The sequence below is a fragment of the Agrococcus sp. KRD186 genome (assembly GCF_017168255.1).
In the GTDB taxonomy this organism is placed as follows: Bacteria; Actinomycetota; Actinomycetes; order Actinomycetales; family Microbacteriaceae; genus Agrococcus.
This window is the reverse complement of sequence record NZ_JABFAP010000001.1, coordinates 1,581,691-1,637,332: the sequence shown is the minus strand read 5'-3', so window position 1 is coordinate 1,637,332 and position 55,642 is coordinate 1,581,691. Positions and strand designations below refer to the sequence as shown.

The 55,642-nt window shown below is 71.4% G+C and carries 56 protein-coding genes, 2 tRNA genes and 2 pseudogenes (1 of these 60 cut by a window edge); 47 read left to right on the top strand and 13 right to left on the bottom strand.

The features are described 5' to 3' along the window. On the top strand, window positions 1–170 hold the 3' portion of the coding sequence (locus tag J1M46_RS07895; protein ID WP_206447313.1) for a phosphomannomutase/phosphoglucomutase. The gene continues 1,219 nt to the left of window position 1, outside the view; 170 of the gene's 1,389 nt are visible here — the last part of the coding sequence; the start codon falls outside the window, past its left edge; its stop codon occupies window positions 168–170. 14 nt (window positions 171–184) lie between these two features. Here J1M46_RS07895 and J1M46_RS07890 read toward each other — a convergent pair whose 3' ends face one another. Then, window positions 185–844: a GDSL-type esterase/lipase family protein gene (locus J1M46_RS07890; protein WP_206447312.1), complete on the bottom strand. Its 660-nt coding sequence runs from the start codon at window positions 842–844 to the stop codon at window positions 185–187. Between the two features lie 223 nt (window positions 845–1,067). On the opposite strand from J1M46_RS07890, the gene galU reads away from it, so the two are divergent. The 4 genes from galU to ahcY are packed head-to-tail and all read left to right on the top strand — an operon-like array spanning window position 1,068 to window position 5,907. Next, on the top strand, window positions 1,068–1,961 hold the full coding sequence (gene galU, locus J1M46_RS07885; protein WP_206447311.1) for a UTP--glucose-1-phosphate uridylyltransferase GalU: 894 nt from the start codon (window positions 1,068–1,070) through the stop codon (window positions 1,959–1,961). Between the two features lie 23 nt (window positions 1,962–1,984). Then, complete coding sequence (gene rfbB, locus J1M46_RS07880) at window positions 1,985–2,983, top strand: dTDP-glucose 4,6-dehydratase (RefSeq protein WP_206447310.1); 999 nt, start codon at window positions 1,985–1,987, stop codon at window positions 2,981–2,983. Window positions 2,984–3,023: 40 nt separating this feature from the next. Further along, entirely contained in the window at window positions 3,024–4,442 is a 1,419-nt protein-coding gene (locus J1M46_RS07875; RefSeq protein WP_206447309.1) for a sugar nucleotide-binding protein, read from the top strand. Between the two features lie 19 nt (window positions 4,443–4,461). After that, window positions 4,462–5,907: an adenosylhomocysteinase gene (ahcY, locus tag J1M46_RS07870; protein ID WP_446698571.1), complete on the top strand. Its 1,446-nt coding sequence runs from the start codon at window positions 4,462–4,464 to the stop codon at window positions 5,905–5,907. Window positions 5,908–5,959: 52 nt separating this feature from the next. On the opposite strand, the gene J1M46_RS07865 is transcribed toward ahcY, so the two are convergent. Both J1M46_RS07865 and J1M46_RS07860 read right to left on the bottom strand, forming a co-directional pair. Continuing rightward, a complete protein-coding gene (locus J1M46_RS07865; RefSeq protein ID WP_206447307.1) occupies window positions 5,960–6,448 on the bottom strand; it encodes a MarR family winged helix-turn-helix transcriptional regulator in 489 nt (162 codons plus the stop codon). A 118-nt stretch (window positions 6,449–6,566) separates the two neighbouring features. Beyond that, window positions 6,567–6,637 (bottom strand) — tRNA-Gln (locus tag J1M46_RS07860). A 61-nt stretch (window positions 6,638–6,698) separates the two neighbouring features. On the opposite strand from J1M46_RS07860, the gene J1M46_RS07855 reads away from it, so the two are divergent. The 7 genes from J1M46_RS07855 to J1M46_RS07825 all read left to right on the top strand — a co-directional run bounded on the left by J1M46_RS07855 (window position 6,699) and on the right by J1M46_RS07825 (window position 14,797). After that, a complete protein-coding gene (locus J1M46_RS07855) occupies window positions 6,699–7,622 on the top strand; it encodes a glycosyltransferase family 2 protein (protein ID WP_206447306.1) in 924 nt (307 codons plus the stop codon). Window positions 7,623–7,647: 25 nt separating this feature from the next. After that, window positions 7,648–9,090: a bifunctional UDP-N-acetylglucosamine diphosphorylase/glucosamine-1-phosphate N-acetyltransferase GlmU gene (gene glmU / locus J1M46_RS07850; protein WP_206447305.1), complete on the top strand. Its 1,443-nt coding sequence runs from the start codon at window positions 7,648–7,650 to the stop codon at window positions 9,088–9,090. A gap of 11 nt (window positions 9,091–9,101) precedes the next feature. After that, on the top strand, window positions 9,102–10,079 hold the full coding sequence (locus J1M46_RS07845; protein ID WP_206447304.1) for a ribose-phosphate diphosphokinase: 978 nt from the start codon (window positions 9,102–9,104) through the stop codon (window positions 10,077–10,079). Window positions 10,080–10,569: 490 nt separating this feature from the next. Next, on the top strand, window positions 10,570–10,839 hold the full coding sequence (locus tag J1M46_RS07840; protein ID WP_206447303.1) for a hypothetical protein: 270 nt from the start codon (window positions 10,570–10,572) through the stop codon (window positions 10,837–10,839). A gap of 50 nt (window positions 10,840–10,889) precedes the next feature. After that, entirely contained in the window at window positions 10,890–12,017 is a 1,128-nt protein-coding gene (locus tag J1M46_RS07835; RefSeq protein ID WP_206447302.1) for a methyltransferase domain-containing protein, read from the top strand. An 82-nt stretch (window positions 12,018–12,099) separates the two neighbouring features. After that, entirely contained in the window at window positions 12,100–13,431 is a 1,332-nt protein-coding gene (locus J1M46_RS07830; RefSeq protein ID WP_206447301.1) for an APC family permease, read from the top strand. A 121-nt stretch (window positions 13,432–13,552) separates the two neighbouring features. Further along, a complete protein-coding gene (locus tag J1M46_RS07825) occupies window positions 13,553–14,797 on the top strand; it encodes a mechanosensitive ion channel family protein (protein ID WP_241249061.1) in 1,245 nt (414 codons plus the stop codon). Window positions 14,798–14,827: 30 nt separating this feature from the next. Here the strand turns inward: J1M46_RS07825 and gndA are convergent, their stop codons facing one another. Continuing rightward, window positions 14,828–16,231 (bottom strand): NADP-dependent phosphogluconate dehydrogenase, encoded by a 1,404-nt coding sequence (gene gndA / locus J1M46_RS07820; RefSeq protein WP_241249482.1) that lies wholly within the window; start codon window positions 16,229–16,231, stop codon window positions 14,828–14,830. 200 nt (window positions 16,232–16,431) lie between these two features. On the opposite strand from gndA, the pseudogene J1M46_RS07815 reads away from it, so the two are divergent. The 11 genes and pseudogenes from J1M46_RS07815 to mazG all read left to right on the top strand — a co-directional run. After that, window positions 16,432–16,788 (top strand): annotated as a pseudogene (locus tag J1M46_RS07815) (enolase C-terminal domain-like protein); the annotation flags it as partial. Between the two features lie 107 nt (window positions 16,789–16,895). Then, window positions 16,896–17,951, top strand: a complete 1,056-nt coding sequence (locus tag J1M46_RS07810) for a D-2-hydroxyacid dehydrogenase (protein ID WP_206447298.1) — start codon at window positions 16,896–16,898, stop codon at window positions 17,949–17,951. 26 nt (window positions 17,952–17,977) lie between these two features. Then, complete coding sequence (locus J1M46_RS07805) at window positions 17,978–18,772, top strand: glucose 1-dehydrogenase (protein WP_092919024.1); 795 nt, start codon at window positions 17,978–17,980, stop codon at window positions 18,770–18,772. Between the two features lie 42 nt (window positions 18,773–18,814). Then, entirely contained in the window at window positions 18,815–19,876 is a 1,062-nt protein-coding gene (locus J1M46_RS07800) for a zinc-binding dehydrogenase (RefSeq protein ID WP_206447297.1), read from the top strand. Then, entirely contained in the window at window positions 19,873–20,457 is a 585-nt protein-coding gene (locus tag J1M46_RS07795) for a gluconokinase (RefSeq protein WP_206447296.1), read from the top strand. The genes J1M46_RS07800 and J1M46_RS07795 overlap by 4 nt, the downstream gene beginning before the upstream one ends. Window positions 20,458–20,520: 63 nt before the next feature. Further along, complete coding sequence (locus J1M46_RS07790; RefSeq protein WP_206447295.1) at window positions 20,521–21,930, top strand: GntP family permease; 1,410 nt, start codon at window positions 20,521–20,523, stop codon at window positions 21,928–21,930. A 239-nt stretch (window positions 21,931–22,169) separates the two neighbouring features. After that, complete coding sequence (locus tag J1M46_RS07785; RefSeq protein ID WP_206447294.1) at window positions 22,170–22,808, top strand: 50S ribosomal protein L25/general stress protein Ctc; 639 nt, start codon at window positions 22,170–22,172, stop codon at window positions 22,806–22,808. Between the two features lie 21 nt (window positions 22,809–22,829). Continuing rightward, window positions 22,830–23,408: an aminoacyl-tRNA hydrolase gene (gene pth, locus J1M46_RS07780; RefSeq protein ID WP_206447293.1), complete on the top strand. Its 579-nt coding sequence runs from the start codon at window positions 22,830–22,832 to the stop codon at window positions 23,406–23,408. Window positions 23,409–23,459: 51 nt separating this feature from the next. Further along, window positions 23,460–23,936 (top strand): hypothetical protein, encoded by a 477-nt coding sequence (locus J1M46_RS07775; RefSeq protein ID WP_206447292.1) that lies wholly within the window; start codon window positions 23,460–23,462, stop codon window positions 23,934–23,936. Further along, window positions 23,933–27,472, top strand: a complete 3,540-nt coding sequence (gene mfd / locus J1M46_RS07770; protein WP_446698570.1) for a transcription-repair coupling factor — start codon at window positions 23,933–23,935, stop codon at window positions 27,470–27,472. Before J1M46_RS07775 ends, mfd begins: the two co-directional genes overlap by 4 nt. Next, entirely contained in the window at window positions 27,469–28,152 is a 684-nt protein-coding gene (mazG, locus tag J1M46_RS07765) for a nucleoside triphosphate pyrophosphohydrolase (protein ID WP_206447291.1), read from the top strand. The genes mfd and mazG overlap by 4 nt, the downstream gene beginning before the upstream one ends. A 94-nt stretch (window positions 28,153–28,246) precedes the next feature. On the opposite strand, the gene J1M46_RS07760 is transcribed toward mazG, so the two are convergent. Further along, complete coding sequence (locus tag J1M46_RS07760; protein ID WP_206447290.1) at window positions 28,247–29,194, bottom strand: NAD(P)-dependent alcohol dehydrogenase; 948 nt, start codon at window positions 29,192–29,194, stop codon at window positions 28,247–28,249. Window positions 29,195–29,301: 107 nt separating this feature from the next. Here J1M46_RS07760 and J1M46_RS07755 point away from each other — a divergent pair, with 107 nt between their 5' ends. Further along, a complete protein-coding gene (locus tag J1M46_RS07755; RefSeq protein ID WP_206447289.1) occupies window positions 29,302–29,976 on the top strand; it encodes a TetR/AcrR family transcriptional regulator C-terminal domain-containing protein in 675 nt (224 codons plus the stop codon). Here J1M46_RS07755 and J1M46_RS07750 read toward each other — a convergent pair. Continuing rightward, window positions 29,883–30,602 carry a Pr6Pr family membrane protein gene (locus J1M46_RS07750; protein WP_206447288.1) on the bottom strand — a complete coding sequence of 240 codons (720 nt, stop codon included), beginning with the start codon at window positions 30,600–30,602 and terminating at the stop codon, window positions 29,883–29,885. The two genes, J1M46_RS07755 and J1M46_RS07750, sit on opposite strands and share 94 nt — an antisense overlap. Window positions 30,603–30,695: 93 nt before the next feature. On the opposite strand from J1M46_RS07750, the gene hisS reads away from it, so the two are divergent. The 11 genes from hisS (at window position 30,696) to J1M46_RS07695 (ending at window position 41,538) form a co-directional block, all read left to right on the top strand. Next, window positions 30,696–31,946: a histidine--tRNA ligase gene (gene hisS / locus J1M46_RS07745; RefSeq protein WP_206447287.1), complete on the top strand. Its 1,251-nt coding sequence runs from the start codon at window positions 30,696–30,698 to the stop codon at window positions 31,944–31,946. Window positions 31,947–32,112: 166 nt separating this feature from the next. Next, window positions 32,113–33,393 (top strand): phosphopyruvate hydratase, encoded by a 1,281-nt coding sequence (gene eno, locus J1M46_RS07740; protein ID WP_206447286.1) that lies wholly within the window; start codon window positions 32,113–32,115, stop codon window positions 33,391–33,393. Between the two features lie 70 nt (window positions 33,394–33,463). Next, window positions 33,464–33,916 (top strand): septum formation initiator family protein, encoded by a 453-nt coding sequence (locus tag J1M46_RS07735; RefSeq protein WP_206447285.1) that lies wholly within the window; start codon window positions 33,464–33,466, stop codon window positions 33,914–33,916. Between the two features lie 32 nt (window positions 33,917–33,948). Further along, a complete protein-coding gene (locus tag J1M46_RS07730) occupies window positions 33,949–34,437 on the top strand; it encodes a DUF501 domain-containing protein (protein ID WP_206448637.1) in 489 nt (162 codons plus the stop codon). A gap of 54 nt (window positions 34,438–34,491) precedes the next feature. Continuing rightward, the gene (locus J1M46_RS07725) at window positions 34,492–35,826 is read left to right on the top strand and encodes an FAD-dependent oxidoreductase (protein WP_206447284.1); all 1,335 of its coding nucleotides are present in this window, start codon (window positions 34,492–34,494) and stop codon (window positions 35,824–35,826) included. 105 nt (window positions 35,827–35,931) lie between these two features. Continuing rightward, on the top strand, window positions 35,932–36,531 hold the full coding sequence (locus tag J1M46_RS07720; RefSeq protein ID WP_206447283.1) for a TetR family transcriptional regulator: 600 nt from the start codon (window positions 35,932–35,934) through the stop codon (window positions 36,529–36,531). Further along, a complete protein-coding gene (locus tag J1M46_RS07715; RefSeq protein WP_241249059.1) occupies window positions 36,528–37,745 on the top strand; it encodes an alanine racemase in 1,218 nt (405 codons plus the stop codon). Before J1M46_RS07720 ends, J1M46_RS07715 begins: the two co-directional genes overlap by 4 nt. Beyond that, window positions 37,742–39,034 (top strand): D-arabinono-1,4-lactone oxidase, encoded by a 1,293-nt coding sequence (locus tag J1M46_RS07710; RefSeq protein ID WP_206447282.1) that lies wholly within the window; start codon window positions 37,742–37,744, stop codon window positions 39,032–39,034. Before J1M46_RS07715 ends, J1M46_RS07710 begins: the two co-directional genes overlap by 4 nt. A 45-nt stretch (window positions 39,035–39,079) precedes the next feature. Further along, entirely contained in the window at window positions 39,080–39,628 is a 549-nt protein-coding gene (locus J1M46_RS07705) for a LemA family protein (protein WP_206447281.1), read from the top strand. Between the two features lie 58 nt (window positions 39,629–39,686). Further along, a complete protein-coding gene (locus tag J1M46_RS15765; RefSeq protein WP_206447280.1) occupies window positions 39,687–40,715 on the top strand; it encodes a type IV toxin-antitoxin system AbiEi family antitoxin in 1,029 nt (342 codons plus the stop codon). Window positions 40,716–40,809: 94 nt separating this feature from the next. After that, a complete protein-coding gene (locus J1M46_RS07695) occupies window positions 40,810–41,538 on the top strand; it encodes a hypothetical protein (RefSeq protein WP_206447279.1) in 729 nt (242 codons plus the stop codon). Between the two features lie 28 nt (window positions 41,539–41,566). On the opposite strand, the gene J1M46_RS07690 is transcribed toward J1M46_RS07695, so the two are convergent. After that, window positions 41,567–42,778, bottom strand: a complete 1,212-nt coding sequence (locus J1M46_RS07690; protein WP_342384317.1) for a winged helix-turn-helix domain-containing protein — start codon at window positions 42,776–42,778, stop codon at window positions 41,567–41,569. A 70-nt stretch (window positions 42,779–42,848) separates the two neighbouring features. Between J1M46_RS07690 and J1M46_RS07685 the strand changes: the two genes are divergently transcribed. Together J1M46_RS07685 and ilvA are read left to right on the top strand one after the other, a co-directional pair. Next, entirely contained in the window at window positions 42,849–44,000 is a 1,152-nt protein-coding gene (locus J1M46_RS07685; RefSeq protein WP_241249058.1) for an AI-2E family transporter, read from the top strand. After that, window positions 43,997–45,229, top strand: coding sequence for a threonine ammonia-lyase (gene ilvA, locus J1M46_RS07680; RefSeq protein WP_206447277.1), 1,233 nt, complete (start codon window positions 43,997–43,999; stop codon window positions 45,227–45,229). Before J1M46_RS07685 ends, ilvA begins: the two co-directional genes overlap by 4 nt. Before the next feature lie 66 nt (window positions 45,230–45,295). Here the strand turns inward: ilvA and greA are convergent, their stop codons facing one another. Further along, window positions 45,296–45,784, bottom strand: coding sequence for a transcription elongation factor GreA (gene greA / locus J1M46_RS07675; RefSeq protein WP_206447276.1), 489 nt, complete (start codon window positions 45,782–45,784; stop codon window positions 45,296–45,298). A gap of 55 nt (window positions 45,785–45,839) precedes the next feature. Continuing rightward, entirely contained in the window at window positions 45,840–46,232 is a 393-nt protein-coding gene (locus J1M46_RS07670) for a DUF4307 domain-containing protein (protein WP_206447275.1), read from the bottom strand. Between the two features lie 88 nt (window positions 46,233–46,320). Here J1M46_RS07670 and mca point away from each other — a divergent pair, with 88 nt between their 5' ends. Together mca and J1M46_RS07660 are read left to right on the top strand one after the other, a co-directional pair. Continuing rightward, window positions 46,321–47,175 carry a mycothiol conjugate amidase Mca gene (gene mca / locus J1M46_RS07665; protein WP_342384316.1) on the top strand — a complete coding sequence of 285 codons (855 nt, stop codon included), beginning with the start codon at window positions 46,321–46,323 and terminating at the stop codon, window positions 47,173–47,175. Further along, window positions 47,175–47,465 (top strand): hypothetical protein, encoded by a 291-nt coding sequence (locus tag J1M46_RS07660; RefSeq protein WP_206447273.1) that lies wholly within the window; start codon window positions 47,175–47,177, stop codon window positions 47,463–47,465. The genes mca and J1M46_RS07660 overlap by 1 nt, the downstream gene beginning before the upstream one ends. A 23-nt stretch (window positions 47,466–47,488) precedes the next feature. On the opposite strand, the gene J1M46_RS07655 is transcribed toward J1M46_RS07660, so the two are convergent. Continuing rightward, window positions 47,489–47,881 carry an Rv3235 family protein gene (locus J1M46_RS07655; RefSeq protein WP_241249057.1) on the bottom strand — a complete coding sequence of 131 codons (393 nt, stop codon included), beginning with the start codon at window positions 47,879–47,881 and terminating at the stop codon, window positions 47,489–47,491. Window positions 47,882–48,057: 176 nt separating this feature from the next. On the opposite strand from J1M46_RS07655, the gene J1M46_RS07650 reads away from it, so the two are divergent. Continuing rightward, on the top strand, window positions 48,058–48,627 hold the full coding sequence (locus J1M46_RS07650; protein WP_206447271.1) for a hypothetical protein: 570 nt from the start codon (window positions 48,058–48,060) through the stop codon (window positions 48,625–48,627). A gap of 1 nt (window position 48,628) precedes the next feature. Here J1M46_RS07650 and J1M46_RS07645 read toward each other — a convergent pair whose 3' ends face one another. Then, window positions 48,629–48,877, bottom strand: a complete 249-nt coding sequence (locus tag J1M46_RS07645; RefSeq protein WP_206447270.1) for a helix-turn-helix domain-containing protein — start codon at window positions 48,875–48,877, stop codon at window positions 48,629–48,631. Window positions 48,878–48,985: 108 nt separating this feature from the next. Between J1M46_RS07645 and J1M46_RS07640 the strand changes: the two genes are divergently transcribed. Genes J1M46_RS07640 through J1M46_RS07630 form a run of 3 tightly spaced genes read left to right on the top strand, consistent with a single transcriptional unit; the run spans window position 48,986 to window position 52,363 of the window. Continuing rightward, entirely contained in the window at window positions 48,986–49,597 is a 612-nt protein-coding gene (locus J1M46_RS07640) for a hypothetical protein (RefSeq protein WP_206447269.1), read from the top strand. Beyond that, window positions 49,594–50,847 (top strand): nucleotide-binding protein, encoded by a 1,254-nt coding sequence (locus tag J1M46_RS07635; protein ID WP_206447268.1) that lies wholly within the window; start codon window positions 49,594–49,596, stop codon window positions 50,845–50,847. Before J1M46_RS07640 ends, J1M46_RS07635 begins: the two co-directional genes overlap by 4 nt. Window positions 50,848–50,851: 4 nt before the next feature. Next, window positions 50,852–52,363 (top strand): histidine kinase N-terminal domain-containing protein, encoded by a 1,512-nt coding sequence (locus tag J1M46_RS07630; protein ID WP_206447267.1) that lies wholly within the window; start codon window positions 50,852–50,854, stop codon window positions 52,361–52,363. Between the two features lie 131 nt (window positions 52,364–52,494). Here J1M46_RS07630 and J1M46_RS07625 read toward each other — a convergent pair whose 3' ends face one another. Continuing rightward, window positions 52,495–52,743, bottom strand: coding sequence for a WhiB family transcriptional regulator (locus J1M46_RS07625; RefSeq protein ID WP_072314150.1), 249 nt, complete (start codon window positions 52,741–52,743; stop codon window positions 52,495–52,497). A gap of 138 nt (window positions 52,744–52,881) precedes the next feature. Here J1M46_RS07625 and J1M46_RS07620 point away from each other — a divergent pair, with 138 nt between their 5' ends. After that, complete coding sequence (locus tag J1M46_RS07620; protein WP_206447266.1) at window positions 52,882–53,283, top strand: hypothetical protein; 402 nt, start codon at window positions 52,882–52,884, stop codon at window positions 53,281–53,283. Window positions 53,284–53,286: 3 nt separating this feature from the next. Here the strand turns inward: J1M46_RS07620 and bcp are convergent, their stop codons facing one another. Then, a complete protein-coding gene (gene bcp / locus J1M46_RS07615) occupies window positions 53,287–53,757 on the bottom strand; it encodes a thioredoxin-dependent thiol peroxidase (RefSeq protein WP_206447265.1) in 471 nt (156 codons plus the stop codon). Window positions 53,758–53,826: 69 nt separating this feature from the next. Between bcp and J1M46_RS07610 the strand changes: the two genes are divergently transcribed. From J1M46_RS07610 to J1M46_RS07600, 3 genes and pseudogenes are all read left to right on the top strand, one after another. Then, window positions 53,827–53,899, top strand: a tRNA-Lys gene (locus tag J1M46_RS07610). A gap of 42 nt (window positions 53,900–53,941) precedes the next feature. Further along, window positions 53,942–54,298, top strand: a complete 357-nt coding sequence (locus J1M46_RS15910) for a helix-turn-helix domain-containing protein (RefSeq protein WP_446698569.1) — start codon at window positions 53,942–53,944, stop codon at window positions 54,296–54,298. Next, window positions 54,291–55,642: pseudogene (locus J1M46_RS07600) on the top strand (HipA domain-containing protein); the annotation flags it as partial. The gene J1M46_RS15910 and the pseudogene J1M46_RS07600, both read left to right, overlap by 8 nt.

Sequence of the window (55,642 nt, the reverse complement as noted above, 5' to 3'; positions counted from 1 at the left end):
GCGAGTTCGACGAGCTCGACGGGCTCACCGTCACGGAGCCCGGCGGAGCCTGGTGGTTCTCGGTGCGCCCGTCGAACACCGAGCCCCTGCTGCGGCTCAACGCCGAGGCCGAGACGGACGCGACGATGATCGCCATCCGCGACGAGGTGCTGCAACTCATCCGCGGTTGATGAGTAGGCGACCGTCAACTCGCGAGCTGCTGCGAATCGAGCAACTCGTCGATCGTCGTGGCGATGAGCTCGAGGCCTGCCTCGGTCGGATGCACCTTGTCAGCTGTGATCAGGTCGGGGCGCATCTCGAAGAGATCCCCGAGATCCAGGTAGTTCGCGCCGATGCGAGCCGCCTCGAGCGCGACCGTTTCGCGAATCGTCAGGAGACCATCAGGCGTCGGGCCGGCACCCCAGAGCGGCGAGGTGACGATGATGTGCTCCGTCGGGAACGCGGCGCGCAATTGCGCGTAGAACTCAGCGATCGAGACGGCCACCTGCTCTTGGTCGGGGAGCCACATGTCGTTGCGGCCCCCCGAGACCACGACGATGTCCGGCCCGGCCGCCGCTGCCTCGTCGAGCACGCCGGCATAAGCAGGGCAGCCGTCGGGACCGCACCGATCGAGTTCGTGCGAGGCAGCGTACCCGGTGCCCGAAATCGCGATGTTCACGGGCTCCCAGCCTCGCCGTTCGGCCAGCAGGGCGGTGAACCCGACTCCCTCCAGTGCGGTGCCCTGACCGACGGTGTACGAGTCACCAATGAACACGGCGATGGGCGCCGCCGGCGCTGCCTCCGGCACTGTGGCGACATCGGTCTCGACCGCGGCCCCTGCTGATGCGTCGCTCGCGACGACCACCGGTCTCTCGTCGCGCTCGACCAGCTGGCTCACGCCGATCGAGACGCCGATCACGACGGCGGCGATGGCGCCGAGCGCGATGAGCCGACGGCGGATGAAGCGCTTCGAGAGCCGGCCGCTGGCCCCAGCTGGCGGGATCGGTGACGGCATCCGCATGTCTCGGAATATACCGGTGCGCACGTCCTTCCGCGCGGAAACATGTTGCAGAAGTACGCTGTTCCTCATGCGTCATGCCGTCACCAAGGCCGTCATTCCCACCGCCGGGCTCGGCACCCGATTCCTGCCGGCGACCAAGGCGCTGCCGAAGGAGATGTTGCCGGTGGTGGACAAGCCGGCGATCCAATACGTCGTGGAGGAGGCTGTGCGTGCCGGGCTGCCGGACGTGCTGTTCGTCACCGGGCGCAACAAGAACGCGCTCGAGAACCACTTCGACCGGGCGACGGAGTTGGAAGCGATCCTGCATAACAAGGGCGACAAACAGAAGTTGGCGCGGGTCGCGGAGTCGACCGACCTGGCGAACGTGCACTACGTGCGCCAGGGCGATCCGAAGGGCCTCGGGCACGCCGTGCTGCGCTCGAAGGCGCACGTGGGCGGCGACTCCTTCGCGGTGCTGCTGGGCGATGACATCATTGACGGCCGCGATCACCTGCTGGAGCGCATGCTCGAGGTGCACGACGTGCGCCAGTCATGCGTGGTGGCGCTGATGGAGGTCGATCCGGCGCAGGCGCACCTCTACGGCATCGCCACAGTGGAGGCGACCGAGGAGGACGACGTGGTGCGGGTGCGCGGCCTGGTGGAGAAGCCGGAGCCGGGCACGGCGCCGTCGAACCTCGCGATCGTGGGCCGCTACGTGCTCACGCCGGCGATCTACCCGGTGCTCGAGCAGACGCCGCCGGGCCGAGGCGGCGAGATCCAGCTGACGGATGCGCTGCTGACGATGGCGCAGGACGACCGGCAGGGAGGCCTGCACGGCGTCGTCTTCCGCGGCCGACGCTACGACACGGGCGACCGGCTCGATTACATCAAGGCCAATGTGCAGCTCGCGGTCGAGCGCGAGGATCTCGGTCCGGGCCTGCGGGACTGGCTGAAGGAGTTCGTCGCCGGCTTCGACAGCTGAGTCTCGTCGCTACGCTGGGAGGTGTGAGCTCCCTCCTCGTGACCGGCGGTGCCGGCTTCATCGGCTCGAACTTCGTGCACTACGTGGTGGCGAACACCGAGCATGACGTGGTGGTGCTGGATGCGCTGACGTACGCGGGCGACCGCGCGACGCTGGCCGGCCTGCCGGAGGATCGTGTGCGGCTGGTGGTCGGCGACATCGCCGATGCCGAGGTCGCCGACGGGCTGGTGGCGGAGGCGGACGCGGTGGTGCACTACGCGGCGGAGTCGCACAATGACAACTCGCTGTCGGATCCGGGCCCGTTCGTGCACACGAACCTGGTGGGCACGTTCACGCTGCTGGAGGCCGCGCGTCGGCATGGCACGCGCTTCCATCACATCTCCACCGATGAGGTGTACGGGGATCTGGAACTGGACGACCCGGCGAAGTTCACGCCGGAGACGCCCTACAACCCGTCCAGCCCGTACTCGTCGACGAAGGCGGGCTCCGACCTGCTGGTGCGGGCGTGGGTGCGCTCGTTCGGCCTGGAGGCGACGATCTCGAACTGCTCGAACAACTACGGTCCGCGCCAGCATGTGGAGAAGTTCATCCCGCGGCAGATCACGAACGTGATCGACGGCGTGCGGCCGCGCCTCTACGGGGCGGGCGAGAACGTGCGCGACTGGATCCACGCCGACGACCACTCCTCGGCGGTGCTGCGGATCCTGGAGGCGGGCAGGACGGGCGAGACGTACCTGATCGGTGCCGACGGGGAGCGCAACAACCTCGAGGTCGTGCAGGCGATCCTGCGCCTGATGGGGCAGAGCGAGGACGCGTTCGACCACGTGACCGACCGCGCCGGGCACGACCTGCGGTACGCGATCGATGCGACCAAACTGCAGCACGAGCTGGACTGGGAGCCGTCGTTCACGGACTTCGAGGCCGGCCTGGCCGACACGATCGACTGGTACCGGGCGAACGAGGCCTGGTGGCGGCCGCATAAGGCTGGCGCCGAGGCGAAGTACGCCCAGGCCGGCCACTGAGCCCGCTGACGAGACGGTCGAGAAGACAGAGGATGCGCTGATGGAGACGGGCAAGCAGCTGCGCGTGCGCGAGACGCCGATCCCGGGCTTCCTGGTGATCGACCTGCCGGTGCACGGCGACAATCGCGGCTGGTTCAAGGAGAACTGGCAGCGCGAGAAGGCGTTGGCGCTGGGCCTGCCCGACTTCGGGCCGGTGCAGAACAACATCTCCTTCAACGCGCAGCCGGGCGTCACCCGCGGCATCCACGCCGAGCCGTGGGACAAGTACATCTCGGTCGCCTCCGGGCGCGTGTTCGGCGCCTGGGTGGATCTGCGCGAGGGCGACTCCTTCGGCGCCACCTTCACGATCGAGATCGATCCCTCCGTCGCGGTGTTCGTGCCGCGCGGGGTGGGCAACGCGTTCCAGGCGCTCGAGCCGAACACCGCCTACTCCTACCTCGTCAACGCGCACTGGTCTCACGATGCGCAGGGAGAGTACACGTTCCTGAACCTCGCCGACGAGACCGCCGGCATCGACTGGCCGATCCCGCTGGAGCAGGCGGAGCTGTCGGAGAAGGACAAGGCGCACCCGCGCCTGGCGGACGTGACGCCGATGCCGCCCCGCAAGACGCTCGTGCTGGGCGCGAACGGGCAGCTCGGCCGCGCCTTGCAGCAGCAGTGGGCCGGCCGCGCCGATGTCGAGTTCGTCGGGCGGGATCGCGTGGATCTCGCCGATCCTGCCGCGCTGGAGCAGATCCGCTGGTCGTCCTACGACACGATCGTCAACGCCGCCGGCTACACGGCGGTGGATGCTGCCGAGACCGATCAGGGTCGCCGTGACGCGTGGGCGGTCAACGCCATGGGCCCCGCCCGATTGGCATCGATCGCCGCAGAGCACGCGCTCACCCTCGTGCACGTGTCAAGTGACTACGTCTACGCCGATCAGGAGGACGAGCGCGACGAGCAGGACCCGCTGGGTCCGCTCGGCGTATACGCGCAGACGAAGGCGGCGGGCGACCTCGCCGTAACCGCCGCGCCGAAGCACTACATCGTCCGTACCTCCTGGGTGGTCGGAGATGGCAAGAACTTCGTCGCCACCATGGCCTCGCTCGCGCGTCGCGGCGCGACCCCCCAGGTCGTCGACGACCAGATCGGCCGGCTGACCTTCGCCCCAGAGCTCGCCCGCGCGATTGACCATCTGCTCGCCACCGGCGCGCCGCACGGCACCTACAACGTCTCCAGCGGCGGCCACGCCGCGAGCTGGGCGCAGATCGCCAAACGCGTCTTTAGTTTGATGGGCGCCGATGCCGAGGGTGTGAAGCCGGTGACGACCGACGACTACGACGCCAGCCGAAGCGGCGTCGCACCGCGCCCGCGCCACAGCGCCATGCGGCTCGCGAAACTCGAGGCCACCGGTTTCGCACCGCGCGACCAATTCGAACTGCTCGAGGAGTTCGTCGCGATGCTGCCCGCAGCCTGAGCCGCTCGTGGGTGGGATGATGGTCGGCATGACCGACACCGCTCCCCGCGTCCTCGAGCACGACGTCCGCGACCTCGGCCTGGCTGAGGCAGGCCGTCACCAGATCCGGCTGGCCGAGCACGAGATGCCCGGCCTGATGGAGCTGCGGCGCCGCTACGCCGATGCGCAGCCGCTCGCCGGCCAGCGCATCGCCGGCAGCCTGCACATGACCGTGCAGACCGCCGTGCTGATCGAGACGCTCCTCGCCCTGGGCGCCGAGGTGCGCTGGGCGAGCTGCAACATCTTCTCCACGCAGGACGAGGCCGCGGCCGCGATCGTGGTCGGCGACGGCACGGTCGATGCCCCGAACGGCGTGCCGGTGTTCGCCTGGAAGGGCGAGACGCTCGAGGAGTACTGGCGCTGCACGAACCGCATCTTCGACTTCGACGACGGGCCGACGCTCATCCTCGATGACGGCGGCGACGCCACCATGCTCGTGCACCGAGGCCGGGATGCGGAGCTCGCGGGCGCCGCGCCCGTCACGCCGGCGGGCGCCCCCGACGAGCTGCACGTGATCGACGCGCTCATCGCGAGCACGCTCGAGACCGACGCACAGCGCTGGACTCGCATCGCCGAGCAACTTCTGGGCGTCACCGAGGAGACCACCACCGGCGTGCACCGGCTCGAGCAGCTCTTCGCAGACGGCATGCTGCTGTTTCCGGCGATCAACGTCAACGACTCCGTCACGAAGTCGAAGTTCGACAACCGCTACGGCATCCGTCATTCGCTGCCCGACGGGCTCAACCGCGCGACCGACGTGCTGATCGGCGGCAAGACCGCGTTCGTGGTCGGCTACGGCGACGTGGGCAAGGGTGCCGCCGAGGCACTGCGGGGCCAGGGCGCGCGCGTGATCGTCAGCGAGGTCGACCCGATCTGCGCGCTGCAGGCGGCGATGGACGGCTTCCAGGTCGCGCGGGTCGAGGATGCCCTCGATACCGCCGACATCTGGATCACCACGACCGGCAACGAGCACGTCATCACGCTCGAGCACCTGCAGTCGATGAAGCACCTCGCGATCGTCGCCAACGTCGGCCACTTCGACAACGAGATCGACATCGCCGGGCTCGAGCGCTCGGGCGCCGAGCGCATCGAGATCAAGCCGCAGGTGCACGAGTGGCGCCTCCCTTCCGGCCGCGCGATCCTGGTGCTCTCCGAGGGCCGCCTGATGAACCTCGGCAACGCCACTGGGCACCCCTCGTTCGTGATGTCGAACTCCTTCTCGAACCAGGTGCTGGCGCAGATCGAGCTGGCCACGAGGGAGTACGAGCTGGGCGTCTTCCGGCTGCCGAAGGTGCTCGACGAGGAGGTCGCGCGTCTCCACCTCGATGCGCTCGGCGCACGCCTCACCACCCTCACCGACGGGCAGGCCGCCTATATCGGCGTGCCGGTCGAGGGCCCGTTCAAGCCGGAGCACTACCGCTACTAGCCGACCGCCGCGCTGCTCGAGCAGTGCCGCAGGCGCCTATCGCGATCGGTCGCTACAGCATCGCGTCGGCGAGCACGCGCAGCAGCTCGGCCAGCCGCGCCTGATCGTCGGCGGGGATGCCGCGCAGCAGCCGCCGCTCGGCCTCCAGCAGCGCGTCGAGCGCGACGTCGACGCGGTCGATGCCCTCCTCGGTGAGCGCCACGAGCCGCACCCGCCGGTCCGAGGAGCCCTCGACGCGCTCGACCAGACCGGATGCGACCAGGTTGTCGATGCGGTTCGTCATCGTGCCGCTCGTCACCATGGTCTGCGCGATGAGGCCCTTCGGACTCAGCGGTCCGCCCTGTCGCCGCAGCGCGGCGAGCACATCCCACTGCCAGGGCTCGAGCCCAGCCTGCTGGAACGCCTCCGCCCGCACGCGGCCGAGCTGCCGGGAGATGCGCGTCATGCGGCTGAGCACGTCGAGCGGCGACACGTCCGCATCGGGCCGCACGCGCATCCACTGCTCCATGATGCGGTCGACGTCGTCGCGCAGCTCAGCCATGGCGCCAGTCTCGCACCATCACCGCGGCGCTCGCAGAGCAGTGCACTCCGCCAAGCTCCGCCCTTCCCCGCTCCGCTCGGAACTGGCGACGTCGCAATCGACCCGTCGGGGTCGATTGCTCCGCCACCAGGATTCGAACCTGGACGAACGGCTCCAAAGGCCGTCGTGCTGCCGTTACACCATGGCGGATCGCGGATTCCAGGGTAGTCGTGCTCGGGGTGGCCCGTGTGCATCCGGCAGACTGGTGCGCATGCCCTCGACCGCCGCAGACGTCGTTGCCGTCGCCGTGACCTTTCGCCCCGACGAGGGCGCGATCGGCGAGGTGCTCGAGCGTGCGACCGCGCAGGTGGGCGCCTTGGTGGTGCTCGACAACGACTCGCCGGAGGTCGACGGCGCGCACTGGAGCGCGCGAGTCGCCATGCCGGCCGGCGTCGAGCTGCAGCGAGAGCCGCGCAACATCGGCCTTGGCGCGGCCTACAACCGGGCTGCCGCCATCGCGCGCGAGCGCGGTGCGCGCTATGTCATGCTGCTCGACCAGGACTCGCTGCTCGAGCCGGGCTGCGTGGCGGCGCTGCTGCGGCACGCCGATCAGCGCGCCGCCCGCCGCCCGCTCGGCGCTGTCGGCCCCACCTTCGTCGACGGCCGCAGCGGCGAGCGAGCACCCTTCGTGCGCTTCGGGTTTCCGCTCAACAAGAAGTTCCACGCGCCGGCCGGCGGCGACGTCGACGTCGACTTCCTGATCTCCTCCGGCTCGCTCATCCCGCTGACGGCGCTCGAGGTCGCGGGCGGCTTCGACGCGGGGCTGTTCATCGACAGCGTCGACATGGAGTGGTGCTTCCGCGCCAAGGCCGCCGGCCTGCAGCTGGTCGGCGTCGCCGACGCGCGGATGCTGCACACCATCGGCGACGAGCTCGTGCGGCTGCCGGGCGGCGGCACGATGTTCGTGCACTCGCCGCTGCGGCTCTACATGATGACCCGCAATCGGGTCGCGCTCTGGCGCCGGCCGGGCACCCCGCGCACCTGGACGGCGCAGGACGTGCCGCGGATGCTCTTCAAGCTCGGGCGCATGACGGCGTTCGCGCCCCCGCGCATCCGCAACGCGAAGGCGATGCTGCGCGGCGCGCGCGACGGCTGGCGCGGCGAGCAGGGCCCGCCACCCGCGCCGCGCCAGTAACCTGAGACCGAACCGTACGCATCCGATGGGAGAGACCGTGCCTCAGGTCGCCGTCATCGTGCTCGCCGCTGGCGCGGGCACCCGCATGAAGAGCCGCACGCCGAAGCCGCTGCACCCGCTCGCGGGCAGGCCGCTCATCGCCCACGTGCTCAGCACCGCAGGCGAGCTGCACCCCGTTTCGATCGTCACCGTGGTCCGCCATGAGCGCGACCGCATGGCGGAGGCGGTGCTGGAGTTCGCACCGCACGTGCTCATCGCCGACCAGGATGAGGTGCCGGGCACCGGCCGCGCCGTCGAGCAGGGCCTCGAGGCGCTGGGCGAGTTCGACGGCCAGGTGGTCGTGCTCTCGGGCGACGTGCCGCTGATCGACGCAGGCACGCTCGGCACGCTGATCGAGCGCCACGAACGCGAGGGCAACCAGCTGACGCTGCTCTCGGCGCACCTGCCCGACCCGACCGGTCTCGGCCGCATCGTGCGCGACGGCGCCGGCACCTTCCTGCGCATCGTCGAGCAGAAGGACGCCTCGGAGGCCGAGCGGGCGATCGACGAGGTCAACGGCGGCATCTACGTCTTCGAGGCCGCGGCGCTGCGTGCCGCGCTCGGCACGATCGGCCGCGACAATGCGCAGCGCGAGATGTACCTGACGGATGCCGCCGTGCGGATCCAGGCGTCCGGCGGCCGCATCGACGCGGTGCCGGCGAGCGACAGCTGGGCGATCTGGGGCATCAACGACCGCGTGCAGCTCGCAGCCGCCGCGCACGAGCTCAACGACCGCATCATCCGCCGCTGGCAGCGCGCGGGCGTCACCGTCGTCGACCCGGCGTCCACCTGGATCGACGTCGACGTCACGCTCGCGGAGGACGTCACGATCCTGCCCGGCTCGCAGCTGCATGGCGCGACTGTCGTCTCCGCCGGCGCCACCATCGGTCCGGACACCACGCTCGTCGACACCGAGGTGGGGGAGGACGCGGTCGTGAAGCGCACCGACGCGACCCTGTCGGTGATCGGCGCCCGCGCATCCGTCGGCCCCTGGGCCTACCTGCGCCCGAACTCGGTCATCGGCGAGGGCGGCAAGATCGGCACCTTCGTCGAGACCAAGAACTCGCAGCTGGGCGCCGGCAGCAAGGTGCCGCACCTGTCGTACATCGGCGACGCGACCATCGGCGCGGGTGTCAACGTCGGCGGCGGCGCCATCACCGCGAACTACGACGGCGTCGACAAGCACCGCACGACCATCGACGACCAGGTGCAGACGGGCGTCCACAACAGCTTCGTCGCGCCCGTTAGAATCGGGGCCGGTGCGAAGACCGGAGCCGGTGCCGTCATCCGCAAGGACGTCGAGCCAGGGGCGCTGGCGATCTCGGTCGCACCGCAGCGCAACATGGCGGGATGGACCGAGGCGAATCGTCCCGGATCGAAGGCAGCCGACGCAGCCGCGGCGGCCGACACGCACGCACCTGAGGCCTAGGAGGCACCCGAGTGGGATCGATCGTCGCGAAGAACCGCAAGCACCTGGTGCTGGCGACCGGCAGGTCGCATCCCGAGCTCGCGAGCTCCGTGGCAGCCGAGATCGGCACCGATCTCATGGACGTCGACATCCGCACCTTCGCGAACGGTGAGATCTACGCCCGGTTCCAGGGCTCGGTGCGCGGCGCCGACGTGTTCATCCTGCAGTCGTACTGCCGGCCCGTGAACGAGTGGCTCATGGAGCAGCTCATCATGGTCGACGCGCTCAAGCGCGCGAGCGCCAAGCGCATCACGGTCGTCATGCCCTACTACCCCTACTCCCGGCAGGACAAGAAGGGTCGGGGCCGCGAGCCGATCTCGGCCCGCCTGATCGCCGACCTGTTCAAGACCGCCGGCGCCGACCGCATCATGTCGATCGACATCCACGCCTCGCAGATCCAGGGCTTCTTCGACGGCCCCTTCGACCACCTGTTCGGCATGCCGGTGCTGCTCGAGCACTTCAAGAACACTGTCGACCCGGAGTCGCTCACCGTCGTCTCGCCCGACATGGGCCGCGTGCGCGTCGCCGACGTCTGGAGCGACAAGCTCGGCGCGCCGCTCGCGATCATCCACAAGCGCCGCGACCCGCTGGTGCCCAACCAGGTCTCGGTGCACGAGATCGTCGGCAAGGTGCGAGGCCGCACCTGCCTGCTGGTCGACGACATGATCGACACCGGCCGCACCATCGTGAAGGCCGCCGAAGCGCTGAAGGCCAACGGCGCCACGAACGTCATCGTCGCGGCGACGCACGCGATCTTCTCCGACCCTGCGGGCGAGATCCTCAACTCCGACGTCATCGACAAGGTCGTCGTGACCGACACGCTGCCGCTGCGCGAGGATCAGAAGTTCGAGAAGCTCGAGGTGCTCTCGATCGCGCCGCTGCTCGCCCGCGCCATCACCGAGGTCTTCGAGGACGGCTCGGTCACGAGCCTGTTCGACGGCGCCGCCTGACGCGCGGCCCTAACCGCGACGAGGACGAGACTCGAGCACGCCGTCGCAGTGCTCGGCGATGATGCGGCGAAGAGCGAGCGCAAGCAGGTCCGCGCTCGCATCGACGGGCTCAGAGGCACGGTGCTCAGCGCATTCTTGAACGAGCAGATCGAGGACGCAGGCGGGCCAGCGCCGGTTGAGGAGACCGCAGCGCCATAGTTCAAGTGTTCAAGGGAATGCTCACGTGACGGTCGTGTCCTCGCCGACTGACAGTCCCGCGTCGAGATATTGCCGTCAACATATCGTTGACACGTACAACGCGTCAACGATATGATGACGGCGTGAGGGTGGAGCGCGAGGAAGCAGGATCGACCTGGACGACATCCTCCATGCTCTCGACCATGCGATTCGCTACCGAGAACAGGAATACGGAGGGGAGATTCGGATGCTCGTGATCGGTGCCGACGCATCAGGGCGATTGCTCGACTTCCTCTGATTGGAGGCGAAAACTATGACCAGCACCAGCCAGACCGACCGCGAGCGCGACATCGATGCCTTCATCGACAGCATCGATCCGACCAGCATGCGCGACGCGCGTCACCTTCGTGAGATCGCCGCCGCGCGCGCCGCCACAGAGCAGACCGAGCGGCGGCTCGTCGACGCAGTCCGAGCGGCAAGAGCCGCGGGTGACTCCTGGACCGCGATCGGCATCGCCCTCCGCACGTCGAAGCAGAACGCGCACCGAAAGTTCGCGTCGCTGGTGGGCCAGACCGGCGAGTAGGTCGCACGGCAGGCCGCTGACTGCGGGTCGGCGCAGAATAGGCTGAGCGGATGCGAACCGTCGAGCAGCGCGACCTCGACTGCGCCTACTTCGACGCCTGGCGCTGCCGCTCCTGCACCCTGCTCGACACGCCGTACGCTCGTCAGCTGGCCGAGCAGCAGTCGCGCATCCAGGCACTGCTGCCGCAGATGGCGTGGGATGCGCCGCACGCGAGCGCCGTCGGCGGGTTCCGCAACAAGGCCAAGATGGTCGTCGCCGGCACCGTCGATGCTCCGACGCTCGGCATCCTCGCCGCCGACGGCACCGGCATCGACCTGCAGGCGTGCCCGCTGCACGAGCAGCCCATCGTCGATGCGATGCCGGCCCTCGAGCAGCTCATCCGCGACGCCCGCATCCACCCCTACGACGTGCCGAGCCGGCGCGGCGAGCTGAAGCACCTCATCCTCACCGCCTCGCCCGACGGCGAGCTGGCGCTGCGCATCGTGCTGCGCTCGAGCGAGGCGCTGCCGCGCATCCGCAAGCACCTGGCACTGCTCGACCACCTGCCGCTCACGAGCGTCTCGGCCAACCTGCAGCCCGAGCACAAGGCGGTACTCGAGGGCGATGAGGAACTCCTGCTGGCCGGCGCCGGCGTCCTGGTGATGCGCGTCAACGGCATCGGCCTGCGGCTGCGCCCACGCAGCTTCTTCCAGACCAACACGGCCGTCGCCGCCGCGCTCTACCGGCAGGCGACCGCCTGGATCGACGAGGCCGAGCCCGCGAGCATGCTCGACCTCTACTGCGGCGTCGGCGGCTTCGCGCTCCATGCCGCGCGCGAGGGCCGTGCGGTCGCGGGCGTCGAGGTGACGGCCGAGGCGATCGAGGCCGCGCGCGAGACCGCGACGGCGATGGGGGCGGATGCGTCGTTCACGGTCGGCGATGCGACCAGCGTCGACTTCGAGGGCGCGCAGGCGCCCGAGCTGGTGGTGGTGAACCCACCGCGCCGAGGCATCGGCGCGCTCGCGGCGCGACTGGACGCATCCGCGCTCTCCCGTGTCGTGTACTCCAGCTGCAACCCGGTGACGCTCGCGAAGGATCTTGCCGCGATGCCGGGCTTCGCGCCGGTGCGCGGCCGCGTGTTCGACATGTTCCCGCACACCGAGCACGCCGAGGTGCTGGTCGAGCTCGAGCGCCGCTGAGGGGTCGCGCATCGCACTCGCCCCATCATCTGATCGGCGGCGCACCACCGGCCGTTCACCCTCGCTCGCTAGCGTCTCCACCATGACCCAGCTCGAGCGCCGCATCGGCGTGCCCGGCGCCATCGCGATCGGGCTCGGCGCCATGATCGGGGCCGGCCTGTTCTTCGTGTGGGCGCCTGCGGCGGCGCTCGCGGGGTCGATGCTGCCGGCCGCGATCGCGCTCGCCGGCGCGATCGCGGTGCTCAACGCGCTCTCCACCGCGCAGCTCGCGATGGAGCACCCGGTCTCGGGCGGCGCCTACGCGTACGGCCGCGCGGAGGTCGGGGAGCGGGTGGGCTTCGCCGCCGGCTGGATGTTCCTCACCGGCAAGACCGCCTCCGCCGCGGCGATCGCGGTGATCGCCGGGCAGCACCTCTGGCCGCAGCACGCGCAGTGGGTCGCCGCCGCCGCTGTCGCGCTGCTCGCGGTGCTCAACATGGTGGGCGTGCGCGTCACCGCGTGGGTCTCGAGCGGCATCGTCGCCGTCGTCCTGGTCGTCGTGGTCTTCGCGCTCGTGTGGGCGGCGACGGGCGCGCCCACGGCCGAGCCCGAGGGCTGGCTCGCGTACGCGCCGCTGTCGCAGCAGCACGTCATCGGCAGCGGCGACTTCGGCTCCGTCGGCGGCACCGGCGGGGTGCCAGGGGCCGGACCGCTCGGCTGGCTCACCGCCACCGGCATGCTCTTCTTCGCCTTCGCCGGCTACGCCCGCATGGCGACGCTCGGCGAGGAGGTGCGCGACCCGCGCCGCACGCTGCCGATCGCGATCGTGGTGGGCCTGGGTCTCGTGCTGGCGCTCTACGCCGCGGTCGGCTGGGCGACGAGCGCCCGGCTGGGCGAGCTGCTGCCGATCTCGGCGACACCGCTGGCAGATCTGGTCGGCGACCCGGTGCTGCACGTGGTCGTGCTGGGGGCTGGTGCGCTCGCCTGCCTCGGCTCACTGATGGGCCTCCTCGCGGGTCTCAGCCGCACCGGCCTGGCGATGGCCCGAAACGGCGACCTGCCGGGCCCGCTCTCGTTCATCGCCGCGCGCACCCGCACGCCGGTGGTGGCTGAGGCGACCACGGCGCTCGCGGCCATCGCCGCCGCGCTGCTGCTGCAGCCCGGCAGCCTGGTCGCCTTCTCGTCGACCTGCGTGCTGACCTACTACGCGGTCGCGCACCTCTCGGCGATCCGGATGCGTCGCGGCAGCCGGGCGGGCACGCGCACCGCGGGCGCGGTGCGGCTGTGGCTGCCCGCGTGGGTGCCGTGGGTCGGCGCCGTCGCGTGCCTCGCCGTGGTGCTCACGCTGCCGTGGCAGGGCGTCCTCGGCGCGGCCGTGTGGCTCGGCCTCGGGCTCGCCGCCCGCGAGCTGCTGCGCCCCCGCCGGCCGCGCTGATCGCGCTGATCGCGCTGATCGCGCTGATCGCGCTGATCGCGCGCAGCGGAAACCCCGCGCGCGGTTGGCGCCCGCCATCGCGGCACGCGTAGCGTGGACGGTCGACCCGAGAGGAGCACGCTTGCCCGACCTCATCCAGATCCTGATCATGCTCGGCATCGCGGTGGGCGTCGCCGCGCTCGTCGCGCTGCTCGCGAGCCTCGTGCTGCAGGCCGCGACCGTCGCCGTCGTCCGCGACCGCGAGCGCAGGGCGGTGGTGCGGCAGCAGCTGCGCTGGCCGGTCGCGGTGCTCGCGTTCGTGGTCGCACTGGGGCTCGCGTCATCGGCCGACGGCCTGATCGCCGCGCTCGGCGCCAGCGGCGGCATCGCGGCGCACGCGCTGCTGATCGTGGTCATCGCGGTCGCGGCCTGGCTGGCCGTGCGGCTGCTGCGGGTGGCCGGCGACGCGGTGATCGCTCGCTTCGCCAGCGCCCACGGCGATCGTCGCGCCCGCAAGGTGCGCACCCAGGTCGAGGTGCTGCGCCGCGTGCTCGTCGCGGTGGTGATCGTCATCGCCGTCGGCATCGCGCTGTTCACCTTCGAGGCCGCTCGTGTCGCGGGCACGAGCCTGCTCGCCTCCGCCGGCCTGGCCTCGCTCGTCGCCGGCCTCGCGGCGCAGTCGGTGCTCGGCAACGTCTTCGCCGGCATCCAGCTGGTCGCCTCTGACGCGATCCGCGTGGATGACGTCGTCGTGGTGGAGGGGGAGTGGGGCACGATCGAGGAGATCACGCTCACGTACGTCGTGGTGCGGATCTGGGACGACCGCCGCCTGGTGCTGCCCTCGACGCACTTCACGACGATGCCCTTCGAGAACTGGACCCGCACCTCGAGCGAGGTGATGGGAGCCGTCGAGCTCGACGTCGACTGGCGGGTGCCGGTGGGCGAGATGCGGGCCGAGCTCGCGCGCATCCTCGACGGGGCGGCGTCGTGGGACGGCAACGTGCAGGTGCTGCAGGTGTTCGACGCGACCGGCGGCTTCGTGCGGCTGCGCGTGCTGGTCAGCGCGGCCGACGGGCTGCAGCTGGCCGACCTGCGCTACCTGGTGCGCGAGCGGCTGGTCGGCTGGCTGCGCGAGCAGCACCCGCAGGCGCTGCCGCGCCAGCGCCTCGAGCTCGAGCGGGCGCCGGCGCGACCGGTGGTCGACACCGACACCGCGCCGCAGGGACTCTTCACCGGCGACGCGGCCGCGGAAGCCCGTCGCGAGGCGATGCTCCACGCGGGCGACGCGGTCGACGACGCGGCGCTCGACGATGCGCCGCTCGACGACGCGCCGCTGCCGGGGACGGAGCGCGATGCGGCGGCGACCGGCGGCGACGTGCGCCGCTGAGTCGCGACGTCCGGCGGATGCGTCAGCGCATCAGTGCGTGTCGGTCGCCGCGATCTCGGTGCGGTCGCCCGACCACTGCGTGTGGAAGGTGCCCTCGCGGTCGACGCGGCGGTACGTGTGCGCACCGAAGAAGTCGCGCTGGCCCTGCACGAGCGCTGCGGGCAGACGGTCGGCACGCAGGCCGTCGTAGTACGCGAGCGACGACGAGAACGCCGGCGAGGGGATGCCCGCCTGCGCCGCGGCGACGACTACGCGGCGCCAGGCTTCCTGCGTGCGGCCGACGACCTCGCGGAAGTACGGCGCCAGGATCAGTGCCGGCAGCTCGGGCATCGTGGCGTACGCCTCGGTGATGTCGTTCAGGAACCGGGCGCGGATGATGCAGCCGGCACGCCAGATGCGAGCGACCTCGCCCTTCTCGATCTCCCAGCCGTGCTCCTCGGCGGCGGCGACGATCTCGTCGAAGCCCTGCGAGTACGCGACGACCTTCGACGCGAACAGGGCCTGCCGCACGTCCTCGATGAACGCATCCGCGTCGTCGACCTGCCACTCGGACGACGGGCCGGGCAGGTCGGATGCGGCGGCGCGCTGCGCGAGCCTGGACGAGAGCGATCGGGCGAAGACAGCCTCGGCGATGCCGGAGACCGGCACACCGAGGTCGAGCGCGGTCTGGACCGTCCACGCCCCCGTGCCCTTGGCGCCCGCCGTGTCGAGGATGACGTCGACGAGCGGCGAGCCGGTGTCGGCGTCGACCTGGCGCAGCACCTCGGCGGTGATCTCGATCAGGTACGACTCGAGCTCGCCCGTGTTCCACTCGTCGAACACATCGGCGATCTCGGCCGGGGACTTGCCGGTGCCGAGGCGGATGAGGTCGTAGGCCTCGGCGATCAGCTGCATGTCGGCGTACTCGATGCCGTTGTGCACCATCTTCACGAAGTGGCCGGCGCCGTCGGTGCCGATGTGCGTCACGCACGGCTCGCCTTCGGCGATCGCCGCGATCGAGCGGAGGATCGGGCCGAGCGTCTCGTACGACTCGGCGGTGCCGCCGGGCATCAGCGAGGGGCCGTTCAGCGCGCCCTCCTCGCCGCCGGAGATGCCGCAGCCGACGAAGTGGATGCCGGTCTCGCGCACGGCGGCCTCGCGACGGATGGTGTCGGTGAACAGCGCGTTGCCGCCGTCGACGATGATGTCGCCGGGCTCGAAGACGCTCGCCAGCTCGTCGATCACGGCGTCGGTGGCCTTGCCGGCCTTCACCATGATGATCGCCGTGCGCGGCGTCTGCAGGCTGTCCGCCAGCTCCTGCATCGTTGCGGCCTTGACGAAGCCGGCCTCGGGGTGCGCGGCGAGCAGGTCGTCGGTCTTCGAGGTCGTGCGGTTGTAGACCGCGACGGTGTTGCCCTCGCGGCTGGCGAGGTTGCGGGCGAGGTTCGAGCCCATCACGGCGAGGCCGACGACGGCGATGTTGGCTTGGGTCACCTGGCCAGCGTAACCCGCTGGGGATGCCCGCACCGCGACGATCGCTGGTGCCCGGGAGAGGGGGCCGGTCGGGGCCAGTCGCGTGCATGCAACCGGTTCCGTAGGCGGCCCCTCGAGCCGGGGTCGCAGCCGCGTCTTGGCAATCGGTTGCGCAACCGGTTGCCGATGTGCACGCGGGCGGCATCACGCGGCTGCGGCGCATCTTCGACTTCGCGTCGGTGTACCAGATCCGCTCCGGTGTGCACGGCCCCACGGATGTCTCTCCGGTGGGCCTCGCCGCGGCGATCCACCTCGGCATCGCCATCCCGAACTTCGGCATCCAGGAGTACATGAAGCACTCCGCCGCCACCCACGAGGTGTTCCGCACCGACTACTCGTTCGAGGATGGGCTCCTCAAGCCGGGCGAGGCGTTCGGCCTTGGCGACGAGTACGACGACGAGGCCGGTGCGGGCCACGCCTACGCGCCCGCGTACCTGCCGGTTGCCCGCCTGCTCGACGGGTCGATGCACAACTGGTGATCGCACTCCCGGGACCGCGACACCCGGGCGAGGACGCCGCGCAAGCTGCCCCGGCAGCATGCGCGGCGTCTGTCGTGCATCGATAGCCTGAGACAGAAGGAGACGCCATGCCCGAGCACACCCTCAAGGTCGCCGTCGCGGTCAGCCTCGACGACGCATCCGCTGCCATCATCACCGGGGCCGAGCCCCGCATCGAGCTGCTGCGCGACCCGTCGCTCACCCGCCCGTGGCGATGGCAGGGCGACTGGGAGGGCGAGCCCGAGCGGCAGCGCACGCCCGAGCAGCAGGCCGCGTACGAGGCGATGCTCGATCGCGCGGATGCGCTGTTCGGCATCCCGGACGTCGACCCGGCCGCGCTCACCCGCGCGGTGCGCGCGAACGAGCGACTGCGCTGGGTGCACACCACCGCCGCTGGCGGCGGCGGCCAGGTGAAGGCCGCGCAGCTGACCGAGCAGGAGCTCGAGCGCGTCGTGGTGACCACGAGCGCCGGCATGCACGCCTCAACGCTCGCCGAGTGGGCCGTCTTCGGGGTGCTCGCGGGTGCGAAGGGGCTGCGCCGGCTCGAGGCCGACCAGGCTGCGCGCACCTGGGGCGACGGCCGCCGCATCATGCGCCACGTGAGCGAGATGACGGTGCTGGTCGTCGGCCTCGGCGGCATCGGCACGGTCGTCGCCGAGCGCTTCGCCGCCCTCGGCGCCACCGTCTGGGGCACCACCCGCAGCGGTGCGCCGGTGCCGAACGTCGAACGCCTGGTGCCGATGGACGAGCTGGTCGCCGCAGCCGGCGAGGTCGACGCGATCATCAACACGCTGCCCGGCACCGAGCTCACCACCGGCCTGATCGGCGCCGACGTGCTCGGTGCCGCGCGGCCCGACACCATCCTCGTCAACGTCGGCCGGGGCTCCGTCGTCGACGAGCCGGCGCTGCTCGACGCGCTCGATGCCGGCCGCATCGGCTTCGCCGCGCTCGACGTCACCGCGATCGAGCCGCTGCCGCAGGAGAGTCGCATCTGGGACCACCCGAGCGTGCTGCTGAGCCCGCACACCGCGGCGCTGTCGGTGCAGGAGCCGCACCGCATCGCCGAGCTCTTCGCCGCCAACGCCACCCGGCTGCTCGACGGGCTGCCGCTGCAGAACGTCATGAGCACGAAGGAGTTCTACTGATGGCCACCGGCTTGACTCCCACGGGCATGACTCCCGCCGGTACCGCTCGCACGGGCACCGCGCTGTTCGACCTCACCGGCCGCACCGCGCTCGTCACCGGCTCCGGCCAGGGCATCGGCCGCGCGCTGGCGCAGGGCCTCGCCGAGGCCGGCGCCACCGTCGTCGTGCACGGCCGCGACCGCGCCAAGGCCGAGCGGGCCGCGAGCGAGATCGCCGCCTCGACCGGCCGCGAGACCCACGTCGCGATCTTCGACGTGACGGATGCGTCGGCCGTCGACGCCGGGGTCGCCGACGTCGAGGCGCGGCTCGGCACCCCCGACATCCTGGTGAACAACGCCGGCATCCAGCGGCGCAACCCGATCGCCGAGTTCGCCGACGAGGACTGGCACGACCTCGTCGCCACCAACCTCACCAGCGCCTTCCTGCTCTCGCGCCGGGTCGCGCAGGGCATGATCGAGCGCGGCTCGGGCCGCATCGTCTCGATCGGCTCGGTGCAGTCGCAGCTGGCGCGCCCGTCGATCGCCCCCTACAGCGCCACGAAGGGCGCGATCGTGATGCTCACGAAGGGCCTGTGCGCCGACCTCGCCCCGCACGGCATCAGCGTCAACGCGCTCGCGCCCGGCTACTTCGCCACCGAGCTCACCCAGAAGCTCGTCGACGACGCCGAGTTCTCGGCCTGGGTCGCGCAGCGCACACCGGCGGGCCGCTGGGGCGACGTCGCCGATCTGGTCGGCACGCTCGTGTTCCTCTCGAGCGACGCGGCGGCGTTCGTCAACGGGCAGACCATCTACGTCGACGGCGGCATGACGGCGGTCGTCTGACGCATCGCGGGCCGAATCGGCCGGCAGCAGGAGGAGGAAGCCATGAGCGAGAACCTGGCGCTGGTCGCCCATGCCAAGGAGGACGTGCGCGTCGAGGGTCTGCCGGAGCCGGCACCGGCGCCGGACGAGGCCGTCGTCGCGATCGCCTACGGCGGCATCTGCGGCTCCGACCTGCACTACTGGCTGCACGGCGCAGCCGGCCAGTCGATCCTGCGCGAGCCCATGGTGCTCGGGCACGAGATCGTCGGCACGGTGCTCGCCGCCGCCGCCGACGGCAGCGGGCCGGCGGCCGGCACGCGCGTGGCCGTGCACCCCGCCACCGAGGGCGACGACGGGTCGGCACCGTACCCATCCGATCGCCCCAACCTCAGCCCCGCGGGCACCTACCTCGGCTCCGCCGCCCGCATGCCGCACACGCACGGCGCCTTCGCCAGCCGCGTCGCCCTGCCGAGCCGCATGCTGCGCGGCATCCCCGAGGGGCTCGAACTGCGCCTGGCCGCGCTCGCCGAGCCCGCCGCCGTCGCCTGGCACGGCGTCGGCCAGGCGGGCGAGATCACCGGCAGGCGCGTGCTCGTCATCGGCGCCGGCCCGATCGGCGCGCTCGCGATCGCGGTCGCGAAGCACCACGGTGCGAGCGAGATCCTCGCCACCGACCTGCACGCGCACCCGCGCGCACTCGCCGAGCGGCTCGGCGCCACGGCGATGGACGCGACGGATGCGGCGGGCATCGCCGCCGTGCACGCCGACGTGGTCATCGAGTCGTCGGGCACCGCGCCGGGGCTCAGCGCCGCCATCAGCGGCGCCCGGCGCGGCGGCACGGTCGTGATGCTCGGCCTGCAGCGTGCCGGCGACATCGGGGTGCCGATGGCCAGCGCGATCACGCGGGAGCTCACGCTCGTCGGCTCCTTCCGGTTCAACGACGAGATCGACGAGGTGCTCGCCGCGCTCGCGGACGGCTCGCTCGACGCCGGGCCCGTCATCAGCCACGAGCTGCCGATCGTCGACGGCCTGCGCGCCCTCGAGCTCGCGCGCGACGCTTCCGTATCCTCGAAGGTGCTGCTGACGTTCCCGGCAGCCGAGCAGGATGAAGGAGCCCAGCCATGAGCGAGACGCGCTACCCCTCGATGATCATCATGGGCGTGCAGGGCTCCGGGAAGTCGACCATCGGCGCCGCGCTCGCACAGCGGCTCAACATCGACTTCATCGACGGCGACGACCTGCACCCGAGGGCCAACAAGGACAAGATGGCCGGCGGCACCCCGCTCACCGATGAGGATCGGGTGCCGTGGCTCAAGACCATCGGCCAGACCATCGCCGACGGCACCGCCAAGGGTCGCGTCACCATCGTCGCCTGCTCGGCGCTCAAGCGCTGGTACCGCGAGCTGCTGCGCTCGAGCGATCCCTCGCTCGTCTTCGTGCACCTGGTGGGCGAGAAGGGGCTGCTGGCCGACCGCCTCGCGCACCGCGATCACGAGTACATGCCCACGACCCTTCTCGACAGCCAGATCGACACGCTCGAGCCGCTGGCCGAATGGGAGCACGGCATCGCCATCTCGGTCGAGCAGACACCCGCCGCGATCGTCGACGAGGTCACCCGCATCCTGATGGCCCGCGCGGCGGGCCGCACGGTCGAGCCCGACTCGGGCACGACGATCACCGGCACGATCGACGTCCAGGCCGGCTGACCTCCCAGCCGCCACCGGCGGCAGTTCCTCCCTCGCACCGCACGCACACAAGGAGACAGACCGATGGAAGACCTCGTTCTCAACTGGGATCTCGGGACGGGAGGGCTGCTGCTGCTCGCAGCCGCCTCCATCGCGTTCCTGCTGATCCTCATCATGGCGTTCAAGATCCACGCCTTCCTGGCGCTGATGATCACGAGCCTGCTGACCGCCGTCGCCGCGGGCATCCCCTTCAACCAGCTCATGGCGGCGATCGCCTTCGGCTTCAACCCGACGCTCGGCAGCGTCATGCTGCTGGTCGCGCTGGGCGCGATGCTCGGCCGCATGATCGAGACCTCCGGCGGCGCCAGAGTGCTGACGGACAAGCTCATCGAGTGGTTCGGCGAGCAGCGGGCCGCCATGGCCGTCGGCGTCGCGAGCCTGCTGATGGGCTTCCCGATCTTCTTCGACGCCGGCCTCGTCGTGATGCTGCCGATCATCTACGCGGTCTCGCGCCGACTCGGCGGCTCGCTGCTCACGGTTGCGTTCCCCGCCGCGCTGGCGTTCAGCAGCATGCACATCTTCGTGCCGCCGCACCCCGGGCCGGTCTCCGCATCCGCCATCCTCGGTGCCGACGTCGGGCTCGTCCTGCTCCTCGGCCTCGTGGTCGCGCTCCCGGTCTGGTACGTCGTCGGCGTGCTCTTCAGCAAGTGGGTCGCTCGCAGGTACGACGTCGCGGTGCCGTCGATCCTCGGCGGCCCGTCGGACGATGAGAACGAGATGGAGTCGAACCCTGCGTTCGGCAAGATCATCTTCCTGCTCGTGCTGCCGCTCGTGCTCATCCTGATGAACACGGGGCTCAACATGTTCGCCTCGACGCAGGAGGACCCGGACGCCTTCAAGGCTGAGCCCGTGATCGCGCTGCTGCGCACCCTCGGCGAGACGCCCATCGCGCTGCTCATCACGGTGATCGTCTCCATGTGGCTGCTCGGCTGGGGGATGGGCAAGGCCGGCACCCTGATCGAGAAGGTCGCCGACAGCGCGCTCGGACCGATCGCCTCGGTCGTGCTCGTCACCGGTGCCGGCGGCATGTTCGGAGGCGTGCTGCGCGTCACGGGCATCGGCGACGCGATCGCCGAGTCGCTCAACTCCATCGGCATGCCGGTCATCGTCGCTGCCTTCCTCATCGCCCAGATCGTCCGCATCGCGCAGGGCTCGGCCACGGTCGCGCTCACCACGGCCGCCTCGCTGATGGCCGGCGTGGTCGTCGACGGCGGCTTCAACCCGGTCGAGGTCGCCGCGATCGTGCTCGCGACCGCTGCCGGCTCCGTGGGCTTCAGCCACGTGAACGACTCGGGCTTCTGGCTGGTCAGCAAGTTCTTCGGTATGGATGTGAAGACGACCCTCAAGACCTGGACGGTCGCGCAGGGCCTGATGGCCATCGTCGGCTTCATCATCTCGTTCGCGATCTACCTGGTCGGCGGGCTGTTCGGCTAGCCGACTTTCAGCGAGGCCCGGGACGGGCCTCGGCGCTGGGGTCGCGGCGGAGACCCGAAAGGGTCTCCGCTTCCGAGCTCCACCGCGCAGCTCCAGCGTGCTGTAGGATCAGAGGCTGAACTTCGGCGAGGGATGCAGAGGCATCCGTGATCGACGCGGTGGGAGCAGCGGACCAGGTCCTCACGCTTGCGCGTTCGAGTCGACAATTTGACGGGCTGCGGCCCACGAGGAGCACTTCCATGAGCACCGAATACGACAAGCTCGAGACCGAGACCCGCGAGTCCTTCGGCAAGGGCGCGGCCCGCAAGCTGCGCGCCGCAGGCAAGGTCCCCGGCGTCCTCTACGGCCACGGCACCGAGGCGCAGCACCTGACGGTCGACGCGCACGCGCTGTACCTGCTGGTGCGCCGCTCGAACGCCATCATCGACCTGCAGATCGACGGCAAGTCGCAGCTCGCCCTCGTCAAGGACGTGCAGCGCAACCCGGTGCTGCAGGGCAAGCCCGCCATCGAGCACGTCGACCTGGTGATCGTCAAGAAGGGCGAGAAGGTCATCGTCGACGTGCCCGTGCACATCGAGGGCGAGTCGGCTCCCGGCACCATCGTCAACCACGAGTGGACGCACCTGTCGGTCGAGGTCGAGGCGCTCCACATCCCCGACTCGCTCACCGTCTCGGTCGAGGGCCTCGAGGAGGGCGCGCACATCCTCGCCGGCGACGTCGAGCTGCCCAAGGGCGCGACGCTGCTCACCGACGCCGACGCGCTCGTCGCCGGCATCGTGACGCCTGCCGCCCCGTCCCTCGACGAGGACGAGGAGGCGGCCGAGGGCGAGACCGCCGAGGCAGCCGACGAGCAGCGCGAAGCGGCGGCAGCGGAGTAACGCTCCTCCAGCGGCGTCGAGATGGCGCAGACGTGGCTCGTGATCGGGCTCGGGAATCCCGGGCCCGACTACGCGCGCACGCGCCACAACATCGGCCAGATGGTCGCCGCCGAGCTTGAGCGGCGCGCGGGCGCGAGCCCCAAGAAGCACGGACGGGCGGATGCGCTGGTCGCCGAGTCGCGGGTCGTCGGCGGCCCGAAGGTGGTCACCGCCTTCCCCCTGTCGTACATGAACCGCTCCGGTGGGCCGGTCTCGAAGCTGATGGACTGGTACGGCGTGGAGGCCGAGCACGTGATCGTGCTGCATGACGAGCTCGATCTGCCACTGGGGGAGATCCGGCTGAAGCAGGGCGGCGGGCACGGCGGCCACAACGGGATGCGCGACATCATCGCCGCCCGCGGCCCGGACGTGCTGCGCGTGCGGCTCGGCATCGGCCGCCCGCCCGGTCGCCAGGATGCCGCCTCCTTCGTACTCAAGCCCTTCGCGAAGGCCGAGCAGCCCGAGGCGGAGCTGCTCGTGCAGCTGGGTGCCGATGCCGTCGAGCGCATCATCGCCGAGGGCTTCCTCGCCGCGCAGCAGCGCATCCACGCCCCGTCCTGACGCTCGGGCGCGCGCCGCTAGCATGGAGTGCCGATCGGAAGGAAGACGCCCGTGCATCGACTCGTCAAGGTCGCGACCGCGCTGTTCGTGTCGACCGTCGTGCTCGCCGGCTGCGCTGCCACCGAGGAGGAGCCCTCCGCGCCACAGGGCCCGAACGGCTACACGAATGCCGCTGACCTCGGTGATGGTTACATCCTCTGGTGGGACCGCAGCCCGGAGTCGGGCATGTCCGACGTCATCGCCACCGACCCCGAGACGCACATCGTCGGCTCGTGCCTCAGCGACGATCCCATCTACTGCGTCGACGGCCCGACCGACAGCCAGGTCGTGCTCGTGATCGGTCCTCCGGAGGCGGAGCGCGCCGTGATCCAGTGGTTCGGCGAAGACATCGAGCTCGCCAGGGGCGACACCAGCGAGGAAGACGCGCCGCCGGTGTTCGGGGCGATCATGCCGCCCCCTGCTGACCCCGAGGCGGGCTACCACCTCAACGTCTTCGACGGCGCGGGTGAGGTCGTCTTCACCTCGTGAGCCTCAAACCACTGCTCGGTCTGCTCGAGCGCGGTGCGCTCGCTCCGGTCGTGGAAGCGTCGGTGGGCGGTGCGCTGACCGGCATCGAGGCGATGCGCGCGCCGGTCGTCGCGACCATCGCGAACCAGCATGAGCGCCCGCTGCTGGTGATCACCGCCACCCGCCGCGAGGCAGAGGCGGTGCGCGATGACCTCGGCGCGTGGCTGCCGGGCGCACAGATCCTCGAGCTGCCGGCGTGGGAGACCCTGCCGCACGAGCGGCTGAGCCCCTCGCCCGAGACGGTCGGTCAGCGCGGTGCCACCCTGCGTGCGGTCGCCGAGCGCGACCGATCGCGCCCCACCGTCGTGATCGCCTCGGTGCGCGCGGCGCTGCAGCCGCTGGCCGACAACCTGCTCGCGGTCGAGCCGATCGAGCTGGCCGCCGGTGCGCGCGGGGTCGACCTGACCGCGCTCTCACGGCAGCTGGTCGACCTGGCATACGCCCGTGTCGACATGGTGACCCGGCGCGGCGAGTTCGCGGTGCGCGGCGGCATCGTCGACGTCTTCAGCCCCGCCGAGGACCACCCGGTGCGCATCGAGCTGTTCGGCGACGAGGTCGAGCAGATGCGCTGGTTCCACGTCGCCGACCAGCGCTCCGACGCCACCCCCGTCGAGCGCATCGTGCTGCCTCCCAGCCGCGAGCTGCTGCTGACGGATGCGGTGCGCGCGCGGGCGAGGCAGCTGGCGCCCGAGTTCCCCGGCATCCAGCAGATGCTGGAGAAGATCGCCGAGGGGATGCCGGTCGAGGGCATGGAATCGCTCGCGCCCGCGCTGCTGCCGCGGCTCGTGCCCATCACGCACTACCTGCCCGGGGCGGGGGTCGTCGTGCTCGGACCCGAGCGCATCCGCGACCGCATCACCAGCCTGAACGAGACGAACCAGGAGTTCCTGGAGGCCGCCTGGAGCGTCGCGACCGCCGGCGGTGCGGCACCCGTGGACCTCTCGAGCGGCTTCCTGAGTCTCGACGAGCTGCACGCATCCGTCGACGCCCCGTGGTGGACGTTCTCGGTGCTCGCCGCCGACGACCTCGTCACGGTGGTCGAGGGTGAGCCGGTGCCGAGCTTCGCCGGCCGCGCCGACGGCGCCCTCGAGCACCTGCGGGAGCGCACCCGCGCGGGATGGCGGGTCGTGGTGACCGCTGCCGGGCACGGCCTGGTCGAGCGCGCCGCGCAGGTGCTCGGCGAGCACGAGGTGGGCGCCCGCATCGTCGACGCGCTGCCGGACGAGCTCGAGCCCGGCCTCGTGCACGTCACGCAGGCGTCGGTCGAGCACGGCTTCTCGCTGCCGGAGGAGCGCATCGAGCTGGTCAGCGAGGCCGAGTTCTTCGGCCGCGCGGTGGGCGTCGACTCGCGCCAGTCGCGCAAGCTCGCCGGCCGCCGGCGCTCGGTGGTCGACCCGCTGCAGCTGAAGGCCGGCGACTACGTCGTGCATGAGACCCACGGCGTGGGCCGCTTCGTCGAGCTCACCCAGCGCACCGTCTCGACGGGCGGACGCAACCCCGTCAAGACCACGCGCGAGTACCTCGTGATCGAGTACGCGCCCTCGAAGCGGGGGCGCCCCGGCGACCGGCTCTCGGTGCCGACCGACCAGCTCGACCAGCTCAACCGCTACGTCGGCGGCGAGGCGCCGCAGCTGTCGAAGATGGGCGGCAGCGACTGGCAGCAGTCGAAGGCCAAGGCGCGCAAGGCGGTGCGGGAGATCGCGGTCGAGCTCGTGCAGCTCTACTCGAAGCGGATGGCCTCCAAGGGTCGCAGGTTCGGCCCCGACAGTCCATGGCAGCGCGAGCTCGAGGACGCCTTCCCCTTCGCCGAGACGCCCGACCAGCTCACCACCATCGACGAGGTCAAGCGCGACATGGAGCGCGAGGTGCCGATGGACCGGCTGCTCTCGGGCGACGTCGGCTACGGCAAGACCGAGGTGGCCGTGCGGGCGGCGTTCAAGGCCGTGCAGGACGGCACGCAGGTCGCGGTGCTCGTGCCCACGACGCTGCTCGTGCGGCAGCACCACGAGACCTTCGCCGCCCGCTTCGCCGGCTTCCCGGTGCAGGTGCGCGCGCTCAGCCGCTTCCAGAGCGACAAGGAGGTGCGCGAGACGATCGCCGGCATCACCGACGGCACCGTCGACGTCGTGATCGGCACCCACCGCCTGCTCTCCGACAACGTGCACTTCAAGGAGCTCGGGCTCGTCATCATCGACGAGGAGCAGCGCTTCGGTGTCGAGCACAAGGAGAAGCTGAAGGCGCTGAAGACCAACGTCGACGTGCTCTCGATGTCGGCCACGCCCATCCCGCGCACGCTCGAGATGGCCGTCACCGGCATCCGCGAGATGTCGACGCTCGCGACGCCGCCGGAGGCCCGGCACCCGGTGCTCACCTTCGTCGGCGAGTACAACGAGCAGCAGGTGGCTGCCGCCATCCGCCGCGAGCTGCTGCGCGAGGGGCAGATCTTCTTCGTGCACAACCGCGTCTCGTCGATCAACCGGGTCGCGGCGCAGCTCGCGGAGCTGGTGCCGGAGGCGCGCATCGGCGTCGCGCACGGCAAGATGCACGAGACGGCGCTCGAGCGCGTCATCGTCGACTTCTGGGAGAAGCAGTACGACGTGCTCGTCTCGACGACGATCGTCGAGACCGGCCTCGACATCCCCAACGCGAACACCCTGATCGTCGATCGCGCCGAGCGCTACGGCCTCAGCCAGCTCCACCAGCTGCGCGGCCGCGTCGGCCGTGGCCGCGAGCGCGCCTACGCCTACTTCCTCTACGACGGCGACAAGCCGCTGTCGGAGACCGCGCACGACCGGCTCGAGACCATCGCCGTGCACAACGAGCTCGGCGCCGGCATGCAGGTGGCGCTCAAGGACCTCGAGATCCGCGGCGCGGGCAACCTGCTGGGCGGCGAGCAGTCGGGCCACATCGCCGGCGTCGGCTTCGACCTCTACCTGCGGATGGTGGGGGAGGCCGTCGCGGTCTTCCGCGGCGAGGAGGACGAGGGGCCGCGCGAGCTGCGGCTCGAGCTGCCCGTCGACGCGGTGATCCCGGAGGACTACGTCGACTCCGAGCGGTTGCGCCTGGAGGCGTACCAGAAGCTCTCCGCCGCAGCCTCCTCGCGCGACGACGAGGCGATCGACCACGTCGTCGACGAGCTGCGCGACCGCTACGGCGAGCCGCCGGCGCAGGTCGTCGCGCTCTTCGCCATCGCTCGGCTGCGGCGCAAGGCGCAGGCGGCGAAGCTCTCGGAGGTCATCACGGTGGGCCCGAACCTGCGCGTGGGCCCAGCGGAGCTGGCCGACTCCGTGCAGCTGCGGCTGCGTCGCATGTACCCGGAGGCGAAGCTCAACAGCGCCGCCAAGACGCTCGTCGTCCCGATCCCCACCGCCGGCGGCGGCCGGCTGGCCGGCACGCAGGCGGAGCCGCTGCCCGACACCGAGCTGATCGCCTGGGTCGACGCGCTGCTGACCGCGATCTTCCCGCCGCCGAAGCCGCCCGCGGAAGAGGCGGTATGAGCGAGCTCGACGACCTCGTCGCCGTGATGGCACGGCTGCGCGGCCCCGGCGGCTGCCCGTGGGATGCCGAGCAGACGCACGCCTCGCTCGTGCCCTACGCGATCGAGGAGGCGCACGAACTGGCCGAGGCGGTGGAGTCGGGCGACGACGCGCACCTGCGCGAAGAGCTCGGCGACGTGCTGCTGCAGGTCGTCTTCCACGCCGAGATCGCCCGCGCCGAGGGCCGCTTCGACATCGAGGATGTCGCCGCCACGCTCATCGAGAAGCTCCGTCGCCGACATCCGCACGTCTTCGGCGACACCGAGGTCGCCGGGGTCGACGGCGTGGTCGAGAACTGGGACGCCATCAAGCGCGCCGAGAAGCCCGAGCGCGAGAGCGCGCTCGACGGCATCCCCGTGAGCCTGCCGGCCCTCGCGCGCGCCGAGAAGCTGCTCGGCCGTGCGCGGCGAGCCGGGCTCGACGACGCCGGGCACGACGACGCGGGTCTCGACGATGCGGGGCTCCCCGACGCCGTCGGCACTGCGGATGCGTCGGCGCCCGACAGCGAGGCGGCGCTCGGTCGCGCGCTGCTCGAGATGGTGCGCGGCGCGGCCGCCGCCGGGCTCGACCCCGAGCGGGCGCTGCGGGGCGCCACGCGCGAGCTCGAGCGCGAGCTGCGCGCGCGGGAGGCTGCCCGGTGAGTGCGCATGCGGCGCGACCGCACGCGCGAGCCTGCGTTGTGCTGGCCGGTGACGAGCGCCCGGCGTGGGCCGCGACCACGGCAGCTGCGGGCGGCTACGGCCGCACGACCACGTTGCCGACCTTGCGGCCGGAGTCGACGATCTCGTAGGCGCGGGCGATCTCCGCGAGCGGCAGTGACGCCTGGATCACCGGATCGAGCTCGCCGCGCTCGAGCAGCGGCAGCAGGCGGCCGACGAGTGCGGCGCTGCCGGGCGCGGTGCCGGTCGTGATCGGTCCGCGCGACTGCAGCATCTCGCCCAGCCCCGCGACCGCGAGCACCGCGGTGCCGCCCTCGCGCACGAGCGCCCTTGCGGTGGCGGGCGTGAGCGTGCCGACGGCGTCGATGATCACGTCGAAGCGCCGGCCCAGCGCGGTCGGGTCGGTCGTGGTGTAGTCGACGACCTCGTCGGCGCCGAGGGTGCGCACGAGCTCGGCGTTGCGCCCGCTCGTCACGCCCGTCACCCGCGCGCCGGCGAGTGTCGCGAGCTGCACGGCGCTCGTGCCGACGGCGCCCGATGCGCCGATCACGAGCACGTCCTGCCCGGGCTGCAGCCCGGCGACGTCGTGCAGGAAGTGCAGCGCGGTGGTGCCTCCGAAGATCGCTGCGGCAGCGGCGTCGTGCGACACGCCCGCGGGCTTGTGCACGAGGCGCTTCGCCTCGATCGTCACCAGCTCGGCGTGCGCGCCCATCCGGCCGCCCGCCATGCCCGCGACCTCGTCGCCGATCGCGAAGCCGGCGACCCTGCTGCCGAGGGCCTCGACCGTGCCCGAGACCACCATGCCCAGCACCGTGCTGCGCGGTCCCCGCAGCCCGAGCGCGAGCCTGCCGAGCGTGCCCATGCCCGGTGGGAAGCTCGCGCCGCGGATGCGCGCGTCGCCGGCAGTGACGGCGGCCGCGGCGACGCGCACCACCACCTGGTCGGGCTTCGGCTCCGGCGAGGGGAGCTCGGTGAGCTGGGCGACGGACGGGGGTCCGTAGTGCTGGACGACGACGGCACGCATGCGGGTTCCTTACGCCTGTAAGAATGGGGTCGGGATGACCGTACCTTTACACTCGTAAGCCACGCAAGAGCGGATGTGCCGCATCCCAGCATCCGAGAGGAGCCGCCGTGCCGAAGCAGGCCGCAGCGAAGCCCGCGCTGAGCGCCCCGCGCATCGTGGCGGCGGCCGCCGCGGTCGCCGATCGCGAGGGGCTCGCGGGCGTCAGCATGCGCAGCGTGGGGCGCGAGCTCGGCGTCGAGGCGATGTCGCTCTACCACCACGTCGCGGGCAAGGAGGCGCTGCTCGACCTGCTCGCCGACTGGCTGATGTCCCAGGTCGAGCACCCGGCGCCCGACGGCGACTGGCGGGGCGGCCTGCGCACCCGGGCGCACTCGTCCCGCACGGTGCTGAGCGCGCATCCGTGGGGCACCTCGCTGCTCGAGTCGCGCCGCTCGCCCGGCTTCGCCCTGCTCGTCGGGCATGAGGCGGTGCAGGCGGCGCTGCGCGCCGGCGGCTTCTCTGTGCGGCTGGCCGCGCACGCCTTCTCGGTGCTCGACGCCTACGTCTACGGCTTCGTCGGCTCCGAGCAGCAGCTGCCCTTCGAGCCCGGCGGCGCCCAGGAGATGATGGGCGAGCTGGCGCCGATGCTCGAGCGCTTCCCCGCGCTGACCGAGCTGGTGGCCGAGCTCGTCGTCGGCAAGGACTACGCCTACGGCGACGAGTTCGAGTGGGGGCTCGAGCTCGTGCTCGACGGCTTCGCGGCCAAGCTCGCCGAGGAGCGCGAGGCCCCCGACTCCCGGTAGCGCAGCCGCCCGACGCCGGCCACCAGGAAGATGCCGAGCAGGAACGCCAGCAGCACCTGCCCGGTCGGCCACACCAGCCCCGCCCATCCGCCGTGCACGCCCGGATCGAGGAAGGGGTACGGGTACCAGCCGTCGATCATCCCGCCGCGCAGCCACGAGCAGCCCAGGTACGCGAGCGGGTACAGCATCCACCACGCCCCGCGGCCGAAGCGGATGCGCCTGGCGGTCGGCACCAGCAGCCAGTCGAGCCCGACGAGCCACGGGATCACCCGGTGCTGCGCGGCGTTCGTGAACTCGATCGACCACGACCACACCTCCTCGGGCTTCGCCAGCAGTACCGCGTAGACGAGGCCGGTCAGCACGATGTAGGCCGTCGCGGCGCCGCGCAGGTGGTCGAACCACGCGGGCCTGCGCGCCTGCGGCACCAGCAGCAGCCACAGCATCACCACGATCACGAGCAGGTTCGCCTGCACCGTGAAGTACGCGAAGTGCTCGCTGGCCCGCTCGCCCGAGGCGAGCATGTTCTTGATGTTCCAGGCCTCGGCCAGCACCGCCATCAGCACGATCGCGATGCGCCACGAGACGACGGGAACGGCACGGTCGTGGAGGGGCCAAGGTCGTCGCACGTGCCCATGGTGCCAGGGGACGGACGCAGGCGCGGACACGGCGCGGATGCGGCTGCGGCAGATCGCGCGCCGCGCGTGCGGGAGAATGGAGACATGGCAACCCAGGTGAACCCGCCGCGCGGCATGCGCGACTTCCTGCCGGTCGACAAGCGCGCGCGGGAGCGCGTGCTGCGCGTGATCCGGGCCGCCTACGAGCACCACGGCTTCGAGGAGATCGAGACGCCGGTGGTGGAGGATGCCGCACGGCTGCACGCCGGCCTCGGCGGCGACAACGAGAAGCTCGCCTTCGCGGTGATGCGGCGCGGCCTGACGGTCGACGACCTGCGTGCGGCCGAGGCGCCGCTCGAGCTCGCCGATCTCGGCCTGCGCTTCGACCTGACGGTGCCGCTCGCGCGCTTCATCGCCACGCACCGCTCGAACCTGCCGCCGGTCTTCCGCGCCATCCAGATCGCGCCCGTGTGGCGCGCCGAGCGCCCGCAGCGTGGCCGCTACCGCCAGTTCATGCAGTGCGACATCGACATCGCGGGCGAGCCCGGCATCACCGCAGAGCTCGAGCTGCTGGCGGCGACCGGCGACGCGCTCACCAGGCTCGGCATCCCCGACGCGTTCATCCGCATCAACGACCGCCGCATCCTCTTCGCGGCGCTCGAGCACGCCGGCGTCGCCGCCGAGCAGCACGAGCGCGCGCTCATCACGGTCGACAAGCTCGACAAGATCGGCCGCGAGGGCGTCACCGAGGAGCTCGCGGGCCGCGGCATCGACGGCGCCCGGCTGCTCGCGACGCTCGACGCGATAAGCGACCTGGCGAGCGCGGCGGCACCCCCAGACGATCGCGGGCCGCTCGCCGGCTTCGACACGGCCGTGCTCGAGCCCGTGCGCGAGCTGCTGGCGGCGGAGGTCGGCATCCGGCTCGAGTTCGACCCCACGCTCGTGCGCGGCATGGGCTACTACACCGGCCCGATCTTCGAGATCGCGCACCCCGAGCTGCCGTTCTCGATCGGCGGCGGCGGCCGCTACGACGGCATGATCGGCCGCTTCCTGGGGCAGGAGCTGCCCGCGGTCGGCATCTCGCTCGGCTTCGAGCGGCTCGTCGACCTGGTCGAGCTGCCCGCCGAGGCCGTCGCCGAGACGGTCGCCCTGCTGGTCGACAAGGCTGTCGAGCCGGCGGATGCGGTGGCCATCAAGCGCGCGCTGGTGGCGGCCGGGCAGACGGTCCGCATGCAGCGCCGCACCAAGAACGTGACGGGCCTGCTCGCGCAGCTGGCCGCATCCGGTGCCACGCACTTCGCCTTCGTGCGCCCCGGCGACACCGTCGACTCCCTCGAGCTCAAGCCCATCGCCTGACATCTCAACGTGCGAGGTGGTGGTTCGGCGCACCACCTGCGCCATACGACCACCTCACACGTTGAGATCGGGGAGGGTCGGCGCACGGTCGGTGGTCGTCGGCGCGGCGGATGCGGCGAGGGCTAGGCTCGAGTCGGCCATCCACTGCGATTCCCAAGGAGCACCCGTGGCACTCATCGACACCCTGCAGGCACGCGAGATCCTCGATTCGCGCGGCAACCCGACCGTCGAGGTCGAGGTGCTGCTCTCGGACGGCTCGGTGGGCCGCGCCGCCGTCCCCTCCGGCGCCTCGACCGGCGCCTTCGAGGCCTACGAGCTGCGCGACGGCGACAGCGCCCGCTACCTGGGCAAGGGCGTCGAGCAGGCCGTCGACGCCGTCAACGAGGAGATCGCGGAGGCCATCGAGGGCATGGTCGCCGACGACCAGCGCGTGCTGGATGCGACGCTCATCGAGCTCGACGGCAGCGACAACAAGAAGAACCTCGGCGCCAACGCCATCCTGGGCGTCTCGCTCGCGGTCGCGAAGGCCGCCGCCGACTCCTCCGGCCTGCCGCTGTTCCGCTACCTGGGCGGGCCCAACGCCTTCCTGCTGCCGGTGCCGATGATGAACGTCATCAACGGTGGTGCGCACGCCGACACCGGCGTCGACATCCAGGAGTTCATGATCCTGCCGATCGGCGCCGAGTCGTTCCGCGAGGGCCTGCGCTGGGGGACCGAGACCTACCACACGCTCAAGAGCATCCTGAAGGAGCAGGGCCTCGCGACGGGCCTGGGCGACGAGGGCGGCTTCGCCCCCGACCTCGCCAGCAACCGCACCGCGCTCGACCTGCTCGTGCAGGCGATCGAGAAGGCCGGCTTCACGCCCGGCAAGGACATCGCGCTCGGACTCGACGTCGCCGCGAGCGAGTTCTTCGAGAACGGCGTCTACCGCTTCGAGGGCCAGGACCGCACGAGCGCCGAGATGTCCGACTACTACACCGAGCTGGTCGACTCCTACCCGCTGGTCACCGTCGAGGACCCGATGGACGAAGAGGACTGGGACGGCTGGGCAGCCCTCACCGAGCGCCTCGACGACCGCGTGCAGCTGGTCGGCGACGACCTGTTCGTCACCAACCCCGAGCGGCTGATCGACGGCATCGAGCGCGGCGCCGCCAACGCGCTGCTGGTGAAGGTCAACCAGATCGGCACGCTCTCCGAGACGCTCGACGCCATCCGCATCGCCACGCAGGCCGGCTACGGCTCCGTGCTCTCGCACCGCTCGGGCGAGACCGAGGACACCACGATCGCCGACATCGCGGTCGCCGTGAACTGCGGCCAGATCAAGACCGGCGCCCCCGCGCGCAGCGAGCGCGTCGCGAAGTACAACCAGCTGCTGCGCATCGAGGAGGACCTCGGCGAGGCGGCGGAGTACGCCGGCGCCGGCGCCTACCCGCGATTCGAGGGCTGAGCGCACCCCGCATCAGCGAAGACAGGCGGTTCGGCCGCCTGCGGTGGGCACCCGCCGGTAGCATCGGCGGGTGCCCACCTCGTCTGACGTCGCCCTCGGGCAGCTGCGCGTGTCATGGCTGCTGCTGGTCGTCGTCGGGCTGGTGGTGGCTGGCTTCGTCGTGCTGGCCCCCACGGTCGGGCTGCTGCTCGAGCAGCGCCGCGACATCGCAGCGCTCGAGGCGCAGGTCGCCGGCCAGCAGGCGAACGTCGAGACCCTCCAGACCGAGGCCGCGCGCTGGGAGGACCCGGCGTACATCGAGGCGCAGGCCCGCGACCGGCTCTTCTTCGTCTACCCGGGCGAGACGAGCTTCGTGCTGCTCGACGACCGCTCGGCGCTCGAGACCGCATCGAGCGAGGTGCCGGCCGCCACGCTCGAGGCGCCCACCGACGACTGGACGGCGGCGGCCGCCGGCTCCTTCCTGCTCGCGGGCCTGACCGCGCAGGCGCCGCCCGAGCCCGGCCCGGCGCCGGAGCCGCAGTGATCACCGAGGCGACCGAGCGCGACCTCGAGATCATGGCCGCCCAGCTGGGCCGTACGATGCGCGGCGTCATCGGCATCGGCGCGCGCTGCGCCTGCGGCGCCCCCACCGTGGTGGTGACGAGCCCGCGGCTGCCCGACGGCACCCCCTTCCCGACCTTCTACTACCTCACCCATCCCGGTGCCACCGCATCCGCCTCGCACCTCGAGGCCGACGGCACGATGGCCGAGCTGCAGGAGCGGCTGCGCGAGCCAGAGATGGCGGATGCGTATGCCGCGGCCCATGCGGTGTACCTCGCCGACCGAGAGGCGCACGGGCATGTCGAGGAGATCGCGGGCATCAGCGCCGGGGGCATGCCGACGCGCGTGAAGTGCCTGCACGCCGTGCTCGCGCACGCGCTGGCGGCGGGCCCGGGCGTGAATCCGATCGGCGATCTGACGCTCGAGCTGGGGGAGTGGTCGCCCGCGGTGTGCGTCTGCGCACCGGGCGCGCGGGGCTCCGCCGCCGGAATGCCCGCATCCTGAGCGCGGTAGAATCATTGAGCATCCACATCTGATACCTGGGGAAGAAGTGCGTCTGTGAACAAGATCCTGATCGTCGGAGGCGGCTACGCCGGTCTCTACACCGCACGTGGGCTGGAGCGCCAGCTGGGCGACTCCGAGGCGGAGATCACCATCGTCGACCCGCTGCCGTACATGAGCTACCTGCCGTTCCTGCCGGAGGTCGCAGCCGGATCGATCGAGCCGCGCCACGCGGTGGTGACGCTGCGTCGCCACCTGGCCCGCACGAAGATCGTGCAGGCGAAGGTCACGAACATCGATCACGCGAACAAGGTCGCCACCATCAAGCCCGAGCTGGCTGAGGAGCGCACCCTCGAGTACGACGTGATCGTCATGACCGCCGGCTCCGTCTCGCGCACCTTCCCGATCCCGGGCGTCGCCGATGAGGCGATCGGCATGAAGACGATCGAGGAGGCCGCGGCCGTGCGCGACCGCCTGATCTCGAACTTCGCCAAGGCGGCTGCGCTGCCCGAGGGCCCCGAGCGCGACCGGCTCCTGAACGTCACGGTCGTCGGCGGCGGCTTCGCCGGCATCGAGACGATCGCCGAGCTGCGCGACTTCGCCACCTACCTGCTCTCGCGCTTCCGCGAGATCGCCTTCGAGGATGTCTCGTTCCACCTCGTCGAGGCGATGGGCCGCATCATGCCGGAGGTCTCCGAGCAGACCGCGCTCTGGGTCGTCGAGGACCTGCGCAAGCGCGGCGTCAACGTGCACCTCGAGACGCAGCTGCAGGGCGCCGTCGACGGCGTCGTCGAGCTCTCGACCGGCGAGCGCTTCGGCTCCGACCTGATCATCTGGACCGCAGGCGTCATGGCCAACCCGGTCGTGCGGGCCACCGACCTGCCGCTCGACGACCGCGGCCGCATCACCGCGCTCGCGACCCTGCAGGTCGCGCGCGACGGCGTCGTGGTGCCGGATGCCTGGACCGCCGGTGATGTCTCGGCCGTGCCCGACAAGTCGAGCACCCCTGGGCCGGGCGGCTTCTGCGTGCCGAACGCCCAGCACGCCGTGCGCCAGGCGAAGCTGCTGGCGAAGAACATCGTCGCCGTGCTGCGCGACGAGGCGCCGCGCGAGTACATCCACGCCAACGAGGGCGCCGTGGCGGGCCTCGGGCTCTGGAACGGCGTGTTCCAGAAGGGCAAGTTCGCCATCAAGGGCCCGATCGCCTGGCTGATGCACCGCGGCTACCACGGGATGGCCATGCCGATGTGGGAGCGCAAGCTCCGCGTGTTCGGCGACTGGTGGAACCAGTTCTGGCTGGGTCGCGACTTCGCAGAGCTCTCGGACCGCGAGCAGCCGCGCGTGGCCTTCGAGACCTTCGCATCGCGCCCGAAGCCCAAGGTCGACGCCTAGTCTCCGACCGCACGTCACAGCGCCGCGCCCTGCATCGAGGGGCGCGGCGCTGTCGTATGGTGGAACCTGGACAAGCGTCCAAGTCGAGCGAGGATCGGAGTGCGGGTGACGCGGAAGCCGGCTGAGGAGCGCCGCAGGGATCTGGTCGAGGCCGGCCTGCGCGTGATCGCCCGCGAGGGGATGCACGGCGCGACGGTGCGCGCGATCGTCGCCGAGGCGGGCGTGCCGCTGGCGACCTTCCACTACGTGTTCGACTCGCGCGACCAGATGATCGGCGAGGCCTACGCCTACGTCGTGCTGCCGCGGGTCGGCGAGGTCCCGACCCCGTTCTCGGCCAGCGCGAGCCCGGTCGACGCGGTGCGCGGCGTGCTGCACGATTGGGTCGACCGCTTCTCGGAGCACCCCGAGTACGAGCTGGCGGTGATGGAGATCATGGCCTACTGCAGGCGCACGCCGTCACTCGCCCATCTGCCCGGCGAGGTGCAGACGCGCTACGTCGAGATCGTCTCGACAGTCATCTCGGCGATCTGCGAGCAGCTCGAGGTCGAGCCGCAGCAGCCGCTCGATGAGCTCTCGCAGCTCGTGCTGCATGTCACCGACGGCCTCACCTACTGCATGCTGCGCACGGGCGACGCGGCGGCGTCGCGGCGCTTCGTCGAGGCGGCGGCGCCCATGCTCGCGGCGGCAGTGATGGGCGAGCGATGATGCCGCTCGACCTCGCGGCAGCCGGCCCCTGGTCGCCCGAGCAGCACTGGCAGCGGATGGATGCGGCCACCGCCGCGATCGACGGCCCCTTCGCCGCGGTCTCGCTCGAGGCGCTCGCCGCAAACACACGCGCCATGGTCGTTCGCGCCGACGGCACGACCCTGCGGCTGGCGACGAAGTCGGTGCGCAGCCGAGCCGTCATCGAGGCGGTGCTGGCCACGCCCGGCTGGCACGGCGTGCTGGCGGCGACCCTGCCGGAGGCGCTGTGGCTCTCGGCCACCGTCGACGACGTGCTGCTGGGCTATCCCACCACCGACCGCTCCGCGCTGCGCGCGCTCGCGGCCGACGACCGCGCGCTCGAGCGCGTGACGATCATGATCGACAGCGTCGAGCACCTCGACAGCATCGATGCGGCGATCCCCGGCCATCCGGAGATCCGTGTCGCCATCGAGCTCGACGCCGCGTTCGAGCTCGGGCGCTGGCGTGCCGGCGTGCTGCGCTCGCCGCTGCGCTCACCGCAGCAGCTCGGCGGGCTCGCCCGCGCGGTGGTCGCGCGCGGGGGCTTCCGCCTCGTCGGGATCATGTCGTACGAGGCGCAGGTCGCGGGCGTGCAGGACGGCACGCGCCGCGGGCGGAGTCCCGCGCTCATGGTGCGCGCGATGCAGCGCCGCTCGGCCGCCGACCTGCGCGAGCGCCGCGCCGCAGCGGTGGCCGCAGTGCGCGAGGTCGCGCAGCTCGAGTTCGTCAACGGCGGCGGCACGGGATCGATCGAGTCGACCGCGGCGGACCAGGCCGTCACCGAGATCGGCGCCGGCAGCGGCATCTTCGGCGCGCACCTGTTCGACGGCTACCGCGACTTCCGACCCGCGCCGGCGCTCGCGTTCGCGCTGCCGGTCGTGCGCAGGCCCGGCCCCGGCATCGTGACGCTGCTCGGGGGAGGCTGGGTCGCCTCCGGCCCGCGCATCGTCGACCGCGACCCGGTGATCGCCTGGCCGCCGGGGCTGCGCATCGATCCCGGCGAGGGGCCGGGCGAGGTGCAGACGCCGGTCCGCGGCGCCACTGCCGACCGGCTGCGGCTCGGCGACCGCGTCTGGCTGCGCCACGCGAAGGCGGGCGAGCTGTGCGAGCGCACCGACGTGCTGCACCTGGTGGCGGGCGATCAGGTCATCTCCACCCTTCCCACGTACCGTGGGGAGGGGAGGAAGCTGCTGTGACATGGAGGAACTGGGCGCGCTCGCAGCGCGCCGCGCCGAGCCGGGTGCACGCACCCACGACGATCGACGAGGTCCGGCGCGACGTGGAGCACGCGCGGCAGCAGCGCCGCACCATCCGCCCGGTCGGCAGCAGCCATTCCTTCTCTGCGGCGGCGCGGCCCGACGACGTGCAGCTGACCGTCGACGCGCTCCGCGGCGTGGTCGCGCTCGACGCGCCCGGACGCCTGGTCACGGTGCGCGCCGGCACCACCATCCGTGAGCTCTCCGAGCTGCTGGCCGAGCAGGGGCTGGCGCTCGACAACCTCGGCGACATCGACCGGCAGACCATCGCCGGCGCCATCTCCACCGGCACCCACGGCACCGGCATCCGCCATCAGTCGATCGGCGCATCCGTCGTCGCTGCCACGCTCGTCACCGCCGAGGGCCGCGTGCTGCACGTGAGCGAGACCGAGCGGCCCGAGCTGCTGCCGGCGATCAGGCTGGGCCTCGGGGTGCTCGGCGTGCTCGTCGACGTCACGCTGCGATGCGTGCCGGCCTTCGCGCTCGAGGCGATCGAGGCCGCAGTCGAGCTCGACGCCGTGCTCGACGACTGGCAGGGCCTGCTGCGCCGCACCGACCACTTCGAGTTCTACTGGTTCGCCGCCACCTCGCTCGCGGTGACGAAGTCGAACACCCGTGTCGACGGTCCGCTCGCCCCGCGCTCGGCGATCGGCCGCTTCATCGACGAGCAGGTGCTCACCGACGTCGGCCACAGTGCGCTGCTGACGCTCAGCGCGCTGGTGCCGGCCGCGTCGCGGGCGGTCAACGAGGTGGCCGCCAGAGGCATGGCGCGGGGCCGCTTCGTCGAGCCCAGCCATCAGGTGTTCTCCGCCGAGCGTGCGGTGCGCTTCCGCGAGCTCGAATACGGCATCCCGGTGGCGGCGATGCCGGAGGCGCTGCGCGAGATCGACCGGGCGCTGCGGCGCGCATCCCTGGTGCCCACGTTCCCGTTCGAGGTGCGCGCGATCGGCGCCGACGACGCGCTGCTGTCGACCGCCAACGGCCGCGAGACCGCGTACATCGCCGCGCACCGCTGGTGGCGCGAGGATCCGCGGCCGCTGTTCGAGCTGGTCGAGCCCATCCTGCTCGCGCACGACGGCCGCCCGCACTGGGGCAAGCTGCACTCGCTGCGGGCACCGCAGCTGGCCGAGCGGTTCCCGGGCTTCGCCGACTTCCTGGCGATCCGCGACGAGCTCGACCCCGAGCGCGTCTTCGCGAGCGCCTGGACCACGAGGGTGCTCGGCACCTGAGCGCAGCGCCGGATCCGCGCCGCGGATCGGCCTAGCATGGAAGCCATGGACCCCCTCCTCATCGTCTGGATCGTCGTCGGCGCCCTGGTCGTGCTGGCACTCATCGTGCTCGCGTGGGGCATCGCGGCGCGCTCCTCGCTCCGCCGACTCGGCGCGACGGTCGACGAGCGCTGGGAGGCCCTCGCCACCACCCTGGAGCGCCGCAGACAGGTCGCGGAGCCGCTGCTGGCCACGGCGGGCGAGCAGCAGCGCACGCAGGCGGCGGATGCGTTCACCGCGCTCGAGCGCGCCGACCGTCCCGGGTCCAAGGCCGCCGCCGAGGGCGAGGTGCAGCGGATGCTGCGCCCGCTCGTGCAGGCGGCCGGTGCGCAGCCCGCCGGATCCGACGCGGCCGAGGCGCGGGCCGCGCTCGCGACCCTCGACGACGACGCCCAGGCGCGCCGGCGGGACTACAACACCGGTGCGCGCGAGCTGAACGCGAGGGCGCGGCGCTTCCCCGCCTCGATGTGGGCGAAGTCGGTCAGGGCACCGCGGGAGTTCTTCGAGATCGACCACGCCGGCGCCGTCGCCGAGCCGCCCCGCATCCAGTTCTGAGCGAAGCAAACGGGTGTAGGTGTTCACTTTTGGCGGATGTTCACTGTACAGTGAACATGTGTCGAATATTGAACAAGCGGCGCGGAGCGTCCTTAGGTCTGCGTTGCCCCAGGCGCAGATAGACCTGGTGGCGGATCATGACCATGCTCTGCTCATCCGTCTCCCAGAGGGACTCGAGTATCGTCTGCGCCTCACATGGGCCGGCGCGGGGTATCCACGCGACGTCAACCAAGCCTTGCTGCGCGCCAGGCTCGATCGCGATCTCGTCGTGGTGGCAGAACAGCTGTCCTCCGGTTCCCGCGACCTGCTTGAAGCTCGCGACATCAACTGGCTGACGGTTGATGGATCAATGCGTCTGCGAGTAGGCCCGATCGCGATCGAGAGACAGCGACCTGGATCGCGCTCGGGGCAATCCAGGTCGACCATCGGTGCGTGGACTCCGTCGTTGGTCATCGTCGCCGAGCATGTGATGGTGGCGTTCCGTAGATCAGGGGCACGAGCGATTCCACCGCTCCGGGACCTCGCACAGCGCTCGAGCTTCTCGCTCGGCGCAGTGTCGCAGGCTGTCAGAGGACTGGTCGAACGGGGCTGGATCAGCACGCCCGACCGGACGGGAGCGCGCGCGCTCGTCGAGCCCGGACTGCTGCTCGACCAGTGGGCAGAAGAGGCTACCGCTGCCGGCCGACGGCAACGCCAGCGAATCACCACGCTGTGGGGATCGCAGGAGGAAGCGATGGAGGCACTGCAACGAGAGTTCACCGGTGAGATCGCCTTCAGCGGTCGGCTGGTAGCTCAAAGAATTGCGCCTCACTCCACAGCGCCCCGAGGCTTCAGCTGCTACCTCACGCAGACCATCGCCCGTGAGGACCTCAGCCGGCGCCTGCGCGCGATCGGTCTCGCATCGCGCTCGAGCGGCGATGACTCCATTTCGCTCACGCAGGTGAGGCGGGGTGTGCTCTCGGCCGGTGAGCGGCGGGCAGGGCTCGATCTCGTCTCGCTCGAGCGCGTGTACGCCGACCTCCTGGCGATAGGGGGAAGGGCTGAGGACGAAGCGCAGTTCCTCCGCGAGACGCTGATCGGGTACTGAGGTGACGACAGGGGAGCGGAGTCGCGCCGCTCGCGCACTGGCGGAGTCGGCCTTTGAGAGGCTCCTGGCTGCCGTCGGTGAGCATTGGCGTGAGATGGTGCTCATCGGCGGCCTCGTCCCGGAAACCCTGGTGTCTGCTGACGATCCCCATCAGGGAACAGTCGACGTGGATGTCTTGCTGCCGGTCGCCCTTGTGTTCGACCGGGAGGACCAAGACTTCGGATGGCTCGAGGGGGCGCTCACCGCGGCGGGCTTCGTCCTGGTGTCACCCAACACGGGATGGCGCTGGACCACGTCGGTCGATGGCGCAGCGATCGTCGTTGAGTTCCTGGCCGACGTGCCGGACAATCCTGGCCAGGAACTCGCGCTTCCCGGCGCTAGAACACTGTCGGCGAACAACTTGGCCGGCCCTGCACCCGCCTTGCGCGATACCCGAGAGATCGCCGTCGGTCGACATCGCGCGCGTGCAGCTGGCGTGGGCGGCTATCTCGCCGCGAAGGCGGCGGCCATCGTGGGACGCGGACTGGTGAAGGACCTATACGACTTCGCGTACGTGATCGTGCACTCGCTAGCGAAGGAGGGACCGATGCTCGCGCAGCATGTGGAGTCTGTTGTCGTACAGCGCCCGGAGGTCGGACGGGATATGCGACGGGAGGTGCTTCATGCATGCGGCCGATTTGAGACAATCGACGCCGTCGGGCCTCGTGCCTACGCAGCCGAGGCACTGAGGGCAGGGTCGACGAAATCATATGCCGAGCTCGCGGAAGAGGCCACGGAGTCGGTCACAGCGCTCGCGCAACTGATGACTGGCGGCGAAGAGTAGTCCCCGCCGACCACCGAGCAGGTCACGCTCACGACGAGCGTGCGGCCACTTCCCGCGCCCATGTGCCGGGACCGGTCACCTCGATGCGGTCGAGCCCCTGCCAGGCGGCGGCCTCGGCGAGCGCGGGCGCGAGCCGCTCGGCCAGCTCGCCCGCCCGCGCCGCGTGGCCGGGCTCGATCGTCGCGTGCTGCACCCGCAGGATGCCGGCCCTGCGGTCGCTCTTGAGGTCGACCCGGCCGACGAGCTCGTCGTCGATCAGCACCGGCAGCACGTAGTAGCCGTGCTGGCGCTGCGCGGCCGGCGTGTAGATCGAGATGCGGTACGCGAAGCCGAAGATGCGCTCGGCCCGCGGCCGGAACCACACGAGCGGGTCGAACGGCGAGAGCAGCGCGGTCGAGCGGATGCGTCGTGGCAGCCGGGTGCCGACGCTCAGGTAGGCGGGGCGCCCCCAGCCCGCGACCTCCACCTGCTCGAGCTCGCCCGCGTCGACCAGGTCAGCGATCGCGGTGCGTGCGTCGGCGACCTTCAGCCGGTAGTAGTCGGCGAGGTCGTCGAGCGTCGCGACCCCGAACGCGCGGGCGGCCCGCCGCACCAGCTCCCGCTGCGCGTGGGCGCGATCGATGCGCGGCTGCGGCTCGGTCAGCACGGCGCCGGCGGCTGCGTAGCGGCGCTCGAACCGGGAGCGGCCCACGGTGACCAGCTGCCCGCGCCGGAAGAGCACGCTCGTCGCCCAGTACGCATCCGACTTGTTCCACCACCCGCCCGGCATGCGCTGGTACTCGGGATGCTCCATCTCGCTCGGGCGCAGCGGGCCGCGCTCGGTGAACTCGGCCAGCACGTCGTCGATGAGCCGCGCGTGCTCGGCCACCCAGCGCTCGTCGCTCGGGCGCATGGGCTGCGACTGCTTCCAGGCCCACAGCGGCCAGTCGGCCACCGGGATGACGGCCGCCTCGTGCGCGACGTACTCGGTGTAGCCGCCCAGGCCCCTGCCGTGGTCGTGATGCAGCATGCGGTCGAGCAGTGCCCGGTCGTAGGGGCCGATGCGGGCCAGCAGCGGCAGGTAGTGGCTGCGCTCGAAGACGTTCACGGAGTCGAGCTGCAGCAGGCCCAGCCGGTCGATCGTGCGCTCGATCGTGCGAGCACCCGCGCGGCCGCGCTCGCCCGGCAGGGCGCCGTCGAGGCCGCTCGCGGCGATGGCGATGCGGCGGGCCTGCGCGGCCGAGATCCGGGGTGGCGTCACGAGTGGTGAGGCTAGCAAGCACCGCCCACGCATGCGCCTGCGCCATCGCGGCGGGCCGTAGGATCGAGCAATGCTGCTCCGTCGACCCAGGAGCGCGGGCCCACGGCTCACGCTCGCCGCCGGCGACGAGGCCGTGCCCCGGGGGATGCAGATCGCGGGCGCGTGGTCGTGGCGCTTCCTGGCCGTCGCGGCAGCGGCAGCCATCGTGATCGCGCTCATCGTGATCTTCCGCATCGTGGTCATCCCGCTGCTGGTCGCGGCGCTCATCACCACGGCGCTGCTGCCGGTGGTCGCGGCCCTGGTGCGCGCGCGCTGGCCGCGCGGGCTCGCCGTCGCGGTGACGGTGGTCTCGCTCATCGTCGCGGTCGTCGGGCTCGGCTGGCTGGCGATCTCGCAGATCCGCGACGAGTACCCGGAGCTGCAGGAGCAGGCGCTCGAGTTCTGGGAGGATTCGCAGGCGTGGATCATGTCTCTGCCGTTCGGCATCGACGCGGCCGACGTCACCGCGTTCGGCGAGAACATCCTCGGCGCGATCCAGGACGACATCTCGACCATCCTCTCGAGCGCGCTGTCGGTGGGCTCCTCCGTCGGTCACTTCCTCGCCGGCGCGCTGCTGACGATCTTCGCGCTCATCTTCACCCTGCTCGACGGCCGCCGCATCTGGCAGTGGATCGTCTGCGTGATCCCGGCCCGCGCGCAGCCCGCGACCGACGGCGCCGCGCGTGCCGGCTGGGTGACGCTCGGCAACTTCGTGCGCGTGCAGGTGCTGGTCGCCTTCATCGACGCGGTCGGCATCGGCCTGGGCGCGTTCATCCTCGGGCTGTTCTTCGAGGGCGGCATGCCGCTCGTGCTCCCGATCGCGATCCTGGTCTTCCTCGGCTCGTTCATCCCCATCATCGGCGCCATCGTCACCGGCACCATCGCCGTGCTCGTCGTGCTCATCTCGTTCGGCTTCTGGCCGGCGGTGATCATGCTCGGCATCGTGCTGCTCGTGCAGCAGATCGAGAGCCACGTGCTGCAGCCGCTCATCATGGGCACGGCCGTCAAGGTGCACCCGCTCGCCGTCGTGCTGGCGGTCGCCGCCGGCTCGACGATCGCCGGCATCGCCGGGGCCTTCTTCGCCGTGCCGGTGGTCGCCTTCCTCAACAACTTCGTCAAGACCATCGCAACCGGCTCCTGGCGCGAGAACCCCAATCCGACGATCGAGGATGTCGTGCGATGAGCGCTGCCCTGCCCGGCCCCTCCCTGGCCGACTTCGAGACCGCGAGGGGCCGTCTGGCCGGCATCGTGCAGGAGACGCCGATGGAGCGCTCCCGCTACCTCAGCGGCATGCTGGGCGCCGAGGTGCACCTCAAGTGCGAGAACCTGCAGCGCACCGGCGCCTACAAGATCCGCGGCGCCTACAACATGCTCGCGAAGCTCACCGACGAGCAGCGCAGCCGCGGTGTGGTCGCCGCCTCGGCGGGCAATCACGCGCAGGGCGTCGCCTTCGCCGCGACCGAGCTGGGCGTGCGCTCGACCATCTTCATGCCGGTGGGCGTCGCGCTGCCGAAGCTGCAGGCGACCCGCGACTACGGCGCGGCCGTCGAGCTGCGCGGCCTCGAGTTCCAGACCGCGCTGGCCGCGGCGATCGAGCACGTCGAGCGCACCGGGGCGACCTTCGTGCCGCCCTACGACCATGCCGACATCATCGAGGGCCAGGGCACGCTCGGCCTCGAGATCCTCGACCAGGTCCCGGATGTGTCCACGGTCGTCGTGCCCATCGGTGGCGGCGGGCTCGCGGCCGGCGTGGCCTCCGCGATCCGGCAGCGCGCCGAGCGCGACGGCCGCACGGTGCGCATCGTGGGCGTGCAGGCCGAGCGCGCCGCCTCCTACGTCACCTCGCTCGAGGCGGGGGAGCCGACCACCATCCAGACCCAGTCGACCATCGCCGACGGCATCGCCGTCTCCCGACCGGGCACCCTGCCGTTCTCCATCATCCGGGAGACCGTCGACGAGATCGTCACGGTCTCCGAGGACGACATCGCCCGCGCCCTCATCATGCTGCTCGAGCGCGCGAAGCTCGTGGTCGAGCCGGCCGGAGCGGTCACGACCGCCGCCATCATGACGGGACTGGTCGCATCCGACGGCCCGACGGTGGCGGTGCTCTCGGGCGGCAACATCGACCCGCTGTTCATGGAGCGCGTGATCGGGCGTGGGCTCGCCGCCTCGCAGCGCTACCTCAAGGTGCGGATGGCGCTGCCGGACCGGCCGGGTCAGCTGGCGATCATCGCGCAGATCGTCTCGGACGAGCAGGCGAACGTGGTCGAGGTGCTGCACTCGCAGCACGACGCCTGGACCTCGATCGCCGACGTCACGCTCGACATCTCGGTCACCACCCGCGGGCCGGAGCATGCCGAGCGCGTGCTCGAGGCGCTGCGGAGGGCCGGCTACCAGCCGGTCGTGCTCTGAGCCGACCCCTGGCGCACAGCGACGGCCACGCCTTGAAGGGCGGGGCCGTCGCTGTGGTGGCGGGGCTCAGCCCCGGTAGGTCTGGACGTCCTTGACGACGACGTCGATCGTGGCGCCGGAAGGCGCCTCGTACGAGGTCTTCGCGCCGATCTTCAGTCCCATGATCGCGGCGCCGAGCGGGCTCGCCTCGCTGTAGACGTCGAGCTCGTCGCCGGCCTCGGCGATCTCGCGGTTGCCGACGAGGAACGTGGCGTCATCGCCAGCGATCGTCGCGGTCACGACTGTGCCGGGCTCGACCACGCCGGAGGCCTCCGGCGCCTCGCCGACGGTGGCGTTGCGCAGCAGCTGCGTGATCTGGGTGATGCGGGCCTCGATCTGGGCCTGGTCGTCCTTGGCTGCGTGGTAGCCGCCGTTCTCCTTGAGGTCGCCCTCTTCGCGGGCTTCCTCGATGCGCTTGGCGATCTCGGCGCGGACGGGCCCCTGCAGGTGCTCCAGCTCGCCCTGCAGGCGGTCGTGCGCCTCCTGGGTCAGCCAGGTCTCCGTGGTGCCGTTCATGTCGTCTCCTGATATGCACAGAACCGGCCCCGAGTGGGCCGGTCCGACTTGCATTCTATGTCACCCAGCACTCGGAGACCAATCCGGTGGTCGCCAACGAGCTCGTGCGCACCGGCACGACGTGCGTGCTGGTGAAGGCGTCGGTGGCGGGCAGCTCCACCTGCACCCACCCGACGATGCCGTAGGCGGTATCGAGTGCCTCGAGCGCGCACTCGACGGTCGTGCCCGCCTCGACCGAGACCTCGAAGATCACCTCGACGGTGGAGTCGTCGACGATCTCGTGGCCGATGGTGCGCGACTGCAGCTGCGTGGTGCCCGGCTCGGTGCCCACCCACCACACCCACAGGGTCGCCGTCAGCAGGATGGCGACGCCGACCGAGATCCCCAGGATCTTCTCGCGCCGCGTGCGCGAGCGCGTTCGCCCGTAGCGGGCTGCCAGATCGGTCATGGGGGCCTGTCCGTGGGAAGATGGAGACCTATCCAGCCTATCTGCCGCGCCGCCGAGCGCTGCGGTGCGCTGGGCGGAAGGAGAGGCAGTGCGACGACTGCTCGCGGTGCATGCGCACCCAGACGACGAGTCGAGCAAGGGCGCAGGGACACTGGCACGCTACGCGGCCGACGGAGCCCAGGTCACGGTGGTCTCCTGCACGGGCGGCGAGAGCGGCAGCGTGCTGAACGAGCGGTTCGCGCTGGGTCACCGAGCTGCCCGCGACATGACGGGCCTGCGCCGGCTGGAGATGGCCGCCGCGCAGGCGGCGCTCGGCATCGATCACGCCTGGCTCGGCTACGTCGACTCCGGCATGCCCGGCGAGGGCGAGCCGCTGCGGCCGCTCTCGTTCGCGACCATCCCGCTCGAGATCGCCGGCCGCCCGCTGGTGCGCCTCATCCGTCGCCTCAAGCCGCAGGTGGTCGTCACCTACGACGAGTCCGGCGGCTACCCGCACCCCGATCACATCCGCTGCCACGAGGTGACGATGTGGGCGGTGGAGCACGCGGCCGGGGGCCTGCCCGAGCTCGGCGAGCCGTGGGAGGTGGAGAAGCTCTACTTCGATCGCACCATGAGCGGCGCGCGACTGCGCGCGCTGCTGGGCGCGCTCGAGGCGTCGGCACCCGATGACGAGCGGCTGGGCTTCGTGCGCGAGTGGGTCGAGCGGATGGGCGATCGCGGCGACACCATGACCACACGCGTCGATGTCGCTGCCTACTTCGACGCGCGCGACATCGCCCTGCGCGCGCACGCGAGCCAGGTCGACCCGGAGTCGCGCTTCTTCTTCTGGCCGAACGAGCTGCTGCGCGAGACGTGGCCGACGGAGGACTACGAGCTGGTGCGCTCGCGCGTGCCCAGCACGGGCCCGGAGGACGACCTGTTCGCAGGCGTCGAGGAGGATTGATGCACGCGCTGTTCATGGAAGAGCTGCCCTACGACCCCAACCAGGTGACGCCGGGCGTCATCGGCTTCGCGGTGACGGCGCTCGTCGCGGTCGCGGTGATGCTGCTGATGTGGGACTTCAACCGCCGGGTGCGGCGCATCAACGACCGCGAGGAGGCGAAGCAGCGACTGATGGCTGAGATCGCGGCCGCGCAGCGGCCGACCGCCGAGGACGGCGAGCCGGCGCCTGAGACGGAGGCGGCGGAGATCGATCGCGGTCGCTCCGAGAACCCGGACGACGCGCGGTCGTAGCCCCTGCGGCGGATCCGCTGCTGTTACAGCACCCGGATCGCGGTTGCCCGCCAGCGCCCGTCGAGGCCCTCGAGCCGCATCGCCACGGCACGCGTGCGGACGGCCGATCGCACCACCACCGCGCCCTCGACGACCCCGTCGGCGGTGTGGCAGGTGTGCACGCTGCCGACGGCGAACCCCGGCACCTCGCGCTGCTGCCGCCGTGCACGGTCGCGCCGGGCGGTCAGCGCGCGCTCCGTGAGCTGCTGGAAGAGCCCCTCGGTCACGAAGCGGGCCATCTGCTGCACCTCGCGCACGCCCAGCAGCACCTCGATCACGCCGGTGGCGAGGTTCTCGATCAGCGGGGTCGGATCAGGCAGCGCGGCCGATGAGCAGGGTTGGAAGTCGAAGAACTCCTCGGCGTCCACTGCCGTCATCCGCTGTCTCGTCGCCCGCACGATGCCTCCTCGCATACCGCTGCCGCGGTGCGCGGCCCTCGGAGGCGCCGCCGTGCCGGAACGCTAGCGGGTTCGACGCGTGCGGTGTGATGGGGAGTTCTGCCCTGTGGAGAACGCTCGACACGGAAGGGTGTGGGGCGGTTAGATTCGCCCGCGTGCGCTTCGAGGACCTGTTCGACGACCTGGAGAGCCAGCTCGAGGCCGAGCTGGGCGCCGAGCAGCGCGACCTCCAGGCAGAGGAGGAGCGCTTCCGCATCGGGAGGCTCGAGCTGCGCGATCGCCTCGCCGCTGCCCCGCGCCTGCTCGACCTGACGCTGCGCGCGGGCGGGCGGCTGCGGCTGCGGCGCATGGCGCTCGGGCGGGACTGGCTCAACGGCGTGGTGCTCGAGGGGGCCCCGGCCGAGACCGGCGCCGTCGTGCCGCTGCACGCGATCGTCGGCGTCGAGCTCGACGGCGACGGCGCCGCGGCCTCCGTGCGGCAGGCGAAGGAGGCCGGCGACCTGCAGGCGAGGCTGAGCTTCGCCTTCGCGCTGCGCGACCTCGCGCGCCGCCGCGCATCCGTCATCCTGGAGGGCCCGAGCCCGGTCGCGGGCACCATCGACCGCGTCGGGCGGGACCATCTCGACCTCGCGGTGCACGAGCCGGGGGAGCGGCCGCGCTCGAGCGCGGTGCGCTCGTGGCGCATCGTCCCCTTCGCGGCGTTCGACTGGGTGCGGCTGCCGTAGCTCAGCGCTCGCCGAAGAGGTCGGCGATGCTCGGCGACTGCGCCTGGCGCCAGAGGCCGCGCCGCCGCTCGAGCTCGAGCTCCCGGTCGATCCAGGCCTGCACCTCGTCGTCGGCGACCCGCCAGGCGCCGCGCACGCGCACGCCCCGGAGGTCGCCGGCCTCGAGCAGCTCCACGACGGCGCCGGGGGTCGCGCCCAGCACGTCGGCGACATCTGCGACCGCGAGGAAGCGGCGGGGTTCCATCGACATGCGCACCATTGTGCGCCAGTCGCGGCCGACGTGAGCGGAGGCTGTGGAGAACTTCAGCGACGTGTCGCGGCGACGTGTCAGGTTGTGGTCGTCGACGAGGGAGGACTCATGGCCGCACGCCGCACCTGGATGGATCCGAGGCTGGTGATCGGGGTGGTCCTCGTGCTCGTCTCGCTGGCGGGCGTCTGGTTCGTCGTGCAGCAGGCGTCGCGCACCGAGACCGCATGGGCGGCGACGCGCACCCTGCTGCCGGGCGACATCGTCGCGGCGGGCGATGTGGAGCAGGTCGACGTGCGCCTGCCGCAGTCGCAGGACCGGTACCTGGATGCCGCGGCCGACCCGGTGGGCATGCTCGTCGCGTCGACGGTCGGCGCGGGCGAGGTGCTGCCGGTGCGGGTGCTCGGCGACGCGGCGAGCGAGGATCGCTCGGCGGTCGTCGTCGACATCGAGGGAGCGCTGCCGCGGGCGGTGCGCACCGGATCCCTCGTGGACGTCTGGACCGCGGCGCCGACCGAGGACGGCTACGAGGCGCCCGCGGTGCTCATCGACGACGCGATCGTCGTCGGCGTGCTGGAGGACGAGGGGATCCTCGCGAGCTCGGCGCAGCAGCTCGAGCTGCTCGTGCCGACCGGCGAGACCTCGCTGCTGCTCGAGGCGATGTCGAACGAGCACGTGCTGAGCGTCGTGCCGCTCGCGCAGCCCGTCGAGGCGGCGCCGTGATCGGCATCGCGGTCTCCGCGCCGCTCGAGCGGGAGGACGCCGTCGTGCGGGAGGCCGCCCGGCACGGGCACCGCGTCGCCATCCGAGCAGCCACGGCGGCCGACCTGCTCGAGCGCCTCGCCGCCCGTGCCGAGGACGCCGAGCCGCGCATCGACCTGGTGCTGGTGGTCGCCGACGAGCGGCACGCCAGCCGCGACCTCGTCGATGCGTGCGACCGGCGCGGCATGCGGCTGCTCGCGCTCGCCGATGACGCGGCGGAGCGCGCGCGTGCGCAGGCGCTCGGCATCGATGCGGTCGCCTGGGGGGACGGCTTCGCGGCGATCGAGACGCAGGTGCAGCCGACCGCGCGGTCCGAGGGCCAGCCCGAGCGCGCGAGCGGCCGCGTCGTCGCCGTCTGGGGACCCGCCGGGGCGCCCGGCCGCACGACTGCCGCGATCGCGCTGGCGGCCGAGCTCGCGCTGCTCGGGCAGCGGGTCGCGCTCGTCGACGCCGACACCACCAGCGCATCCGTGGCGCCGGCGCTCGGGCTGCTCGACGAGTCGCCGGGCTTCGCGGCGGCTGCGCGACTGGCCCGCGCGGGCAGCCTGACCGTCGACGAGCTCGACCGCATCTGCCAGCAGGTGCCGAGCATGGGCGGCACCGTGCGCGTGCTCACCGGCATCGGGCGCTCCAGCCGCTGGCCGGAGATCGGCGGCGACCGCGTGGCCGAGGTGCTCGAGCGCTGCCGCGACTGGGTCGACGTGACCGTGGTGGATGTGGCGGCGAGCCTCGAGCGCGACGAGGAGATCTCGAGCGACCTGTTCGCGCCGCGCAGGCACGCCGCGACGCTCGCGGCCCTCGAGGCGGCCGACGAGGTGCTGGTCGTCGCCGGCGGCGACGCCGTCGGCATCGCCAGGCTGGTGCGCTCGCTGCCGGAGCTGCGCGAGCTCGTGCCGCAGGCGCGCGTGCGGGTGGTCGTGAACAAGGTGCGCGCCTCGGCCATCGGCATCGCCCCCGAGCGCGCCGTGCAGGAGACGCTGCGCAGGCTGGCCGCCGTCACCCCCGAGGCCTGCTGGCCGTTCGACGGCAGGGCGGCGGATGCGGCACTGCTCGAGGGTCGCCCGCTGGTCGACGTCGCGGGGCGCTCACGCCTGCGTCGCAGGGTGCAGGAGCTCGCTGCCGCGCTGGTCCCCTCGGAGGCGCCGGCGAGCCGCGCGTCGCTGCGCGCGGCGGAGCGGCCCAGGCGGCGGTGGCTTCCCGCGCTACGCTGAGGCGGTGACGAGCCTGACCTCGATCGCCGAGCGCTACGGCCTGCTGAGCGACCCGGACGTGCACTGGCTGCATCGGCTGGTCGCCGACTTCCAGCTGCTGGCCGACCTCGCCATCGGCGACATCGTGCTGTGGCTGCCGACCGGTGACGACGACGGCTACATCGCGGTGCAGCACGCGCGCCCCGCCGGCGCCGCGACGCTGTTCTACCGCGACATCGTCGGCCAGCCGGTGCGGAACGCCTGGCGCGAGCAGATCCACCGCGCGTTCACCGAAGGGGTCTCCCTCGATGCCGACTCGCCCGAGTGGGGCGTCGAATCCGACGCCAAGGTGCGGGCGATCCCGGTGCGGCGCCGCGAGGTCGAGCCCTCCGTCAGGCTCGTGCAGCAGCCGATCGCGGTCATCACCCGCCACGCCAATCATGCCGACACGCGCAGCGCCGGCCGCCTCGAGCGCACCTTCCGCGAGTGCGCCAGCGAGCTGTTCCGGATGATCGCCGACGCCGACTTCCCCGACCAGGCAGCACCGTCCGGCCAACGACGCGGCGCGGCCCGCGCATCCGATGGCCTGATCCGCCTGGACCAGGCGGGCGTCGTCACCTTCGCGAGCCCGAACGCGCTCTCCGCCTTCACGCGGCTGGGCTTCAGTGGCGAGCTGGAGGGCGAGTCGCTCGCCGAGATCACGACCGAGCTGATCGACGAGTCGCACGAGGTCGACGAGGCGCTGCCGCTCGTCGTCACCGGCAGGGCGCCGTGGCGCACCGACATCGAGACGAGGTTCGTGACCCTGACGCTGCGCGCGGTGCCGCTGCGGCAGGGCTCGGCGCGGCTGGGCGCGCTCGTGCTGGCGCGAGACGTCACCGACATGCGCGCGCAGGAGCAGACGCTCATCACCAAGGACGCGACGATCCGTGAGATCCACCACCGGGTGAAGAACAACCTGCAGACGGTCGCCGCGCTGCTGCGGATCCAGTCGCGGCGGTCGAAGAGCGAGGAGTCGCGCAGCGCGCTGCAGAACGCCGAGCGGCGCGTCTCGTCGATCGCGGTCGTGCACGACACCCTCTCGGAGGGCCTCAGCCAGTCGGTCGACTTCGACCAGGTCTTCGACCGGGCGATGAAGCTCACGAGCGAGCTGGCGTCGATCCACGGCGCCCAGGTGCGCACCGAGCGGCAGGGCACCTTCGGCGTGCTGCCGAGCGGGTACGCGACGCCTCTCGCACTGGCCCTCACCGAGCTCGTCACGAACGCGGTCGAGCACGGCCTCCCTGGCAGGAAGGACGGGCTCGTGCGGATCACCGCCGAGCGCGACGAGCACTGGCTCACCGTGCAGGTGTGCGACAACGGCTCGGGCCTGCCGCCGGGCCGCGTGGGCTCCGGGCTCGGCACCCAGATCGTCAAGACGCTCGTCACCGGCGAGCTCTCTGGCACGATCGACTGGGGCGCCAGGGCGGTCGAGGGCACCGAGGTGACAGTGAGGGTGCCACTGTCGTACATCCGCTCGGACGACGACATCGTCTGACGCGCCCGCCGTTGCCGCGCAGCGCTGAGCGCGCGCCGGCTCCAGCGAGCGTCAGTGGCTGCAGCGAGCATCCGCCGCACGCAGAAGCGGGGCCACCCGAAGGCGACCCCGCTGCTCTCGCGTGTGCTGCGTCAGCCGGCGCGGCGAGCGCGCGCGGCGCGGCGCTTGAGCGCGCGGCGCTCGTCCTCGGAGAGGCCGCCCCACACGCCCGAGTCCTGGTTGGTCTCGAGGGCGTACTGGAGGCACATCTCCGTCACCGGGCACGTCGCGCAGACTGCCTTCGCCTTCTCGATCTGCTCGAGCGCTGGGCCGGTGTTGCCGACCGGGAAGAACAGCTCGGGGTCTACCGTGAGGCAGGCAGCGTCATCACGCCAATCCATACATGTGCTCCTTGTACATTGGAGGGGGAAGTCGCGCTTCGCGGGAATCCGCGGCGCAGAAGACTCGGGGCGCAGCAGCGGTGCCGCCCGACGTTCTATGCTTCCACAGCACCCCCAGAGAGGCAAGGGTTTTCTTCTGTGAGCGATCACTCCAGACTTCGGCCGGTCACGGCATCGACGGCCGGCGGCCTCCTGCTGCTCGAAGCGCTCGGCATGCTCGTGATCGCCGCGTGGACGGCGATCTCGGCGTTCGGCGACGGCCCGCAGCACATCGCCGGCGGCCTCTTCCTGGCGGCGCTCGCGGCGGGCTCGGCCTTCTTCCTGCTGCAGGCCGGGCGGGCGATGCTCGATGGCCGATCCTGGTCGCGCGCGGCCGCTGTGGTGTGGCAGGTGCTGCAGCTCGGCGTCGCCGCGGGCACCTTCGACGGGGGAGAGGGGCCGGTGTGGCTCGCGCTCATCCTGGCCGCGCTCGCAGTGACGGTGCTGGTGCTCGTGCTCCGCAGGAGCGTCACCGTGTGGCTGCGCCCCGAGGTCGAGTAGCGGTCAGTCGCTGAAGGCGAGCCGCTTGTCGAGCATCTCGAGGTGGCCCTTCGCCTTCGTGTTGTAGAAGGCGTGCGTGATGACGCCCTGCTCGTCGAGCACGAAGGTCGAGCGGCGCACGCCGAGGACGACACGGCCGTAGCTGTTCTTCTCGCCGAACGTGCCCCAGGCGCGGTGCACGGCGAGATCCTCGTCGCTCAGCAGCGGGAAGGTGAGCGCGTCGAGCTCATGCGCTTGAGCGAGCCGCTCGATCGGGTCGCGAGAGATGCCCACCACCGCGTAGCCGTGCTGCGAGAGGTCCGGCAGCCGGTCGCGGAAGTCGCACGCCTGCTGCTTGCACGCAACCGTGAGCGCCTGCGGGTAGAAGTAGACGATCGCCTTGCGGCCACGCAGATCTGCGAGCGAGACGGGGTTGCCGCTCTGGTCGGGCAGGGTGAAGTCGGGTGCGGCCGTGCCGGGCTGGAGGTGCGTCATCCGATCCATCCAAGCAGTGCACAGGAGCTCGGAGCGTCTGGTATCGTGATTCCTCGGTCGAGAGACCATGCACCTCTAGCTCAATCGGTAGAGCAGTTGACTCTTAATCAATTGGTTCCGGGTTCGAGTCCCGGGGGGTGTACAGCGAGGCCCGACCAGACGAAAGTCTGGCCGGGCCTCCTTCATGTTTGGAGGGCGTTACTCTCCACGTACTCTCCACTTTGAGTCTTGGGATCGTCGGCTTCGACAGGTTCAGGCTGCCGCAGCGTCTCTACCTGTGCTTCACGCCAAGCACCGGTGTGTGGTCAACCGACCACAGGGAGGCCTGATGCGGGTGCGAGTCATGCGTGACGCTGGCGATGCCGTGCGTGAAGCTCGCCTCCGCCGAGGTTGGACTCAGCAGCGACTTGCCGATGAGGCGCGGGTCGGCCGCGAGTGGGTCTCCGCGCTCGAGCGTGGCAAGGCAACACTAGACATGGGGCGCTGGCTCGACGTCGTCGATGCACTGGGGCTCAGCGTAGAGGTCCACGACGATGCGTGAGCTCCACGCCTATATCGACGGCGGGCACGTCGGGGTGTTCACCATGAACGCTGGCGGTTCAATCACCTTCGAGTACGACGACGATCGGGGCAGCCGGGCAACGCCGATCAGTCTGTCCATGCGTCCCAGCCGCCCGCGCCACGGCAATGCCCAGGCGACTGCATGGCTCGACGGGCTCCTCCCAGATCGCGAGAGCGCCCGCGACGCGATCGGCGCAGAGTACAGGGTCAGCGCTCGGAGCCCATTCCGGCTCCTTGAGCATGTCGGACGGGATATCGCCGGCGCGGTCCAGCTCATTCCGCGGGGGGAGACGCCGGACGACGATCCTGCCCGCGCACCCTCCGGCGTGCGAGCGGATGGCGAGGCGATCGCGCAGGCGCTCCGGTCGGTCAAGGCGATCTACGAGACCGGAGCTCCGCCGCAGGGCGACCATGTTCGACTCAGCCTTGCTGGGGCACAGCCGAAGATCGCCCTCGGCAGGGATCGGAGTGGCTGGTACTTCCCCGGCAGGTACACGGCCTCGACCTACATCATCAAACCCGAGGTCGATGTCAACGAGCACATCGACTCGATCGATGTCGCCGAACGACTCACCATGCTTGCTGCCGAGCGACTCGGACTGGACGTCGCGCGAAGCGAAGGCTGGGTCAGCCCGGACGGCGACCTGCGTGCCCTCGTGCTCGAGCGATATGACCGCGAAGTCGACGACAGCAGCCGCATCCGCCGCCTACCAAGAGGACATGCTTCAGGCGCTTGGGCAGCCGACCTCGAAGAAGTACCAGGACAGGGACCGTGGTCCAGGTGTCCGGCAGATCTCGCAGCTCATCCACGGAGCAGTGGCGGAGCGAACCGAACGGAGGCTGATCGCCGAGGGGTTCTTCCGAGGGCTCGTGTTCAACACCGCGGTGCTCGGCACTGACGCGCATGCGAAGAACTACTCGCTGCTGCTCGAAGGTGAGCGCGTGCGTCTGTCACCGCTGTACGACCTCGTCTCGACTGCGGGCTACGCAGACCGGCCGGGCGCCGTGCGACGCTCGGCGATGTCGATCGGGGGCGAATGCGCGTTCCACAGCATCGGGGAAGCGCAGCTGCTGCAAGAGGCGAGCCGCCTGAGGATCAGCGAGGACGAGGCGCGCGCGTGCTCACAGAGATCGTCGAGCCGCTCAGCGATGCCTTCGCGGATGCTGCGGCGGAGCTGCGGCGAGACGGACTCGATCACCCGCTGCTCCGCCGCACTGTCGATGGCATCCGCGAGAAGTCCAACCTCGTGCGCATGCATGAACCGGGCGCCCGGATGGTGGTTGCCTCCACCGCGCCCGCGCGCACCGCGCCCCAGGGTCGGGT

Excerpts from the sequence above, each read along its gene's own strand:
- galU (WP_206447311.1), top strand. The coding sequence starts at position 1,068 with ATGCGTCATGCCGTCACCAAGGCCGTCATTCCCACCGCCGGGCTCGGC.
- J1M46_RS07875 (WP_206447309.1), top strand. The coding sequence starts at position 3,024 with ATGGAGACGGGCAAGCAGCTGCGCGTGCGCGAGACGCCGATCCCGGGC.
- ahcY (WP_446698571.1), top strand. The coding sequence starts at position 4,462 with ATGGTCGGCATGACCGACACCGCTCCCCGCGTCCTCGAGCACGACGTC.
- J1M46_RS07865 (WP_206447307.1), bottom strand. The coding sequence starts at position 6,448 with ATGGCTGAGCTGCGCGACGACGTCGACCGCATCATGGAGCAGTGGATG.
- J1M46_RS07855 (WP_206447306.1), top strand. The coding sequence starts at position 6,699 with ATGCCCTCGACCGCCGCAGACGTCGTTGCCGTCGCCGTGACCTTTCGC.
- glmU (WP_206447305.1), top strand. The coding sequence starts at position 7,648 with ATGGGAGAGACCGTGCCTCAGGTCGCCGTCATCGTGCTCGCCGCTGGC.
- J1M46_RS07840 (WP_206447303.1), top strand. The coding sequence starts at position 10,570 with ATGACCAGCACCAGCCAGACCGACCGCGAGCGCGACATCGATGCCTTC.
- J1M46_RS07835 (WP_206447302.1), top strand. The coding sequence starts at position 10,890 with ATGCGAACCGTCGAGCAGCGCGACCTCGACTGCGCCTACTTCGACGCC.
- J1M46_RS07830 (WP_206447301.1), top strand. The coding sequence starts at position 12,100 with ATGACCCAGCTCGAGCGCCGCATCGGCGTGCCCGGCGCCATCGCGATC.
- gndA (WP_241249482.1), bottom strand. The coding sequence starts at position 16,231 with ATGGGCTCGAACCTCGCCCGCAACCTCGCCAGCCGCGAGGGCAACACC.
- J1M46_RS07810 (WP_206447298.1), top strand. The coding sequence starts at position 16,896 with ATGCCCGAGCACACCCTCAAGGTCGCCGTCGCGGTCAGCCTCGACGAC.
- J1M46_RS07805 (WP_092919024.1), top strand. The coding sequence starts at position 17,978 with ATGACTCCCGCCGGTACCGCTCGCACGGGCACCGCGCTGTTCGACCTC.
- J1M46_RS07800 (WP_206447297.1), top strand. The coding sequence starts at position 18,815 with ATGAGCGAGAACCTGGCGCTGGTCGCCCATGCCAAGGAGGACGTGCGC.
- J1M46_RS07795 (WP_206447296.1), top strand. The coding sequence starts at position 19,873 with ATGAGCGAGACGCGCTACCCCTCGATGATCATCATGGGCGTGCAGGGC.
- J1M46_RS07790 (WP_206447295.1), top strand. The coding sequence starts at position 20,521 with ATGGAAGACCTCGTTCTCAACTGGGATCTCGGGACGGGAGGGCTGCTG.
- J1M46_RS07785 (WP_206447294.1), top strand. The coding sequence starts at position 22,170 with ATGAGCACCGAATACGACAAGCTCGAGACCGAGACCCGCGAGTCCTTC.
- pth (WP_206447293.1), top strand. The coding sequence starts at position 22,830 with ATGGCGCAGACGTGGCTCGTGATCGGGCTCGGGAATCCCGGGCCCGAC.
- mazG (WP_206447291.1), top strand. The coding sequence starts at position 27,469 with ATGAGCGAGCTCGACGACCTCGTCGCCGTGATGGCACGGCTGCGCGGC.
- J1M46_RS07760 (WP_206447290.1), bottom strand. The coding sequence starts at position 29,194 with ATGCGTGCCGTCGTCGTCCAGCACTACGGACCCCCGTCCGTCGCCCAG.
- hisS (WP_206447287.1), top strand. The coding sequence starts at position 30,696 with ATGGCAACCCAGGTGAACCCGCCGCGCGGCATGCGCGACTTCCTGCCG.
- J1M46_RS07730 (WP_206448637.1), top strand. The coding sequence starts at position 33,949 with ATGGCCGCCCAGCTGGGCCGTACGATGCGCGGCGTCATCGGCATCGGC.
- J1M46_RS07715 (WP_241249059.1), top strand. The coding sequence starts at position 36,528 with ATGATGCCGCTCGACCTCGCGGCAGCCGGCCCCTGGTCGCCCGAGCAG.
- J1M46_RS07705 (WP_206447281.1), top strand. The coding sequence starts at position 39,080 with ATGGACCCCCTCCTCATCGTCTGGATCGTCGTCGGCGCCCTGGTCGTG.
- J1M46_RS07695 (WP_206447279.1), top strand. The coding sequence starts at position 40,810 with ATGGTGCTCATCGGCGGCCTCGTCCCGGAAACCCTGGTGTCTGCTGAC.
- J1M46_RS07685 (WP_241249058.1), top strand. The coding sequence starts at position 42,849 with ATGCTGCTCCGTCGACCCAGGAGCGCGGGCCCACGGCTCACGCTCGCC.
- ilvA (WP_206447277.1), top strand. The coding sequence starts at position 43,997 with ATGAGCGCTGCCCTGCCCGGCCCCTCCCTGGCCGACTTCGAGACCGCG.
- greA (WP_206447276.1), bottom strand. The coding sequence starts at position 45,784 with ATGAACGGCACCACGGAGACCTGGCTGACCCAGGAGGCGCACGACCGC.
- J1M46_RS07670 (WP_206447275.1), bottom strand. The coding sequence starts at position 46,232 with ATGACCGATCTGGCAGCCCGCTACGGGCGAACGCGCTCGCGCACGCGG.
- J1M46_RS07660 (WP_206447273.1), top strand. The coding sequence starts at position 47,175 with ATGCACGCGCTGTTCATGGAAGAGCTGCCCTACGACCCCAACCAGGTG.
- J1M46_RS07655 (WP_241249057.1), bottom strand. The coding sequence starts at position 47,881 with ATGACGGCAGTGGACGCCGAGGAGTTCTTCGACTTCCAACCCTGCTCA.
- J1M46_RS07645 (WP_206447270.1), bottom strand. The coding sequence starts at position 48,877 with ATGTCGATGGAACCCCGCCGCTTCCTCGCGGTCGCAGATGTCGCCGAC.
- J1M46_RS07640 (WP_206447269.1), top strand. The coding sequence starts at position 48,986 with ATGGCCGCACGCCGCACCTGGATGGATCCGAGGCTGGTGATCGGGGTG.
- J1M46_RS07625 (WP_072314150.1), bottom strand. The coding sequence starts at position 52,743 with ATGGATTGGCGTGATGACGCTGCCTGCCTCACGGTAGACCCCGAGCTG.
- bcp (WP_206447265.1), bottom strand. The coding sequence starts at position 53,757 with ATGACGCACCTCCAGCCCGGCACGGCCGCACCCGACTTCACCCTGCCC.
- J1M46_RS15910 (WP_446698569.1), top strand. The coding sequence starts at position 53,942 with ATGTTTGGAGGGCGTTACTCTCCACGTACTCTCCACTTTGAGTCTTGG.